The organism is Flavobacterium sp. MMLR14_040, assembly GCF_033657265.1.
In the GTDB taxonomy this organism is placed as follows: domain Bacteria; phylum Bacteroidota; class Bacteroidia; order Flavobacteriales; family Flavobacteriaceae; genus Flavobacterium.
Genome location: NZ_JAWVWO010000012.1, coordinates 57,672 through 115,342, shown reverse-complemented (window position 1 = coordinate 115,342; position 57,671 = coordinate 57,672). Strand labels below are relative to the sequence as shown.

At 34.2% G+C, this 57,671-nt stretch carries 57 protein-coding genes (2 of these 57 cut by a window edge); 32 read left to right on the top strand and 25 right to left on the bottom strand.

Annotated elements, in window-relative coordinates; all coding sequences use genetic code 11:
• From SD960_RS16250 to SD960_RS16235, 4 genes are all read left to right on the top strand, one after another.
• Positions 1 to 218: the final stretch of a protease complex subunit PrcB family protein gene (locus SD960_RS16250; RefSeq protein WP_318804762.1), read on the top strand. Its footprint begins 229 nt before the window's first position; 218 of the gene's 447 nt are visible here — the last part of the coding sequence; its start codon lies off the left edge, out of view; the stop codon is at positions 216 to 218.
• Between the two features lie 12 nt (positions 219 to 230).
• Positions 231 to 512, top strand: a complete 282-nt coding sequence (locus tag SD960_RS16245) for a hypothetical protein (RefSeq protein ID WP_318804760.1) — start codon at positions 231 to 233, stop codon at positions 510 to 512.
• A 128-nt stretch (positions 513 to 640) separates the two neighbouring features.
• Positions 641 to 1,543 (top strand): PhzF family phenazine biosynthesis protein, encoded by a 903-nt coding sequence (locus SD960_RS16240; protein WP_318804759.1) that lies wholly within the window; start codon positions 641 to 643, stop codon positions 1,541 to 1,543.
• Between the two features lie 87 nt (positions 1,544 to 1,630).
• Positions 1,631 to 2,188, top strand: a complete 558-nt coding sequence (locus SD960_RS16235; protein WP_318804757.1) for a hypothetical protein — start codon at positions 1,631 to 1,633, stop codon at positions 2,186 to 2,188.
• 61 nt (positions 2,189 to 2,249) lie between these two features.
• Here SD960_RS16235 and SD960_RS16230 read toward each other — a convergent pair whose 3' ends face one another.
• Both SD960_RS16230 and SD960_RS16225 read right to left on the bottom strand, forming a co-directional pair.
• A complete protein-coding gene (locus tag SD960_RS16230; RefSeq protein ID WP_318804756.1) occupies positions 2,250 to 3,389 on the bottom strand; it encodes a DinB family protein in 1,140 nt (379 codons plus the stop codon).
• A 150-nt stretch (positions 3,390 to 3,539) separates the two neighbouring features.
• Positions 3,540 to 3,767, bottom strand: coding sequence for a CDGSH iron-sulfur domain-containing protein (locus SD960_RS16225; protein ID WP_115844953.1), 228 nt, complete (start codon positions 3,765 to 3,767; stop codon positions 3,540 to 3,542).
• 343 nt (positions 3,768 to 4,110) lie between these two features.
• On the opposite strand from SD960_RS16225, the gene metG reads away from it, so the two are divergent.
• The 9 genes from metG (at position 4,111) to SD960_RS16180 (ending at position 13,204) form a co-directional block, all read left to right on the top strand.
• Positions 4,111 to 6,168, top strand: coding sequence for a methionine--tRNA ligase (gene metG, locus SD960_RS16220; protein ID WP_318804753.1), 2,058 nt, complete (start codon positions 4,111 to 4,113; stop codon positions 6,166 to 6,168).
• A gap of 84 nt (positions 6,169 to 6,252) precedes the next feature.
• Complete coding sequence (locus tag SD960_RS16215; protein ID WP_318804751.1) at positions 6,253 to 7,140, top strand: DMT family transporter; 888 nt, start codon at positions 6,253 to 6,255, stop codon at positions 7,138 to 7,140.
• Between the two features lie 224 nt (positions 7,141 to 7,364).
• Complete coding sequence (locus SD960_RS16210; RefSeq protein WP_318804749.1) at positions 7,365 to 8,072, top strand: HAD family hydrolase; 708 nt, start codon at positions 7,365 to 7,367, stop codon at positions 8,070 to 8,072.
• Positions 8,072 to 8,701 carry a chloramphenicol acetyltransferase gene (locus SD960_RS16205; RefSeq protein ID WP_318804747.1) on the top strand — a complete coding sequence of 210 codons (630 nt, stop codon included), beginning with the start codon at positions 8,072 to 8,074 and terminating at the stop codon, positions 8,699 to 8,701. Before SD960_RS16210 ends, SD960_RS16205 begins: the two co-directional genes overlap by 1 nt.
• 106 nt (positions 8,702 to 8,807) lie before the next feature.
• Entirely contained in the window at positions 8,808 to 9,953 is a 1,146-nt protein-coding gene (locus SD960_RS16200; protein ID WP_318804746.1) for an OmpA family protein, read from the top strand.
• A 170-nt stretch (positions 9,954 to 10,123) separates the two neighbouring features.
• On the top strand, positions 10,124 to 11,551 hold the full coding sequence (locus SD960_RS16195) for a hypothetical protein (protein WP_318804744.1): 1,428 nt from the start codon (positions 10,124 to 10,126) through the stop codon (positions 11,549 to 11,551).
• Positions 11,552 to 11,647: 96 nt separating this feature from the next.
• Complete coding sequence (locus SD960_RS16190; protein WP_318804742.1) at positions 11,648 to 12,166, top strand: ferritin; 519 nt, start codon at positions 11,648 to 11,650, stop codon at positions 12,164 to 12,166.
• A gap of 81 nt (positions 12,167 to 12,247) precedes the next feature.
• On the top strand, positions 12,248 to 12,433 hold the full coding sequence (locus SD960_RS16185) for a hypothetical protein (RefSeq protein ID WP_042563551.1): 186 nt from the start codon (positions 12,248 to 12,250) through the stop codon (positions 12,431 to 12,433).
• A gap of 78 nt (positions 12,434 to 12,511) precedes the next feature.
• The gene (locus tag SD960_RS16180) at positions 12,512 to 13,204 is read left to right on the top strand and encodes a DUF2461 domain-containing protein (RefSeq protein WP_318804741.1); all 693 of its coding nucleotides are present in this window, start codon (positions 12,512 to 12,514) and stop codon (positions 13,202 to 13,204) included.
• Between the two features lie 74 nt (positions 13,205 to 13,278).
• On the opposite strand, the gene SD960_RS16175 is transcribed toward SD960_RS16180, so the two are convergent.
• Positions 13,279 to 13,608 carry a single-stranded DNA-binding protein gene (locus SD960_RS16175; protein WP_318804739.1) on the bottom strand — a complete coding sequence of 110 codons (330 nt, stop codon included), beginning with the start codon at positions 13,606 to 13,608 and terminating at the stop codon, positions 13,279 to 13,281.
• 175 nt (positions 13,609 to 13,783) lie between these two features.
• Here SD960_RS16175 and SD960_RS16170 point away from each other — a divergent pair, with 175 nt between their 5' ends.
• From SD960_RS16170 to SD960_RS16160, 3 genes are read left to right on the top strand one after another with little or no spacing between them, the layout of a single operon-like run.
• On the top strand, positions 13,784 to 15,313 hold the full coding sequence (locus SD960_RS16170; RefSeq protein WP_318804737.1) for a bifunctional GNAT family N-acetyltransferase/carbon-nitrogen hydrolase family protein: 1,530 nt from the start codon (positions 13,784 to 13,786) through the stop codon (positions 15,311 to 15,313).
• Positions 15,310 to 15,657 carry a hypothetical protein gene (locus tag SD960_RS16165; RefSeq protein WP_318804735.1) on the top strand — a complete coding sequence of 116 codons (348 nt, stop codon included), beginning with the start codon at positions 15,310 to 15,312 and terminating at the stop codon, positions 15,655 to 15,657. The genes SD960_RS16170 and SD960_RS16165 overlap by 4 nt, the downstream gene beginning before the upstream one ends.
• A 12-nt stretch (positions 15,658 to 15,669) precedes the next feature.
• A complete protein-coding gene (locus tag SD960_RS16160; RefSeq protein WP_318804733.1) occupies positions 15,670 to 18,063 on the top strand; it encodes a M28 family peptidase in 2,394 nt (797 codons plus the stop codon).
• Positions 18,064 to 18,118: 55 nt separating this feature from the next.
• Here SD960_RS16160 and SD960_RS16155 read toward each other — a convergent pair whose 3' ends face one another.
• A complete protein-coding gene (locus SD960_RS16155) occupies positions 18,119 to 18,514 on the bottom strand; it encodes a rhodanese-like domain-containing protein (protein ID WP_318804731.1) in 396 nt (131 codons plus the stop codon).
• 146 nt (positions 18,515 to 18,660) lie between these two features.
• Here SD960_RS16155 and SD960_RS16150 point away from each other — a divergent pair, with 146 nt between their 5' ends.
• The 10 genes from SD960_RS16150 to SD960_RS16105 all read left to right on the top strand — a co-directional run bounded on the left by SD960_RS16150 (position 18,661) and on the right by SD960_RS16105 (position 28,663).
• Complete coding sequence (locus tag SD960_RS16150; RefSeq protein WP_318804730.1) at positions 18,661 to 19,551, top strand: LysR family transcriptional regulator; 891 nt, start codon at positions 18,661 to 18,663, stop codon at positions 19,549 to 19,551.
• Positions 19,548 to 19,997, top strand: a complete 450-nt coding sequence (locus tag SD960_RS16145) for a GNAT family N-acetyltransferase (RefSeq protein WP_318804729.1) — start codon at positions 19,548 to 19,550, stop codon at positions 19,995 to 19,997. Before SD960_RS16150 ends, SD960_RS16145 begins: the two co-directional genes overlap by 4 nt.
• 221 nt (positions 19,998 to 20,218) lie before the next feature.
• Positions 20,219 to 21,043 (top strand): NAD-dependent epimerase/dehydratase family protein, encoded by an 825-nt coding sequence (locus SD960_RS16140; protein WP_318804728.1) that lies wholly within the window; start codon positions 20,219 to 20,221, stop codon positions 21,041 to 21,043.
• Between the two features lie 220 nt (positions 21,044 to 21,263).
• Positions 21,264 to 21,740 (top strand): methylated-DNA--[protein]-cysteine S-methyltransferase, encoded by a 477-nt coding sequence (locus tag SD960_RS16135; protein WP_318804727.1) that lies wholly within the window; start codon positions 21,264 to 21,266, stop codon positions 21,738 to 21,740.
• 186 nt (positions 21,741 to 21,926) lie between these two features.
• Entirely contained in the window at positions 21,927 to 22,640 is a 714-nt protein-coding gene (locus SD960_RS16130) for a 3'-5' exonuclease (RefSeq protein WP_318804725.1), read from the top strand.
• A 161-nt stretch (positions 22,641 to 22,801) separates the two neighbouring features.
• A complete protein-coding gene (locus SD960_RS16125) occupies positions 22,802 to 23,875 on the top strand; it encodes a winged helix DNA-binding domain-containing protein (protein ID WP_318804724.1) in 1,074 nt (357 codons plus the stop codon).
• Between the two features lie 250 nt (positions 23,876 to 24,125).
• On the top strand, positions 24,126 to 24,425 hold the full coding sequence (locus SD960_RS16120; protein ID WP_318804835.1) for a DNA glycosylase AlkZ-like family protein: 300 nt from the start codon (positions 24,126 to 24,128) through the stop codon (positions 24,423 to 24,425).
• 324 nt (positions 24,426 to 24,749) lie between these two features.
• Positions 24,750 to 26,189: a nucleoside recognition domain-containing protein gene (locus SD960_RS16115; RefSeq protein WP_318804723.1), complete on the top strand. Its 1,440-nt coding sequence runs from the start codon at positions 24,750 to 24,752 to the stop codon at positions 26,187 to 26,189.
• Between the two features lie 64 nt (positions 26,190 to 26,253).
• Entirely contained in the window at positions 26,254 to 26,988 is a 735-nt protein-coding gene (locus SD960_RS16110) for a hypothetical protein (RefSeq protein ID WP_318804722.1), read from the top strand.
• Between the two features lie 70 nt (positions 26,989 to 27,058).
• Entirely contained in the window at positions 27,059 to 28,663 is a 1,605-nt protein-coding gene (locus SD960_RS16105) for a fumarate hydratase (protein WP_042563567.1), read from the top strand.
• Between the two features lie 92 nt (positions 28,664 to 28,755).
• On the opposite strand, the gene SD960_RS16100 is transcribed toward SD960_RS16105, so the two are convergent.
• The 4 genes from SD960_RS16100 to dinB all read right to left on the bottom strand — a co-directional run bounded on the left by SD960_RS16100 (position 28,756) and on the right by dinB (position 31,929).
• Positions 28,756 to 29,592 (bottom strand): IS3 family transposase, encoded by an 837-nt coding sequence (locus SD960_RS16100; RefSeq protein ID WP_318804833.1) that lies wholly within the window; start codon positions 29,590 to 29,592, stop codon positions 28,756 to 28,758.
• Positions 29,589 to 30,119 carry a transposase gene (locus tag SD960_RS16095; protein ID WP_318804720.1) on the bottom strand — a complete coding sequence of 177 codons (531 nt, stop codon included), beginning with the start codon at positions 30,117 to 30,119 and terminating at the stop codon, positions 29,589 to 29,591. The genes SD960_RS16100 and SD960_RS16095 overlap by 4 nt, the downstream gene beginning before the upstream one ends.
• A gap of 129 nt (positions 30,120 to 30,248) precedes the next feature.
• Positions 30,249 to 30,749: a PAS domain-containing protein gene (locus SD960_RS16090; RefSeq protein ID WP_318804717.1), complete on the bottom strand. Its 501-nt coding sequence runs from the start codon at positions 30,747 to 30,749 to the stop codon at positions 30,249 to 30,251.
• A gap of 97 nt (positions 30,750 to 30,846) precedes the next feature.
• Positions 30,847 to 31,929 (bottom strand): DNA polymerase IV, encoded by a 1,083-nt coding sequence (dinB, locus tag SD960_RS16085; protein ID WP_318804716.1) that lies wholly within the window; start codon positions 31,927 to 31,929, stop codon positions 30,847 to 30,849.
• A gap of 140 nt (positions 31,930 to 32,069) precedes the next feature.
• Here dinB and SD960_RS16080 point away from each other — a divergent pair, with 140 nt between their 5' ends.
• Positions 32,070 to 32,804 (top strand): metallophosphoesterase family protein, encoded by a 735-nt coding sequence (locus tag SD960_RS16080; protein ID WP_318804714.1) that lies wholly within the window; start codon positions 32,070 to 32,072, stop codon positions 32,802 to 32,804.
• A 47-nt stretch (positions 32,805 to 32,851) separates the two neighbouring features.
• On the top strand, positions 32,852 to 33,379 hold the full coding sequence (locus SD960_RS16075; protein ID WP_042563571.1) for a DUF6646 family protein: 528 nt from the start codon (positions 32,852 to 32,854) through the stop codon (positions 33,377 to 33,379).
• Positions 33,380 to 33,541: 162 nt separating this feature from the next.
• Here the strand turns inward: SD960_RS16075 and SD960_RS16070 are convergent, their stop codons facing one another.
• From SD960_RS16070 to SD960_RS16045, 6 genes are all read right to left on the bottom strand, one after another.
• Positions 33,542 to 36,313 (bottom strand): M4 family metallopeptidase, encoded by a 2,772-nt coding sequence (locus SD960_RS16070; protein WP_318804711.1) that lies wholly within the window; start codon positions 36,311 to 36,313, stop codon positions 33,542 to 33,544.
• Between the two features lie 364 nt (positions 36,314 to 36,677).
• Positions 36,678 to 37,331 (bottom strand): 3-oxoacid CoA-transferase subunit B, encoded by a 654-nt coding sequence (locus SD960_RS16065; RefSeq protein ID WP_318804710.1) that lies wholly within the window; start codon positions 37,329 to 37,331, stop codon positions 36,678 to 36,680.
• 222 nt (positions 37,332 to 37,553) lie between these two features.
• Positions 37,554 to 38,255, bottom strand: coding sequence for a CoA transferase subunit A (locus SD960_RS16060; RefSeq protein WP_318804708.1), 702 nt, complete (start codon positions 38,253 to 38,255; stop codon positions 37,554 to 37,556).
• A gap of 218 nt (positions 38,256 to 38,473) precedes the next feature.
• A complete protein-coding gene (locus tag SD960_RS16055; RefSeq protein ID WP_318804707.1) occupies positions 38,474 to 40,777 on the bottom strand; it encodes a penicillin-binding protein 1A in 2,304 nt (767 codons plus the stop codon).
• Between the two features lie 10 nt (positions 40,778 to 40,787).
• A complete protein-coding gene (locus SD960_RS16050; RefSeq protein ID WP_042563576.1) occupies positions 40,788 to 41,267 on the bottom strand; it encodes a gliding motility lipoprotein GldH in 480 nt (159 codons plus the stop codon).
• Complete coding sequence (locus SD960_RS16045; RefSeq protein ID WP_318804706.1) at positions 41,251 to 42,591, bottom strand: regulatory iron-sulfur-containing complex subunit RicT; 1,341 nt, start codon at positions 42,589 to 42,591, stop codon at positions 41,251 to 41,253. Before SD960_RS16045 ends, SD960_RS16050 begins: the two co-directional genes overlap by 17 nt.
• Before the next feature lie 361 nt (positions 42,592 to 42,952).
• On the opposite strand from SD960_RS16045, the gene SD960_RS16040 reads away from it, so the two are divergent.
• Complete coding sequence (locus SD960_RS16040) at positions 42,953 to 44,128, top strand: ankyrin repeat domain-containing protein (protein ID WP_318804704.1); 1,176 nt, start codon at positions 42,953 to 42,955, stop codon at positions 44,126 to 44,128.
• Between the two features lie 28 nt (positions 44,129 to 44,156).
• The gene (locus tag SD960_RS16035) at positions 44,157 to 45,500 is read left to right on the top strand and encodes an ankyrin repeat domain-containing protein (protein WP_318804702.1); all 1,344 of its coding nucleotides are present in this window, start codon (positions 44,157 to 44,159) and stop codon (positions 45,498 to 45,500) included.
• A gap of 77 nt (positions 45,501 to 45,577) precedes the next feature.
• Here SD960_RS16035 and SD960_RS16030 read toward each other — a convergent pair whose 3' ends face one another.
• The 11 genes from SD960_RS16030 to SD960_RS15980 form a co-directional block, all read right to left on the bottom strand.
• Complete coding sequence (locus tag SD960_RS16030; protein WP_318804700.1) at positions 45,578 to 45,808, bottom strand: ferredoxin; 231 nt, start codon at positions 45,806 to 45,808, stop codon at positions 45,578 to 45,580.
• Positions 45,808 to 47,049, bottom strand: a complete 1,242-nt coding sequence (locus tag SD960_RS16025; protein ID WP_318804699.1) for a peptidase U32 family protein — start codon at positions 47,047 to 47,049, stop codon at positions 45,808 to 45,810. The genes SD960_RS16030 and SD960_RS16025 overlap by 1 nt, the downstream gene beginning before the upstream one ends.
• A gap of 1,108 nt (positions 47,050 to 48,157) precedes the next feature.
• Complete coding sequence (gene tnpA, locus SD960_RS16020) at positions 48,158 to 48,592, bottom strand: IS200/IS605 family transposase (protein WP_318804697.1); 435 nt, start codon at positions 48,590 to 48,592, stop codon at positions 48,158 to 48,160.
• A 24-nt stretch (positions 48,593 to 48,616) separates the two neighbouring features.
• Positions 48,617 to 49,975 (bottom strand): rhodanese-related sulfurtransferase, encoded by a 1,359-nt coding sequence (locus tag SD960_RS16015; RefSeq protein ID WP_318804696.1) that lies wholly within the window; start codon positions 49,973 to 49,975, stop codon positions 48,617 to 48,619.
• Positions 49,976 to 50,189: 214 nt separating this feature from the next.
• Complete coding sequence (locus tag SD960_RS16010; protein WP_026982321.1) at positions 50,190 to 50,600, bottom strand: BrxA/BrxB family bacilliredoxin; 411 nt, start codon at positions 50,598 to 50,600, stop codon at positions 50,190 to 50,192.
• 169 nt (positions 50,601 to 50,769) lie between these two features.
• Entirely contained in the window at positions 50,770 to 51,195 is a 426-nt protein-coding gene (locus SD960_RS16005; protein WP_318804692.1) for a metalloregulator ArsR/SmtB family transcription factor, read from the bottom strand.
• A gap of 233 nt (positions 51,196 to 51,428) precedes the next feature.
• Positions 51,429 to 52,598 (bottom strand): lycopene cyclase family protein, encoded by a 1,170-nt coding sequence (locus tag SD960_RS16000; RefSeq protein WP_318804691.1) that lies wholly within the window; start codon positions 52,596 to 52,598, stop codon positions 51,429 to 51,431.
• An 18-nt stretch (positions 52,599 to 52,616) separates the two neighbouring features.
• Positions 52,617 to 53,081, bottom strand: coding sequence for a thioredoxin family protein (locus tag SD960_RS15995; RefSeq protein ID WP_318804690.1), 465 nt, complete (start codon positions 53,079 to 53,081; stop codon positions 52,617 to 52,619).
• Between the two features lie 166 nt (positions 53,082 to 53,247).
• Positions 53,248 to 55,509 carry a TonB-dependent receptor gene (locus tag SD960_RS15990; RefSeq protein ID WP_318804688.1) on the bottom strand — a complete coding sequence of 754 codons (2,262 nt, stop codon included), beginning with the start codon at positions 55,507 to 55,509 and terminating at the stop codon, positions 53,248 to 53,250.
• 176 nt (positions 55,510 to 55,685) lie between these two features.
• Positions 55,686 to 56,597 (bottom strand): NAD(P)/FAD-dependent oxidoreductase, encoded by a 912-nt coding sequence (locus SD960_RS15985; RefSeq protein WP_318804687.1) that lies wholly within the window; start codon positions 56,595 to 56,597, stop codon positions 55,686 to 55,688.
• Positions 56,598 to 56,609: 12 nt separating this feature from the next.
• Complete coding sequence (locus tag SD960_RS15980) at positions 56,610 to 56,963, bottom strand: MerC family mercury resistance protein (protein WP_318804685.1); 354 nt, start codon at positions 56,961 to 56,963, stop codon at positions 56,610 to 56,612.
• 95 nt (positions 56,964 to 57,058) lie between these two features.
• On the opposite strand from SD960_RS15980, the gene SD960_RS15975 reads away from it, so the two are divergent.
• Positions 57,059 to 57,451, top strand: coding sequence for a Fur family transcriptional regulator (locus SD960_RS15975; RefSeq protein ID WP_318804684.1), 393 nt, complete (start codon positions 57,059 to 57,061; stop codon positions 57,449 to 57,451).
• A 75-nt stretch (positions 57,452 to 57,526) separates the two neighbouring features.
• A protein-coding gene (locus SD960_RS15970) for an Nramp family divalent metal transporter (RefSeq protein WP_318804683.1) crosses the window boundary here: on the top strand, positions 57,527 to 57,671 show its start. It continues 1,724 nt past the right edge of the window; the window shows 145 of its 1,869 coding nt (coding positions 1-145); it begins with the start codon at positions 57,527 to 57,529; its stop codon lies off the right edge, out of view.

Below are 57,671 nucleotides of genomic sequence, written 5' to 3'. Positions count from 1 at the left end.
CGACTATTGATTTTACAAAATATCAGGTAATAGTTGTTATTGATGAAGTTCGTAATTATGGCGGCTATTCTATAGACATTACCAAAATTACACAAAACAATAATAGTATATTTATTACCGTTGAACAATTAAAACCAGGAGGTATTAACGCCGTCATAACGCAACCTTTTCACATTGTTAAAATACCAAAAACAGGAAAAAAAGTCGTTTTTAAATAAATAACCAACCAAATGAATCTTCTAAAAAATCTAACGCCATTTTTTATAATAGGAATCATCTCTATTATTGTGGGGTTAATTTATGCTATCATTCTCATAACGGGAAATTCCGCACAAGACGGATTAATGGGGATTTATATTTTGTTAGGTTTAATTCCGCTTTTTCTATTTATGGTGCTTGATCGCTTTGTCGTTAAGAAGTTTGGAAACCAAAAAGTAAATAAAGTTCAGTTTTCCATTTTGTTATTTATGATGTTTTTATGGATTTTAAGACTGATACTAAACATGTTATAATCTTTTTAAAATTTAAAATATTACTAATCAAGACGTAGCAAATATTTAACAGTATTAGTTGTAACTTTGATTGGCAAAAAAATACTAACTTTCAGAGTAAAGGATCCAATCAAAAAAAAAGATAAATAATGGAAAACAGAACCACCTTACAATACTACGTTTTAGATGTATTCTCTAATAAAAGTTACAAGGGAAATCCGTTGTCGGTTGTTTTTACAAATGGAGATTTAGACTTAGAAGTGTATCAAAATATCTCCAAAGAATTTGGTTATTCTGAAACTTCGTTTGTTTATTATTCTACAAAGAAAAAAGCATTAAAAGTTCGCTCCTTTACACCTACAGGAATCGAAATTGATGGTGCCGGACATAATTTATTGGGTGCCGTTTGTGGTGCTTTGCTAAAAAAAATGCCCATTTTTGAAGAGCAGAATGAAAGTGATCCGTTTGTGATTATGAAAAATTCACCAATACCGTTAACGGTGAGCTTTGATCCGGTTACACAATATCCGGTAGTGCAAATGCATCAAAAATCGGCAGTAATCAAAGACGAAATCCCAACATACAGAATTGCGGTAGCATTGGGTCTAAAAATTGAAGATTTAGATGTGAATGCTTTTGTGCCAACAATTGTAAAAACAGAAGTAGCACACACAATGGTTCCTATAAAAAACAGTGAAATACTCAATAGCTGCATTCCTGACAATCAGCTTTTAATGGAGATTTCAAGAGAATACAAATTTGAAGGCTTTTATTGTTTTACGATTGCCGATGAAAAGCAGGAACATATAGTTGAAACGAGGTTTTTTAACCCTATAATCGGAATATATGAAGATCCTGCAACAGGAACGGCTGCCGGGCCTTTAATTGGATTTTTAACACAAAAGAAATTCACCAAATCAGAGAAAGAATATAAAATTCTGCAAGGTGTAAAATTAAAACAGGCCTCAATGATTGAAGTTATGAATCGTGAAGAAGATATTCTCGTTGGCGGTTCTTCGATTATTACGATGAAAGGAGAACTTTATATATAACAAGAACAACTTTACAATTATTATGTGTTAATTTATAAAATCAAAAACAAATTTTAAACTAACACTAAAAAGCCACTCCACTAAAAAATGACCAAAAGCAATGCCCATAACAAAATAGATTTAAAATACATTTTACTTATTCTTATTGCTGTTTTTCTAAGCACACTATTTCATGAACTAGCACATTGGTGTACGGGAGAAATTCTTGGAAACAAAATGACAATGAACCTAAACTCTGCAAATGTAATTTCCGGAGAATACAAACATGAATGGAATAGAAATGTTATAACAATGGCCGGACCTCTGTTTACCATTTTTCAAGCAATTGTAATTTACTTTCTGCTAAACAAATATCCTAAAAAAGAATTATATCCTTTTTTACTTTTTCCGTTTACAATGCGATTTTGGGCTGGTTTGGCAAATTTATTGGGTCCAAATGATGAAGGAAGATTTGGACTTTCACTTGGCATTGGTCTTCTTACCGTATCGATTATTGTTTGTTGCTTTCTTTTCTTTTTAGTCTGCAAAAGTTCGAAAAAACATCATTTCAGTCTAAAATTTAATCTGATAAGCTTTTTATTATGTTCCATCTTCTTAATTATATTATCATTTGTAAATGAATATTTTAAGCTTAGAATTATTTGATAAACTAACAATTGAATATAAAAAAGGAGGCATTAACACCTCCTTTTTTTAATCCCAAATTCTATTTCTTAATCTCTTGTTCCAATACTTTTTGCATTGGTTCCTGCTGAGGCGGAATTCTTTTCTTCAGGAACAAAATTTGCCCTAAATGACTTGACTGATGTTCCATAACGTGAAACCAGCAATACTGATTGCTTACGTCGTATTTCATTTGAACTTCTGCAAACCAGGCATCATCTCTTTTCTTTAATTCCGAAATGGTTTTGGCTCTTACTTCATTATAAATATCCAGATAATATTGAATATCATGCCCTTTAAATTCATCGCGCGCGCCCTGATCGAGGTTTAAAGCCTTCTCCCATTTCTTCTTTTCTTCTTCGTTAAATTCTCTGTTTTCAAAAGTAAAAACCTGATAGTATTTTTCGGCTGCAGCCAAATGCATTACAAGTGCGCCAATTCGGTTTGCTTTTTCGTCATGCAAATAATCAATTTCGTATTGATCCATATTTTTAACCGTTTCCTCAACACGATCTTTAAGGTCTTCCAGCATCGAAATCATGTCGGCAATTTTTGGTGAAGCTCCCGGAACGTTTCCTATTTTTCCACTTTCTTTAACGACTATGCCACTTCCTTCAATCAATAGTGCATATTTTCCATCAACGCTTGATTTATCAGAGGAAATTTTAAATTCTTTAACTTTTACATTTTTTTGTTTAGAATTACCCAAATTCCATTTTGGGATATCTGTATTGGTTGCAAGTGTTTCAAAACTTGAATTTAAAATGGTTACCGGTTCAAAAACACCCTTTTCATTTTCAATAAATAATTGAAACTTATCAAAATAAAACTTTCCGTTTAATTCACAAACCCCACCAAAATTCAATATTTTACTGTTTTCATCAATCGTTCCTTCCACAGTATAAGTTTGCCATTCTTTTGATTTTATTGGCCTGTCGTACATATTGTCAGAAAAACCATCTTCATCATTTTTATTAAAAACTCTTGCAAAAATACCTGCCCAGGCTTTTGGATCGTTAGAATCTACCTTTGCCGAAGCAATTACTTTAAACTTTTTCTTTACAGTAGTTTGAATATCTATGGTTTGGCGAAAAACCATCCATTGGCTGGAAATAACTCTTTGTGTTTGACCCTTTGCCGATATTAAACCTAAAAACAGGAATAGTATTATGATTTTTTTCATTTTTATATTTTAACAATTTTTTGTAAATATATACTGTTTTTTATGAGTTTTAAAAATTATTATATTGAAAATTCTTTCAAAATGAATTTACTAAATAAAAAAAGCTGCATTACTGCAGCTTTCTATTTTCAACCGGGAAAAATAATTTTTCTAGTTTGTTTTCATTGGTGGTAAATCGAATGCAATTGAATCGTGTTCGAAATTATTACGGTGCCCGCCATCACAAAATGGTTTATTTGCAGATAATCCGCAACGGCAAAGTCCCAATGCTGATCTTCCCTGAAGTCCGTAAACAGTTCCTTCAGCATCCATAATTTCGAAGTCACCTTCGATTTTTATAGATCCGTTTTTGTTAATGATTAATTTTGTCTTGCTCATAAAATTGTCTTTGTTTTTTCAGGGCAAAGGTTGCAAAATAATTTTTTAAGATTTTTATTGTGACGCTAGTTTAAACTGGTTCTATTTTATGGGGTTGTTTCACAGAGTAGCACAAAGGTTTTCGCAGAGATTCGCTAAGCTTTTTGTTTGATTTCATTAAAAAATCGCGCAAAGACGCAAAGGCGGAAAGAAAAATAAAACTTTGCGCCTTTGCGTCTTTGCGCCATTAATTAGCTTTTTCTTAAAACTCTCTGAAAATCTCGGCGCTTTTTCTTTGTGAATCTCCGTGAAATAACAAATTCTCAATTCTATTGCTTATTTTTGCACTCAATAAAATTGAGTTATGATACAGAATCCAAAGAGATATACCATTACGGCAGCTTTGCCTTACACCAACGGACCTATACATATTGGGCATTTGGCGGGGGTTTACGTGCCTGCAGATATATATTCGAGATACTTGCGTTTGCAGGGAAAAGATGTTGCATTTATTTGCGGAAGCGATGAACATGGGGTTGCCATTTCGATGAAAGCCAAAAAAGAAGGAGTTACGCCACAAGAAGTTATTGATAAATATGACGGAATTATCAGAAAATCATTTGCTGATTTCGGAATTTCGTTTGATAATTATTCCCGAACTTCGGCTAAAATTCATCATGATACGGCTCAGGAATTCTTTAAAAAACTATATGATAACGGTGATTTTATTGAAGAAGTAACCGAGCAATTGTACGATGCAAAAGCAAATCAGTTTTTGGCAGATCGTTTTGTGGTAGGAACTTGCCCAAGATGCGGTAACGACGGAGCTTACGGAGACCAGTGCGAAAATTGCGGATCGACTTTGAATGCGACGGATTTGATTAACCCAAAATCGACCATTACCGGGGAAACTCCGATTTTAAAAGCTACAAAACACTGGTTTTTACCTTTGGACAGATATACTGAATTCTTAACAGAATGGATTTTAGTTGGACATAAAAGCGACTGGAAACCTAATGTGTACGGACAAGTTAAATCGTGGGTTGATGGCGGATTGGAACCTCGTGCGGTAACGCGTGACCTTGATTGGGGAATTGATGTTCCGGTTGAAGGTGCCGAAGGGAAAAAACTATATGTTTGGTTTGATGCGCCTATCGGATATATTTCGTCTACGAAAGAATGGGCTTTGCGCGAAGGAAAAGACTGGGAACCATATTGGAAAGACGAAGACACGAAACTGGTTCACTTTATTGGGAAAGACAACATTGTTTTTCATTGTATAATTTTCCCGGCAATGTTGAAAGCCGAAGGAAGCTACATTTTGCCGGACAATGTTCCTGCAAATGAGTTTTTGAATTTGGAAGGAAATAAACTTTCGACTTCTAAAAACTGGGCAGTTTGGTTACACGAATATTTAGAAGACTTTCCAGAGAAACAAGATGTTTTGCGTTATGCCTTAACTTCAAATGCACCGGAAACTAAAGATAATGATTTTACTTGGAAAGATTTCCAGGCGAGAAATAACAATGAATTGGTTGCCATTTTTGGAAACTTCATTAACCGTGTGGTTGTTTTAACCAACAAATATTACGACGGATTTATTCCAACTCCAAATGAATTATCTGAAGTTGACGAAAATACTTTGGCTGAATTAAAAGCGTATCCGGCTGTGATTTCAAGTTCGGTGGAGCGTTACAGATTCCGTGAAGCTTTGGGCGAATTGATGAATGTTGCCCGTTTGGGAAATAAATATTTGGCTGATGAAGAGCCTTGGAAGGTGATGAAAGACAATCCGGAGCGTGTAAAAACTCAAATGTATGTGGCGTTGCAAATTGCTGCGGCTTTGAGCGTTTTGGCTGAACCTTTTTTACCTTTTACTGCTGCTAAATTATCAGGAATATTGAAAAATGAAGGCAAATTGAAATGGAACGATGTTGCGGAGAATTCAGAATTGATTCCGGAAGGTCACCAAATTGGAGAAGCTGAATTATTATTTGCTAAAATAGAAGACGAAGAAATACAAAAACAAATAGATAAATTGGAAGCTACAAAAAATGCAAATCTTGCCGAAAACAAACAAGTGGAACCTCAAAAAGAATTGATTCAATATGAGGATTTTGCCAAAATGGATTTGCGCGTAGGAACCATCATTGAAGCCGAAAAAATGCCAAAAGCCAACAAACTTTTGGTCCTTAAAATTGATACCGGAATTGACGTTCGTACGATAGTTTCTGGAATTGCCGAAAGCTTTTCACCAGAAGAAATCATTGGTAAACGTGTTACGGTTTTAGCCAACTTAGCGCCAAGAGCTTTACGCGGTGTTGAAAGTCAGGGAATGATCTTAATGACAACAAACGCCGAAGGAAAATTAGTATTTGTCAATCCTGATACTGATGCACCAAATGGTGAAACGATAAACTAAGTTTTTATAGTTATTATAAAATTGCGTGAATCGATTAATATTTAATTGATTCACGCTTTTTGTTTTTAGAAAACATCTTAAATAATGAAACTCACAAAACCAAGACTAGCCTTAATATGCGGAATACTTTGTATTTCAATCTTTCCGATATTAGTAAAACTAAAATTAGCACCAGGATTAATATCGGCTTTTTATAGAATGTTGTTCGCGGTGACTTTGCTTTTGCCTTATGTAATTTTGACGAAGAACTTTAAAATTCCGAATACAAAATTTCTGCTTTTGGCAGCACTTTGTGGTATTTTATTTGCTTCGGATGTTGCAGTTTGGAATATCGCCATTCAGGATTCAAGCGCGACTCAGGCTTCGTTGCTCACGAATTTATCTCCACTTTGGGTTGGAATTGGTTCTTTCTTCTTTTTGAAAGTAAGGCCGGCAACTAATTTCTGGATTGGAACCGTAGTTTCATTATTTGGAATGATCACTTTGGTAGGTTTTAGCTTTTTTATGGAATTGAATTTTAATCAGGCATTTTTGTTTGCTGTTTTATCCGGAATTTTATATTCGATTTATCTTTTGGTCAGCAAAAATGTGCTTTCACAAGTAGATGTTTTGTCGTTTATGACGATTAGTTTAGTGGCATCAAGCCTATATTTGGGAATATTATGTCTTGTTTTGAACGAACCTTTTACAGGATTTTCAAATACCGGTTGGTTTGTGCTGCTTCTACAGGCTGTAATTTGTCAATTGTGCGCCTGGCTTTCTATAAGTTATGCCACACAACACATGCGCGCAACGAGAGTTTCATTGAGCTTATTGAGTCAAGCCGTAATTACTTCAATATTAGCTTGGTTGTTTTTGGAAGAACAAATAACTTTACAAATGGTTTTTGGCGGAATCATTTTGCTTTTCGGAATTAGAATTACTTTTTACGATAAGACTATTTCATTTAAGAACTTATTTTCGAAGAATTAGAATTGAGAAATGGCACGCGGATGACACGGGTTTAAACGGATTTACGCAGATTGATTTTAAAATAATTCATGAATTTGAAGTAAAAATAGTTTCACGCAGATTTTGCAGATCAAGCAGATTATTTTTTAATCTTTAAAATCATTTAATCTGTGGCTAAAAATTCGAGAAAATTAGTGTAATTCGTGGCAAAAACCTGAAACCTGAAACTTGAAAAAAAAAAACTTATGTTACATAAAAACAAAATACCAAACTTAAAAGTAATTGCATTTGATGCAGATGATACTTTGTTTGTAAACGAACCTTATTTTCAGGAAACGGAACACAAATTTTGCGCTTTGATGGAAGATTATCTTTCACATCAGGGCATTTCGCAGGAATTATTTAAAATTGAAATCGCCAATTTACCTTTATACGGTTACGGAATCAAAGGTTATATTTTGTCGATGATTGAAGCGGCGATGAATATCTCGAACAATACAATTCCGGTCGAAGTCATTGCGAAAATCATCCAATACGGAAAAGAATTACTGGAAAAACCTATTGAACTTTTAGACGGAATTGAAGAAACGTTGCAAGCTTTGCACGGAAAATATAAATTGGTTGTCGCCACAAAAGGCGACTTAAAAGACCAACATAGTAAATTACACCGTTCTGGTTTGGGACATTATTTTCACCATATTGAAGTAATGTCAGATAAGCAAACTGTAGATTATGACAAATTAATTGGTCGTTTGGATATCCACCCGAATGAATTTTTAATGATTGGAAATTCACTGAAATCAGATGTATTGCCCGTTTTAGAAATTGGCGGTTATGCCGTACACATTCCGTTTCATACGACTTGGGAACATGAAAAAATCAATCACAAAGTAGAGCACGAACATTTTAGTTCATTCGAGAAAATTTCTCAAGTGCTCCATAATTTATTATAATGAAAACAGTTTTAGATTTAGAAAATTGGAATAGAAAAGAGCATTTTGCCCATTTTAGTAAAATGGAAGAACCCTTTTTTGGCGCCACTGTGGAAATTGATTGTACAAAAGCCTATCAAATGGCAAAAAGTCTAAACAGTTCTTTTTTTATTTATTATTTGCATAAAACATTAGTCGCTGCAAATACAATCGAAAATTTTAAATACCGAATTTCCGATGATAAAATTTACATTAATGATCGTATTGATGCATCAGCAACTATTGGTCGTGAAGATGGAACTTTTGGATTTTCATTGATCGAATATAATTCGGATTTTGAAGTTTTCAAACAAAATGCTTTGGCAGAAGTTAAACGAATCCAGAGCACAAAAGGTCTTTTTACAAGATCATTTGATGACGATAATGTCATACATTTCTCGGCAATCCCGTGGTTGAATTTTACTTCTCTTTCTCATGCAAGAAGTTATACTTATCCGGATAGCTGTCCAAAAATTTCTTTTGGAAAAATGATTACCTCAGAAAACGGAAAAAGAACAATTGCAATGTCTGTTCATGTACATCACGGTTTAATGGATGGTTTACACGTTGGACAGTTTGTGGATTTATTTCAGGATTTGATGAATAAATAGCAGAAAATGCTTCTATACCCTATTGTATTGTAAAAATAACCTCTTAAGGACAATTTTTCCTACAAATAATTGTTGGTTTGCGAAAATTTTTAAAACACAAACAACAATGAAAAAGATTGTAACTATTGTTGCATTTACAATAGGTTTAGTAAACCTACATGCACAAACAGAAACAAAAAAAACTGACACTAACTATAACAAATGGTCTATCGAAGTAGCTGGTGGTGTTAACAAACCACAGCGTCCGTTTTCAGCCAAAGAGTATTATACTAATATTCCGAGCCCTTTTGTAGTTGATTTAGGAGCCAGATATATGTTTAACAACAAATTTGGTTTAAAGGCAGATATCGGATATGATAATTTTACGGATGGTAAAAATTCAGCAAACTTCGAGTCAAAATATTACAGAGCTGATTTACAAGCTGTAGCCAATTTAGGCCGAATCATGAATTTTGAAACCTGGACTAAAACAATTGGTCTTTTAGGACATACTGGTTTTGGTATGGGGGTAATAGAAAGCAAAAACATGCCTTTTAATGATAAAATGGTCAACTTCATTGCAGGTGTTACCGCACAAGTTAGATTAACTGACAGATTAGCGTTAACAGGTGATTTTTCTACAATTTTGAATGCTAGCCAGGATGCAACATTTGATGGCGTTTATCGCCACAATGAAGAAAGAGGGTTTTCTGGAATTATTTTTAATGGAACTGTAGGTTTAAATGTTTATTTAGGCAAAAACCAAAAACATGCTGACTGGATTGTACTTTCAGAAAACGCTGATGTTTCTGCATTAGAAAACAAAATAGCTAATCTTGAAGCGTTAGTAAATAAAATTCCGGAGCAAAAACCACAAGTTATTGTAGAAAAACCAACAACTACCACCATTGTAAGCGACAAAGATCCTATTAAAGAAATGATCAATGACAAATATTACAGCGTTTACTTTGACTTTAATAAAGCCACTCCAATAGAAAATTCAACTGCAGCAATTGATGTTGTTTTAACTTATTTAAGAAAAAATCCTTCAGCTTCTCTTGATATTTTAGGTTATGCTGATCAGGTTGGCACCTCAGAATACAACGAAAAACTTGCAAGTTTAAGAGCTAATAACGTCAAAACTATCTTAGAAAAAGCAGGTATTGCATCTTCAAGACTAAATGTAGTTGGCCAGGGAGCAGATACTTCAATTCAAAAAGATTCTGAAGAAGCACGAAGATTGGCAAGAAGAGTTACTTTCAAAGTGAAATAATTCTTTCATAAAAAAATATTTAAGCCCTAAAGAAATTTTCTTTAGGGCTTTTTTTATGTTTAAAATTACCCCAATTGATCTATCTTTATATATCGTTTTAAAACTTTATAGAGAGAAAATACCGAAACAAGCCAAGTAAAATTGGAATGATTTTTGTCTCACAAAAATTTATGAAAAAACTTTTACTTCTATCACTACTAATCTCACAATCAGTTCTGTTTGGCCAAACAGTATTGGCTTCTTTTCCTTTGGATTTAAAAAAAACATTTGAAGAAGGTCAGGTTCTCAATGTAGAAAACACACAAACTCATGATGTTTTTGTTTTTGCAGCAACAACAGAAAATGTTACCATTTTAAAATACAATAGTGCCTTATTTTTAAATGAACAATTTACTTTTCCGAAAACAAATCTGGATAACAGATCGTTAGTTGGCTATAGTTTTGGAGAAGATAGAAATCCAAATTTATATTGGGCGTTAGAAGATTTTAAAAATATAATCATCGTAAAGTATTATTTAGAAACTAAAACGCAGAAAATGCTTCAGTTTAGTTTTCCGTTTTCAACACATGATATTTTAAACTTTTTTCAGGAAAACAATGCCTTTTATGTTCTTTCAAAAGAAAGAAATGTGCAGGCTTTAACTCTTTACACTTTTAAAAACGGAACAGCAGAAGAAAAAGTATTTGATTTTTCTACTTATAAGTTTCAGAATAAAAACACTCAGTTTGTCACTTTTAATCGTATTGTTGATGAAGATCCTATCGAAAAAATTGACGTAAAAGAATTTGTGCCTTTGGATAAAAGTTCAAAAAAGAGCAAAGCTTATTTATTTGGAGATCATCTGATTTTAACTTTCGATTATAATCCAAAAAAAACGCAGGTTTTTGATTTGGATATTGAAAAACATACAATCAGCGAAAAAACATTTATACAACCAGGTATTGACAATACAAACAAAAGCAATTCATTTCTTAACGATAATAAACTATACCAAATAAGTCTAAACAAGTATGGATTTGCAATTAATGTAAAAGATTTTAACTCTGGCAACACATTAAAGGAATTTAAAGTATTGAAGAATGACACGATTAAATTTAAAAATTCCCCCTTATTTGTACAAACCGATGGACGAAAACCTTCAGAATTAAGGAAAACAAGTCAGTTTTTAAACCAATTGTTCTTCTTAGATGTGGGTTTATCAGCTTTTAAAAACAAAAGAAACACATTGCTTACAATAGGCGGATCTCCAAAAGAAGAAGATTATTCCAGTTTTTATTATAATGGCGATTTCCCACAAATCGATCATGCCAGAACGGTTTATTTTGAAAGCATACTGAATAATAATCTTGAATTTATACAAGAACCTCAACAGCCTTTGGCACTAGATAACATTTATTACTTTTTGAGTACTCAGAAAAGAATCGCTTTTCAAAATATCTTTAAATTTAAAGATTATTCTATTTTAGGATATTACGACAATGCAACAAAACAGTATGTGATGCGCAAGTTTACCGATGGATTTATGGAGCCGGAAATAACAAATCCGATCATCAATAAGGCTATTTTTTCCAGAGACTTTCCTTTAGAAGAACCTTAAATTTATTGAGAATTAATCCTAATGTCTTTGCTTTGGATGCTTTCAAAAAACCGTTTTGGATTATTTTTTTTTAACTTTACCAAAAAGACACATATTATGCTATCAAAAAATATTGAAACGGCTTTAAACAAGCAAATTCGCATAGAGGCAGAATCTTCGCAAACTTACCTTTCTATGGCTTGCTGGGCTGAAGTACACGGATTAGAGGGAATTGCTCAATTTATGTACACACAGTCAGACGAAGAGCGCGCGCACATGTTAAAACTCGTGAAGTATGTTAACGAACGCGGTGGACATGCACAGATTACAGACCTAAAAGCACCTAAAACTTCTTATTCTACTTTTAAAGAAATGTTTGAGACGCTTTATAACCATGAAATTTTTGTTTCAGAATCTATCAACGAATTGGTACACATCACTTTTGAAGAAAAAGATTATGCGACTCACAATTTCTTACAATGGTACGTGGCAGAACAAATTGAGGAAGAAGCCACAGCTAAATCTATTTTAGATAAAATCAACTTAATTGGTGATGATAAAGGCGGACTTTACTTATTTGACCGTGATATTCAGCAATTAACGGTTACAAGCTCAATCGCTATTAACCCAAAATAAAAAAGTTAAAGTTTATTTAGAATACTTAAAAATAACTTTTATTCTTTTATATTTGTCACTGTTTAATAACACAAAGACAAATTGAGCAAGAAAGAAAAAGATAAGGACAAGAAAAAGGATAAAAAGAAAAAGAAGAAAAAAGATATCCTTGAGAAGCTTAAAAAGTTGGAAAACTGCAAATCTTCTTGTTGTGAAAAATACAAAAAGAGCGAAAACAAACGCTGCTCACGCTGTCCTATGTTTGATTTATTAAAAAAGACTGCTTAAAACTATATCATAAAAAACCCACCAATTGGTGGGTTTTTAGTTTTAAATTGCAGTCATCTTAAAGTCTCAAATTTAATTATGGAAAACCAGATTACTATACCAAAATCCAGTCTTGATTTTTTATCTCAACTTAAAGAAAATAATAACAAGCCCTGGTTTGAAGCAAATAAACCCAATTACTTAAACGAATTAAACCATATTGAGAATTTTGCCGGAGCTTTGCTCAAGGAACTTTCTAAAACTGATGTATTAGAAAATGCTTCGGGCAAAAAAAGTGTATATCGAATTTATCGTGATATTCGATTTGCCAAAGACAAAACTCCTTTTAAAACATATTGGGGAGGGAGTTTTACCCGTGCAACAAATGCCAGACGTGGCGGCTATTATTTTCATCTGGAAAAAGGAAACAGTTTTTTTGCCGGTGGATTCTGGGGGCCAAATGCCACAGATTTAAAACGTATAAGAAGCGAATTTGCACACGATCCCGAAACATTTCGAAAAATATTAAAATCAAAAACCTTTGTCAGCACTTTTGGGACTTTACAAGGAGAACAGCTTAAAACTTCTCCAAAAGGTTTTGATGCTGATCATGAAGCAATCGATTTACTACGTTACAAGCAGTTTCTAATCATAAAACGCTTTACGGATGATGAAGTTTTGGGTCCAAAATTTTTAGAGCAAGCTTTAGAAACATGTCAAAACATGAGACCTTTTTTCAATTATATGAGTGAAGTACTTACTACGGATATAAACGGTGCTTCAATTTTATAATCTCATTTTAAGCACAAAGTTAAACCCGACACGTTTTTAAAACCTGTCGGGTTTGAATTGAATTTTTCTAAACATTATTTACTAAGCAACAAAATCTCACTGACAACAACTTCGGTAACATAGCGCTTTTCTCCGTTTTTGTCATAACTTCTGTGGGTAAGTTTCCCTTCAATCGCAACTTCTTTGCCTTTCACAACGTACTTTTCTATAATCTCGGCCGTCTTTCCCCAAGCCGTTACACGATGCCATTCGGTTTGTTCTACTTTTTCGCCCTTATCATTTGTGTATCTGTCGTTTGTAGCAATAGTTACATGAGCTAATTTTCTACCGTTTTCTAATGTTTTAATTTCCGGATCGTTTCCTACGTTACCAATTAATTGTACTCTGTTTTTCATTGCATTCATGGCGTATAATTTTTAAATGTTCATATAAGGAATTCGTTTATCAAATTCAACAGTGCAAAGATGTCGAGGCATGCAAAATTTATTCGGTTACAAACTATTTACTTTCGGTTGTAACTATTTGTAAGCGTTTGTAAGTGGAAATATTTTTTTGTATATTTCACAGAAATCTTACTATATGCAGGCGCAAATCAATAAAGTTGAGTTAAGAAATTTAGAATTAGACGATTATAAACAATTGAAAAATTCAATGGTAGAATCGTATCCGGAAATGGCCAATTCATACTGGCGATCTAATGATATAAAAAAATTACTTTCAATATTCCCTGAAGGTCAATTAGTTATTTTAGTCGACGGCATAGTTGTAGGTTCTGCACTATCTTTAATCGTAGACGAGAAACTAGTTGACAAAAGACACAATTACAAACAAATCATTGGCGATTATACTTTTTCGACCCATAATCCTGATGGGGAAATTTTGTACGGTATAGACGTTTTTATCCACCCACATTATCGCGGTTTGCGTTTGGGACGTCGTTTATACGACGCAAGAAAGGAACTTTGCGAACAATTAAACTTAAAAGCGATTGTTTTTGCAGGAAGAATTCCTAACTACAGTCAACACGCTAAAAAATTTACTCCAAAAGTTTATATAGATAAAGTAAAACACAAAGAATTACATGATCCTGTACTTTCCTTTCAGCTGAGTAATGATTTTCACGTTTTGCGAATCATCAAAAATTACTTAGAAGGTGATGAAGAATCAAAGGAATTTGCGGTTCTTTTAGAATGGAATAATGTTTATTACGACGAAAGTCCAAAATTGATTAATCTTGAAAAAAGTGTTATTCGTTTGGGATTAATCCAATGGCAAATGCGTCAGCTTAATAATGTTGAAGAATTTTTTGAGCAATCAGAATTTTTCATTGATGTTGTTTCCGGCTATGGCGCCGATTTTGCTTTATTTCCGGAGCTTTTCATTGCGCCTTTAATGGCCGATTACAATCATTTATCCGAAGCGGAAGCCATTCGGGAACTTGCCCGTTATTCTGATCCAATAAGAAAGCGTTTTCAGGAATTTGCCATTTCATACAACATCAACATCATCACAGGAAGTATGCCTTATCTGGATGGCGGTAATTTGTATAATGTTGGATTTTTATGCAAAAGAGACGGAACTTCAGAAATGTATACCAAAATTCACGTTACGCCAAACGAAGTTCAGCATTGGGGAATGAAGGGCGGATCGCACTTTCAGACCTTTGATACTGATTGTGGCAAAATTGGAATTTTAATTTGTTATGATGTTGAGTTTCCGGAGCTTTCAAGAATTATGGCCAATGAAGGAATGAATATTTTGTTTGTTCCATTTTTAACAGATACTCAAAACGCTTACACGCGAGTAAAACATTGTTCACAAGCGCGAGCCATAGAAAATGAATGTTATGTTGCCATTGCCGGCTGTGTTGGTAATTTGCCAAAAGTAAATAATATGGATATTCAATATGCTCAGGCGTCTGTTTTTACGCCTTCTGATTTTGCTTTTCCAAGTAACGGAATTAAAGCCGAGGCAACTCCAAATACCGAAATGACTCTAATTGTTGACGTTGATTTAAATTTATTAAAACAGCTTCACGAACATGGCAGCGTTCGAATTTTGAAAGACAGAAGGCATGATTTATATGAAATTAAAAAGATTAATCAATGAAAACCTGTCTTGAATGTGCAGAAAAAATTGTAGGTCGCGAAGACAAGAAATTTTGTTCAGACAATTGCCGAAATGCCTACAATAATAAAATAAATAAGGATACTAATAATTTCATGCGTAATGTAAACAATAAATTACGCAAAAATTATCGTATTTTGTCCGAGCTAAACACAGAAGGGAAATCAAAAGCAACAAGAGATAAAATGATTAATAAGGGTTTTGATTTTGATTTCTTTACCAATATTTTGCAGACTAAAACCGGAAATACGTATTATTTCCTGTACGACCAGGGATATCGCTCTCTGGAAAATGATTATTTTATGCTCGTTAAAAAAGAAATTTAGTATATATTCAATATGAGAAAAAACCCAACTTCAATACTTGCTTTTGTATGCGTTTTAGCAATTTTAGGTATTATATACGCCACAATGATGCCTCAATGGGTTTCTAAAAATGAAGAAGCGCTGGCTGAATTTTCTACAGACAGAGCTTTCAATCAGGTTAAAATTATTGCTCAAAAGCCACATTATGTTGGTTCAACAAATCATGAACTTGTTGCTAATTATCTTAAATTAGAATTGAACCGAATTGGATTAGAAACTTCGATTCAGGAAGGATTTACACTAAATGATAAAGGGCTTTTGGTGAAATCCAAAAATATTCTGGCCCGTATCAAGGGTACAAATAATTCAAAAGCACTTTTATTGCTTTCTCATTATGATAGCGCTCCACATTCTTTTTCAAAAGGAGCAAGTGATGACGCATCCGGAGTCGCGACAATTTTGGAAGGGATTCGTGCTTTTTTATATTCTAAAAATCCACAGAAAAACGACATCATTATTCTTTTTTCAGATGCCGAAGAATTGGGTTTAAACGGTGCGGCGCTTTTTGTAAATCAGCATCCGTGGGCAAAAGATGTTGGTCTGGTTTTAAATTTTGAAGCCCGAGGTTCTTCAGGACCAAGTTATATGCTGATGGAAACCAACAAAGGAAATCAGGCTCTTGTAAAAGAATTTGCGAATGCAAAAGCAAAATACCCCGTTTCAAATTCGCTGATGTACAGCATTTATAAAATGCTGCCAAATGATACTGATCTAACTGTTTTTAGAGAACAAGGAAACATTCAGGGCTTTAATTTTGCTTTTATCGACGGTCATTATAATTATCATACGCAACAAGATGATATTCAACATTTAAACAAAACAACTTTATCTCATCAGGGGACTTACTTAATGCCCTTATTAAAATACTTCTCCAATATTGATTTAAACTCTACTCAAACTACAGAAGACAACGTATATTTTAGTGTTCCTTTCGGATTTATAAATTATCCATTTGCATGGGTATTTCCAATGTCCCTAATTGCTTTAGGCTTACTAATTCTTTTTATTTTTATAGGAAAAGCAAAACGTGTTATTACTTTCAGAGAAATTTTTATAGGCTTTGTTCCTTTAATTGGTTCTATTCTCATCGCCGGTTTGGTAACTTTTCTGGGCTGGAAAATAATTCTGGAAGCGTATCCGCAATATTCAGATTTACTAAACGGTTTTACTTATAACGGACACGCCTACATTGGAGCTTTTGTAACACTTACTATTGCGATTTGTTTTGCTTTCTATAATCGTTTTTCGGAAGCAAAAATTACAATGAACCATTTTGTAGCGCCTTTATTGCTTTGGATAATTATCAATCTTTTCTTAGCCAATAGCTTAACTGGAGCAGGTTTCCTTATTATTCCGGTTTATTTTGGAATTCTTTTATTCGGAATATTTGTAATCACGCAACATTATAGCCTAGGTTTAAACTTATTATTTAGTTTTCCGGCATTGGCAATTGTTGCGCCTTTTATCATCATGTTCCCAATTGGCTTAGGTCTGAAAATACTTTTTGGAAGTGCTATACTAACCGTTTTACTTTTCGGATTATTACTTCCCATATTTGGTTCCTTTTTTAGAAAAGGTGTCTGGGCGATATTATTTTTTATTACCTCGATCGTTTTCTTCGTTTACGCCGGTTATAACTCAGGCTATGAGTACGGAAAAGCAAAATCTAACAGTTTATTGTATGTTTACAACGCCAATACAAATTCGGCAGTCTGGACAACTTATGATGTAAATCTTGATGAATGGACTAAAACTTATTTAGGAGAAAAAAATCAAAAAGCCGTAGGTTTAAACAGTTTGCCATTAGCCAGCAAATACAATTCAACCTTTACCTATAGCGCGATTGCACCCAATATTGACATTCCAAAACCAACCATTGAGTTCTTAAAAGACAGCACTATAGGCAACAACAGGTATTTAAAAATAAAAATAACGCCAAACAGAAAAGTCAATCGTTACGATATATACGCCAATCCAAAAATGACTTTTTATAATTTTAAGGCAAATGGAGTTTCAACTTCCGGTCAAAAAACAAATCGTTTAGAACGAGATGACATAAAAATTCTATGCTACTATGTTGTTGGCAACGAACCTTTGGTTATGGATTTCTACATCAATAAATCATCTGTCTTTGATATGGATTTAATTGAAAGTTCTTTTGATTTAATGACAAATCCGCTGTTGAATGTAAAACCAAGAAGTGACTGGATGATGCCAACGCCTTTTGTATTGAATGATGCTATTTTAATTCAGCAAAAAATTAAAAGATATACAGCGCCCCTAAACGTTCCTATTGAAACCGCACCGGTAAAAGACAGCACTATAATTGCAATAGATACGCTAAAACAAGTTGTTAAACCTCAATAAAGCAGATACAAATAATAATAAAAAGGCAAACTTAAATTTAAGTTTGCCTTTTTATTTAACAAGCACATTCAATTTTCAAACCTGCTTTTTTAGCATTAGTGCCTTCTGTTGCATAGCCGTCAACCTTCCACCACTCTATTCCGCCAATTAATTCTTTTACTTTAAAACCAAGTTTAGCCATATTCAATGCACCTTTGGTCGATGCGTTACAACCGATACCATCACAATAAGTTACATACAAAACTTCCTTATCGAGATGTTGTGTACTTTCGATTGCCATTTCTCGATGCGGAATATTAATTGCTGTTGGAATATGTTCTGCTTCATATCCAAAAGACTTTCTGGCATCAATAACAATTACCTTCTCTCCATTATTTAAAGCATCGAACAAATCAGAAGGGTCCATTTCAAAGGCCAGTTTATTTTCATAATGTTTAATTTGTGCTTCCATTTTCTTTAGTTTTAATGATTAGTTTTTTTCAAAAGTAGTCTAACATCATATTGCATAAAAACGAAAAGAATTCATCCATTTCATTACTTTTTTTCATGCAAAAGCCAGATTAAAATTTTGTTACTTTGTATACTAATTCTCTAAAAATGGAAATAAGGCATTTACGATTGATAAAAGCGATTGTTGAAGAAGGAAGTATCACCAAAGCAATTGACAAACTTCATTTAACCCAATCGGCTTTAAGCCACCAACTTAAAGAAGCTGAATACCAATTGGGTACGCCTATTTTTTTTAGAATGAATAAAAAACTGGTTTTAACCAAAGCCGGTGAAAAAATGTACGGAATTGCCAATGAGATTCTCGACAAACTTTTGCAAACCGAATCTCAAATCAAACAAATGGTTTTTGGAGAACACGGAGAAATCAGGATTAGTACCGAATGTTTTTCAAGTTATCACTGGCTGCCTTCGGTTCTAAAGCAATTTCATTTACTGTATCCAAATGTTGAATTGAAGATTGTTACCGAGGCCACCCATATTCCGCTGCAAAAATTACTGGATAACACAATTGATATCGCCATTATCAGCGACCAGATCAATGATAACAACATCAAATATCTGGAACTTTTTCAGGATGAAGTTGTAATGGCAGTTTCTGAAAGCCATGCGTGGGCAAATAAAAAATACGTGGTTGCCGAAGATTTTATAGACGAACATTTACTGATTCATTCCCTTCCGATGGAAACAGTTACGATTCATCAGTTTGTTTTGGCTCCAGCCAAAGTAATTCCACGAAAAATTACAGCCATACCCTTAACCGAAGCTTCTCTGGAAATGGTAAAAGCCGATATGGGCGTTATGTCAATGGCAAAATGGGCATTGCTTCCACATTTGAAAAACAATCCCATAAAAGCCATTAAAATTGGTAAAAACGGCCTAAAAAGAAAACACTTTATAGCAATCAGGCAAAATGAGATTTATCCTGACTATTTTCATCATTTTATTACCTTTTTACAAACCGAAATTAATATTCAATGAAATATTCTATAAGAAATTGCGAGGTTTCAGATTTACCAAAACTTGTTATTTTATGCCAAAAACATGCTGAATACGAAAAAGCGGATTATTCTCCGGAAGGAAAAGAAGAAGGTTTAAAAAAGATTTTATTTGCTTCAGAACCAAATCACTTTTGTTTAGTAGTTGCTACAGAAAATGACATTGTAGGTTATGCAACTTATAATTTTATGCATTCAACTTGGGATGCTGCAGATATTATACACATGGATTGTTTGTTTTTAGAAGAAGAAGCCAGAAACTATGGAATTGGCGAAGTGCTAATCAACAAAATAAAAGAAATTGGGAAAGCAAAAAACTGCGTCAACATGCAATGGCGAACACCTCAATTTAACGAAAGAGCTATAAAATTCTATAACCGAATTGGCGCAAGAGGAAAAGAAAAAATCTGTTTCTTTTTAGATTTATAACACACAACACGCAAAATTTAAACTTGCAAAAAATAACGAGGTCGCAAAGATTGCTTTACAAGTTTTTAAACTTAGCGTCTTTGCGACTTGCGTGCAAATTCTCTTCGCTAAGACAAAAAAGTTTAAAAATAATCTCGCAAAAATAAAAACTAATCAATTTTAATTTTAAGTTTTTCAACTTTGAACCTTTGTTACCTTTGCAACTCTGAACCTTCAAAAAAATGACTCAAATAAGTATTTTAGGCTGTGGCTGGCTGGGATTGCCTTTGGCGAAAAGCTTGATCGCAAAAAGGCGTTCTGTAAACGGATCAACAACATCTGAAAATAAACTGCAGATTTTGAAGGATGCGAGTATAAATCCTTATTTAGTTACGCTTGAAAGCGAAAGTATTTCAGATAGTATAATTCTGTTTTTAGCCAACAGTGAAATTTTAATTATTGATATTCCGCCAAAGTTACGAGGAACAAATTCTGACCCTTCAGATTCTCAGCGAAAGATTTTTGTTGAAAAAATCAAAACTTTGATTCCGTTTATAGAGCGATCAACTGTAAAAAAAGTGCTTTTTGTAAGTTCAACTTCGGTTTATGGGGATGAAAATGCTTTAATTACAGAAGAAACAACTCCAAATCCGGAAACAGAAAGTGGCAAACAATTGCTTTTAGCAGAAGCACTTTTACAAAAAAATAAAAACTTCGAAACAACGATTTTGCGTTTCGGCGGATTAATTGGCGAAGATCGTCATCCGGTAAAATTTTTGGCAGGAAAGGAAAATCTCGAAAGCCCTGATGCTCCGGTAAATTTAATTCACCAAAACGACTGCATTAACATTATTGAAGAAATCATTTATCAGTCAAAATGGAATGAAGTTTTCAATGCCGTCGCTCCTTTTCATCCTACAAGAGAAGAATATTACACTCAAAAAGCCAAAGAGCAGGGTTTGGTTTTACCGAAGTTTAGCAATCAAAAATCAAATATTAAAAAGATCATTTCAAGTGAAAAGATTGAAAATAGTTTAAACTATCACTTTAAACTTGACGTTTATTAAACCATATAAGTGATATAAGTTCATGGTAAATAAACCGCAAAGCTTTGGAACCTCCTAAGTAAAACGCAACAAAATCCATTTATCCACACATAACAAACTTTGCGCCCTTTGCAAAAAAACTTTGTGTTATCTGCGGTAAAACAAAACTTAAATTACTTATCTGGTTTAAATAAAATTGCGAACTTTGCGTAAACCTTAGCACCTTTGCGCTTAAAAAACCATGGAAACAGTTTACATCAATTCACCTTTAGGAATCACCAAAATAATTGGAGATGAAGATGGTATTGCTGAAATTTCCGTTTCGGATGTGGGCACAAATGAGGTTTCTGAAGAAATTCCGGAAGTTTTAAAAGAAGCTGTTTCTCAATTACAGGAATACTTTGATAAAAAAAGAACTGATTTCGATTTCAAACTAAATCCAAAAGGGACAGAATTTCAGCAAAAAGTATGGAAAGCTTTATTAGACATTCCATACGGAAAAACCATAAGTTATATGGATCAAACCAAAAAACTGGGTGATGTAAAAGCAATTCGCGCGGTTGCATCGGCAAATGGTAAAAATCCGCTTTGGATTGTTGTGCCTTGTCATCGCGTTATTGGCACAAATGGATCTTTAACGGGTTACGCCGGAGGTTTGTCTCGCAAAAAATGGCTTTTGGAACACGAAAACCCAACTACGCAACAAAGTTTGTTTTAAGTTTTGCCACGAATTTGATTAATTTTCACTAATTCTCTGCGTGTTTAAAATATAAATATTTAATTTGTTTATTGGAATTTAAATATCTCGCTTTAAACATAGGTTTTTTCTTATTTTAAAAGCAGTTTTGTATATATTTATCTCCATAAAGAATTAAAGAAAATTCGTGAAATTCGTGGCAAACACATGATTGAAAAAATCAACCTCAACAACATATTATTTCTTGACATAGAAACCGTTCCTGAAGAAGAAAATTTTAATTCTCTCGACGCGGAAATGCAATCGCTTTGGGATTTAAAAACTCAATATCAAAGAAAAGATGATTTTACTCCGGAAGAATTTTACGACCGTGCTGGAATTTGGGCAGAATTCGGAAAGATCATTTGCATTTCTGTCGGTTATTTTACTATTAAAGGTGATATTCGAAATTTTCGCGTAACATCGTTTTTTGGCGATGAAAAGAAGATTCTCCGTGATTTTAATAATCTCTTGAATAATCATTTTAATCAACCTCAACATCTTTTATGCGGACATAATGCGAAAGAATTCGATATTCCATTTTTGGCACGCAGAATGATTATCAACCAAATTGCAATTCCGGATAAACTGAATTTGTTCGGTAAAAAGCCTTGGGAAATTCCGCACTTAGATACTTTAGAATTATGGAAGTTTGGCGATTATAAACACTTTACTTCTTTAAAACTATTGACCAAGATTCTCGGGGTACCATCGCCAAAAGGAGATATTGACGGAAGTCAGGTAGCACATGTTTTTTATGTAGAGAAAGATATTGACAGAATTGTAACCTATTGCGAAAAGGATACAATTGCCGTAGCACAGATTTTCCTTCGTTTACGTCGAGAAGATTTATTGATTGACGAGGAAATTATTCATGTATGATTTTTTTTAAGGTGCAAAGGTTCAGAGCGACAGAGGAACAAAGTTTAAGTGCGCTTATATAGCTTTGATATGAATATTAAAGTATTCGTATTTGGTTTTTAAGTCAGAAGTGCAAAATTTAAATGCACTTATATAACTTATATGGTTTAAATATTTACAAAATGACACATCAGGAAATATCGCATCACAGACTTGTATCTCAAAAGCTTTCAGAACCAAATTTAAGTTCTCCGCAGGAAATTGTACATCACTTGGGTGCTATTCAGGCTCAGGATTATGGAATGGCAAAATGGGCAATTGGTTCGCGTTGTAATGCTACTGAAAAAGAGATTGGAGAAGCTATTAACTCTGCAAAAATCATTCGTACTCATATTTTACGGCCAACCTGGCATTTTGTTGCCGCCGAAGATATTCATTGGATGCTGGATGCTTCCGGACCACAAGTGAAAAAGATTGTACTTTCATCGGCCAAGAAATACGATTATGATATTCAAAAGCTGAATAAGATTAATTCATCAATCGAAAAAATATTATCGGGAAACAATCATTTAACCCGGGAAGAAATTATGCAGGAACTCAACATTAAAAAAAGTTCCTCACAAGATTTTTTATATGCAGCCATTATGATGAATGCAGAATTGGATGGTTTGGTTTGTAACGGAAAAATGAAAGGTAAACAAATCACTTATGCTTTACTCGAGGAGCGTGTTGCAAAACCCAAAACCAAATTAACCCAGGAAGAAGGTTTGGCGAAATTAGCCATGCGATATTTTGAAAGTCACGGTCCGGCAACACTGCTTGATTTCTCCTGGTGGTCTGGTTTTCCGCCCACTGTTTGCAAGAATATAATTAATGCAATAGAGTTGCAATTGGATTCCGCTATTATTGACAACCAAACTTATTGGTTTGTAAATCAAAACAATGCAGTATTAAACTTGAAGAAAAGCATACATTTTCTTCCTGCTTTTGATGAGATTTTGATTTCATATAAAACCAGAGAAGCTTCTATTTTATTAGATCATCAATCAAAAGTTTTTACGAATAATGGTATCTTCAAACCTATAATTTTGGAAAACAGCAAAGTCATTGGAACCTGGAAAAGAACCATTAAAAAAGATCACGCCAAAATAGAAACAGAATTTTTTAATGAAACCGAAAAACATAAAAAAGCAATTCTGTTTGAGGGGATTAAAACGTTTGAAAATTACCTGGAAACCAAAATTGTAATTCAATAATTTTATTAGAATGTTTTATGTCGCTCCGAAGGAGCTATTAGGATCAGAGAAATGTCTATTTCTATAAATATAGCACTTCTAACGAAGTTGATAAGCACCAACGGGGCAAAACGAAGTTGATAAGCCCCGGCGGGGCAAAATATTTATAGCTAAAATTATTTTGAACGTTAAAAAGCCCCTTCGGGGCGATATATTATTAATTACAAATAACGATTATTAAAACCAGCAATTTAAAAATACAACATTAAACATTACCGAAAACGTACACTTTCTACCTGCCTTTGATGAGATTCTGATTTCATATAAAATCAGAGAAGCTTCTATTTTATTAGGTCATCAATCAAAAGTTTTTACTAATAATGGTATCTTCAAACCTATAATTTTGGAAAATAGCAAGGTGATCGGAACCTGGAAAAGAACCATTAAAAAAGATCACGCCAAAATAGAGACAGATTTTTTTAATGAAACCGAAAAACATAAAAAAGCAATTCTGTTTGAGGGGATTAAAACGTTTGAAAATTACCTGGAAACCAAAATTGTAATTCAATAATTTTATTAGAATGTTTTATGCCACTCCGAAGGAGCTATTAGGATCTGAGAAATGTCTATTTCTATAAATATAGCACTTCTAACGAAGTTGAAAGCTCCAACGAAAACGAAGTTGATAAGCCCCGGCGGGGCAAAATATTTATAGCTAAAATTATTTTGAACGTTAAAAAGCCTCTTCGGGGCGATATATTATTAATTAGAAACAACGATTAATTAAAACCGGCAATTTAAAAAATCTCATTTCTAATAATTTCTTCTCGTTTACTAATTAAAATCTTTGTGCATATTATCTCGAAATAATTACATTTACAAAAAAAACAGCGTTATGGTATTAAGTAGATTTTGGTTAACCATTTTTATTTCGTCGATTATCTTCATTATAATAAGTTTGTTTACAGCCAACACTTATACTATTGATTCTGTTTTGAATGGAAAAAAAGACGACCCGATTCTTGTTTCAGAAAAATATGCTGAAGAGCTTCCTGCCTTCATCAAAGACAGCATTAAAAAAGCACCAGATCAAACGATGATTATCAATCGTGATACGATTAATGCCGATACAACGTATGTTTATAAAAACAAAACAGTAAAAATTTACAGCGGAATTCAAAAATCCGATGGTTTATTGCCAACCTGTAAAAGTACTTTGCTTGATTTGATTTTACCGCTTATTGCCTATTTGGCCTTTTTCTGCGGATTAATGGAACTTCTAATTATTTCGGGAGCTTCTGGAAAATTAGCCAAAGGACTAAGTCCGGTTTTTGTAAAAGTGTTTCCAAGTATCCCAAAAAATCATCCTTCTATCTCCTACATGACTTTAAACTTTGCTGCTAATTTCTTAGGATTGGATTCGGCTGCAACCCCGTTTGGTCTAAAAGCGATGGAGAGTTTACAAGAAATAAATCCCGATAAAGACAAAGCGAGTGATGCACAAATTATGTTTATGTGTCTGCATGCTTCTGGTTTAACGTTAATTGCGACTTCAATTATTGGTTATCGTGCGGCGGCGGGTGCAAGTAATCCGGCAGATGTTATGCTTCCGTGTATTATTACTTCTTTTATTGGCTCAATTGCGGCTTTTTTAATTGTTGGAATCAAACAAAAAATTAATTTCAAAAGCGCTTCTCTTGTAATTAGTTTAATGGTGTTAATTGCTGCCATTATTGGATTATTGATGTACGTAAACCATTTAGATTTGATAGGAAAAAACTTTTTCACAACAAATCTCTCGGCATTAATTTTACTTGTTATTATTGGTTTCACGTTGATTTTTTCTTTCATTCATGAAAAGAAATTTAAAGAAGCAGAAACAACCGTTTTTGATGCATTCGTAGTTGGCGCAAATAATGGTGTTAAAACCGGAGTTACTATTTTTCCATATGTTTTGGGAATGTTGGTTGCCATTTCGTTATTCAGAAATAGCGGTTTATTTGAAATTATCAGTGATTGGATTGCCTTCATTTTTTCGAATATGGGTGTAAACAAACAAATCACCGATGCTTTGCCGGTTGCTATGCTTAGACCTTTTAGCTCTGCAGGATCAAGAGGATTTTTAATCGATTCAATGAACACTTTTGGAGCAGATTCTTTAACCGGAAGATTGAGTAGTATTTTTCAATGCAGCGCAGAAAGCACTTTTTATGTAATTGCGGTTTATTTTGGTTCTGTTAACATAAAAAATACGCGTTATGCTTTGGGCACGATGCTTTTGGTCGATGTGATTTGTGTAATTACGGCTATTTTTGTGGCTAGCTGGTTTTTTTAATGCTTAAAAACAACGGGTAAATCGTTTAAAATAATCATCCAAACAAATATCAATCAAAAATACCATGAAACCCCAATACCTTTTTCTTTTATCACTAATAATAAGCTGCCAGAAACCAAAACCAGTTTCGCAAATCCAAACAAAAAACAGCATTTCAGAAAATAAAACAGAAGTTGCAATTGCTTCTGCAGAAAAATTCATAAAAACGGATACAATCCAGATTTCTAACGGAGAAGAAAATGCCTCAGGAAATTATATTCTCACTAATCTTTTAGATCAAAAAGCGGATAAAGACAGTATTGTTACCGTAAAATACCGATTGGATTTTTATGAAAACAAAGAGAAAAAAGCATCTTCAAAAGTAACCATCGAAGGTTGGCAAAAAGGATCCGAATGGGGAGCTTCTTATGGTTTAGCTACTGCTACAAACAAAGGCACTTCATTTATTCAAATTTCTTTTGGATATCCTGCCTGCGGATACAATCAAAATAATTATCTGTATCATTTAAAAAACAAAGATTTACAATTGGTTTATCAATGGGATTCTATGACCGACAGCGGTTGGGGAAGCTGGGTGGAATTTGCAACTCCAAACGAAAAAGATTCAGAAACATTTTACTGCAAAAGAGTTGCCTTTGAACCGGAAGATGGTGATGACGATATGGGAAAAGTTTCTTATTCTGACTCGATTGTTTTTCGCTTAAGCGGAAATAAATGGAAAAGCCAATTACTTTCGGCAAAAGACAAATCCTATTTTGAGAAAAAAATGCCTTTTAATGAATTTCACAACATCAAATAAACTCACAAAACGGGTCTTATTCAAATTCTTTCTTAGGTAAATAATTTTTAACTTTGTCAAAAACAAAGAAATGATTGATTTTATATACCAAGACCCTTATCCTATTTTAAAGGATGATACGCAATACCGCAAAATCACTTCAGATTTTGTGAAAGTTGAAAAATTTGGAGAACGTGAAGTTCTTACTGTTGATCCGAAAGGATTAGAGTTATTGGCTGAAGAAGCCTTAACTGATGTTTCGTTTATGTTGAGAACGACACATTTACAAAAATTAAGAAACATTCTTGACGATCCTGAAGCAACAGATAACGATCGTTTTGTGGCTTACAATTTACTTCAAAATGCTTCTGTAGCTGCCGAAGGACAATTGCCAAGCTGCCAGGATACGGGAACTGCAATTGTAATGGCCAAAAAAGGCGAAAGCATTTTTACAGGCGTTGATGATGCAGAATGGTTGAGTCGAGGAATTTTCAATACATACCAAAAACGTAATCTAAGATATTCTCAAATTGTTCCGATTTCGATGTTTGAAGAAAAAAATTCAGGATCGAATCTTCCGGCGCAAATTGATATTTATGCTAAAAAAGGAAATTCATACGAGTTCTTATTTATGGCAAAAGGCGGTGGATCTGCCAATAAAACATACTTATATCAGCAAACAAAATCTTTATTGAATGATAAATCAATGGATGCTTTCATTCGAACAAAGATTAAAGATTTAGGAACTTCTGCTTGTCCGCCTTATCATTTGGCTTTAGTAATTGGCGGAACTTCTGCGGAAGCAAATCTAAGTGCTGTTAAAAAAGCATCTGCTGGATATTACGATCACTTGCCAACGACAGGAAACATGGCCGGTCAGGCTTTCCGCGATTTAGAATGGGAAAACCGCGTACAGCAAATTTGCCAGGAGAGTGCTATTGGCGCTCAGTTTGGAGGAAAGTATTTTACGCATGATGTTCGCGTCATTCGTTTGCCGCGTCACGCAGCTTCTTGCCCGGTTGGATTGGGCGTTTCTTGTTCGGCAGATAGAAATATCAAAGGTAAAATCACGAAAGACGGAATTTATGTGGAGCAGTTAGAAGTAAATCCAAAACAATTTTTGCCGGAAACAGCTCCGCATTTAGAAGCTCCCGTAGAAATTGACCTGGATATGCCAATGGCTGATATTTTGGCTAAATTGAGCCAATATCCTATCAAAACACGTTTAAAACTAAACGGAACCGTAATTGTTGCCCGTGATATTGCGCATGCAAAAATTATGGAACTTTTAGAAGCCGGAAAACCAATGCCGGAATATTTTAAAAATCATCCTGTTTATTACGCCGGACCCGCAAAAACACCGGAAGGAATGGCTTCTGGAAGTTTCGGGCCAACAACTGCCGGCCGTATGGATGTTTATGTAGATGAGTTTCAAAAACATGGCGGAAGTATGATTATGCTCGCAAAAGGAAACCGTACCAAACAAGTTACAGATGCCTGCAATAAATATGGCGGATTCTATTTAGGTTCTATCGGAGGTCCTGCAGCAATTTTAGCACAAGATAATATCCTGAAAGTTGAAGTGGTTGATTTTGAAGAATTAGGAATGGAAGCGGTTCGTAAAATTACCGTTAAAGATTTCCCTGCTTTTATCATTACAGATGATAAAGGAAATGACTTTTTTGAAAACCTTTAGACGTTTGCCACAAAGTCACTAAGACACAAAGTTTTATATATGCAAAAACCGCCTATTTTGGACTGCACCCAAAAGTTTGGACGAATTTATAATTAAATTTGATAATAATGAGCTCGATATTGTATCGGGCTCATTCCTTTTAGATTAAGTTTTATTCGATCATTATTGTAATAGTCTATATATTCGATAATTTCCTGTTTTAATTGATTTGTCGAACTATATTTTTTAAGGTAAAATAATTCAGTTTTTAATATTCCGAAAAAGTTTTCAATAATTGCATTGTCTAGGCAATTTCCTTTTCTTGACATACTTTGTTTGACTCCTTTTTGCTTTAGTAAATTTTGATATTGTTTCATCTGATACTGCCATCCCTGATCTGAATGCAAGATTAAATCAACCTGGCCTGGGATTTTCTCAAAAGATTTATTAAGCATTGATATGATTTGATTAAAATTAGGCCTTTCAGATAAATCATAGCTTATAATTTCGCCATTAAACAAATCAATTATTGGAGAGAGATACAGCTTGTTTCCTGATACATTAAATTCTGTAACATCTGTAGCCCATTTTTGATTAGGCATTGCTGCTTTAAAATTACGCTTTAATATATTTGGAGCTATTTTTCCATGTTCTCCTTTGTATGACTTGTATTTTTTTACTCTAATTAAACTTTTTAAGCCTAAAAGTTTCATTAGCCTCAGGACAGTTTTGTGATTAATTAAAACTCCTTTATTTTTCATTTCCAAAGTAATTCGTCTGTAACCAAATCTGCCTTTATGGTGATGATAAATTTGCCCAATCAGCTCTTTAATGTCTCTATATTTATCTTCTTTTTGATTTTTTTTCTCGTAGTAATAAAAACTACTTCTTGCCATTTTCATATGATCTAACATAATACCAAGATCATAATTATGCCTTAATTCCATTATGGCTTGTGCTTTTTGTTTTGTCTGGCTTCTTCGGCTTGAACTAAGGCATTGAACTTTTTTAAAAGAGCATTTTCACATCGCAATGATTCTATCTCTAGTAAAAGTTCTTCTTCTCTGGTAAGAGGTTTGTTGGATTTCTTTTTGGCTCTTTTAAAGTTCATAGATAAAAGTCTGCCTTTTAGTTTATCTTCTAAGCCTAAGATGCCTCGGGCTTTATATTTCTTTTGCCATTGAAAGATAACAGATTCACTAGGAACATTAAATTCAATACAGGCTTCTCTCAAAGATAAAGACTTCTTTTCAATTGACTCTAATACATTTTGCTTAAAGTCAATAGCATAAATTTGATTACTTTTTGGCAAAAGACCTTCGCTACCATATTTTTGGTAAAAAACAATCCATTTTCTAAGATTTGACTCATCGAAATTATTCTCTTTGGCAACTGAATAAACTGAACGATTATTGTCTAATACTTCATATACACAACGAAGTTTAAATTCAGCATTGTACTTTACTTTTCTTTCCATAAAAATGCCCCCAAATTGTGTCTAACATTTTGGGGGCAGTTCAATTTGGGCGGTTTTTTTGTATCTTTCAAATCTATAATTTTCTTTCTGTCTTAGTGCTTTTGTGGCAAAACTTTACGCAACGAAATATTAAGCACTTTTATCTTCACTTTCAAAAGCAATGAAATGCGATAGTTCTCCTTTTAGGTTAAAAACAGGAACACCGTTGATTTTGCATTTGTAAATATGACCATTTTTTCTATAATTTTCAATTGTTTTTTCAAATGGCAACTGAAGTTTTATAGCTTCTCTAATTTCTTTTAAAACAACATTACACGTTTTCGGGCCCTGAAACATTTTTGGTGTTTTGCCCAAAATCTCTTCTTCTGTATAACCGGTCATTCTTTTAATTCCGGTTGAGGCAAAAACAATCTTCAGATTTTTATCTGTAACTACAATTATTTCCTCTTTAATTCTCTCCTTAATTTTCAGGTTCTTTTCATTCCAATGAAATTCACTTGCAATCTTACCGACTTTCTTTAAATCAGTAAAAATAGCTTTCAGTTCATTTATATATTCATAATGAAAATCCCACGCTAAGATAGGAACTGAATGACGGCTTGAAATTTCATCAGAATTATCTCTTTTCATCTCAAATGATTTATTCGTAAAGCAACTTTTCTATAAAGGTAAAATGAAAATCTTGATTCTAGTTATGGAAAACCTCATTTCCTTCAATTTATAATTATTAAAAAGAAAATTTAAGCTGAACAACAACTGCCTTTTTCTCCTCAGTATTCAAATTACTTAATGAAATTCCGAGTAATCGAACGGAATCTTTCATTCGTTCCTGATACAATAATTCTTCTACCGTTTCGAGAATCAAACTTTTATCTGAAATAAAATAAGGCAAAGTTTTGCTTCGGGTTTGCTGGGTAAAATCGCTGTATTTTATTTTAAGTGTTACCGTTTTACCGGAAATATTATACCTTTTCAATCTTTTTTCTAATGATGTGGCGATTCTTTCGAGTTGTTCCAACATAAAAATCTCCGAAGATAAATTGACATCAAAAGTATGTTCTGCTGCGACAGATTTGGTAATTCGTGAAGGTTTGACTTCACTATTATGAATTCCGCGCACCACATTATAATAAAAGCCACCAGATTTGCCAAAGTGTTTCTCCAGAAATTCTACCGATTTTGTTTTTAGATCAGCTCCGGTAAAAATTCCCAGCTGATACATTTTTTCGGTGGTTACTTTTCCAACACCGTAAAACTTACGGATTGGCAAATCTTCCAAAAAAGGGATAATCTCATCGGGATTTACTGTTTTTTGCCCGTTTGGTTTATTAATATCGCTGGCAATTTTAGCCACAAATTTATTCACCGAAATTCCCGCCGAAGCCGTAAGTCCAACTTCGCTGAGGATTCTTGACCTGATTTCCTGTGCCAACAAACTCGCGCTTGGATTTCCCTTTTTATTTTGGGTTACATCAAGATAAGCTTCGTCGAGCGAAAGTGGCTCAACCAAATCTGTATATTCATGAAAAATTTTATGAATTTTACCCGATATTTCTTTGTATCTATCAAAACGCGGACGCACAAAAATGATTTCGGGACAATATTTTTTGGCCAGAACTCCACTAATAGCACTTCTAACTCCAAATTTTCTGGCTTCGTAACTTGCCGCTGCCACTACTCCTCTATTTTCTGAACCTCCAACAGCAATGGCTTTTCCACGTAAAGCAGGATTGTCCATCTGCTCCACCGAAGCATAAAAAGCATCCATATCAATATGGATAATTTTTCGATATGTAGGCATCTCAGACATGCTACAAATTTAAAAAGGAAAAGCAATAAAAAAGTGCTCAAAACAGTTATAAATAATATCAATTTTTAAAGAATATAAATTCGATGAGTTCAAACCAATTATTCTTTATATTTTTGTTGTTCCAGATGAAAAATTAAACAATGCGAACATTTGTTATAGGCGACATACACGGCGGATTACTCGCTCTTGAACAAGTGCTGATAAAAGCTCAGGTTACCACACAAGATACTCTTATATTTTTAGGTGATTATGTAGATGGCTGGAGTCAGTCTGCAGAAGTAATCGAATATTTGATTGAATTGAAAAGCAAGCAAAACTGCATTTGCATTAGAGGAAATCATGATCAATTGGCCTTAGACTGGCTGGAAAATCGAAATGAAGAATTTGATGAAGAAATGTGGTACAAACATGGCGGAAAAGCTACTGTTGAAGGATATTCTAAACTTTCTGAAGAAAAAAAGAAAACACATATTGCTTTTTTTGAAGCATTGCAGGATTATTATCTTGATGATCAAAACCGATTGTTTGTTCATGCGGGCTTTACCAACTTAAATGGTGTAGTATGGGAATACTTTCCTAAATTATTTTATTGGGACAGAACACTTTGGGAATCAGCCCTTTCATTAGACCCCAATTTAAAACCCGACGATTTATTTTATCCAAAACGTTTTACGATATACAAAGAGATTTATATTGGTCATACACCTGTAACCAGAATTGGTCAAACGGTTCCAATAAACAAAGCCTGTGTTTGGAATGTTGATACCGGTGCCGCTTTTAAAGGCCCTTTGACCATTATGAACGTGGATACCAAGGAGTTCTGGCAAAGTGACCCATTAAATGAATTGTATTTTAATGAAAAAGGTAGGAATTGAAGTGTAAAAAACTAAATTTGCAATCCAAATAATTAATATTTAAGTTTATGAAAAAATTTATTACACTTTTGTTTTTAGCGTCATTCGGATTCACTAATGCCCAACAGGCTTTCTCTGGAAAAGGTGACATGAAAGTTAACGTTGGTGCTAATTTACAAGATGGTGGATCAGGAATTCAGGGATCTATTGATTTCGGTTTAGGAGAAAATTTCTCTTTCGGATTTGTTACAACTTATTTACTAGGAGTTGATAATTTCTCAGGAGTTTATCACAATAACCCAACTCCATATTATGACTACAAACCAGAATTTCAAGATCGTTTTGATGCAAAAGCAAGAATTAATGCAAATTTAAGCAGCGTAATTGGTGTTGAACAACTTGACGTTTACCCAGGTTTAAGTTTAGGATTACACAATTTTGGCGGACACGTTGGTGGTCGTTACTTTTTTACTGACGGATTTGGTGTTTTCACAGAAATCGGATTCCCAATTGCAAAATACGGTAATGATAATGACGTTTTCGATCATTTAAACAATCAGGCAACTTTTAGTTTAGGAGCTTCTTTTAATTTGTAAGATTTTCCAAAGCAATTATATTAGAAAGCGTTCGTTATGAACGCTTTTTTATTTTTCAACGTTTTTGTTTCACGACATTTATAGATTAGTTTAATTTCTCAGGAATCTGCATAAAAAAAGCCCCGCAATAGCGAGGCTTCCTTTTTTATAATTACAATTTTTTTATTTTTTGGCAAATTTCTTCACGATTTTTTTACTGCCGTTATTTAACTCAATTAAGTAAATTCCGGTAGCCAATTTGCTTACATCAATTGGATTTCCATAAAGTTCTCCTGAACTTAGCTGTTGTCCCAAGGTGTTTGTAATTTTATAAGTGTATCCATTACTTTCTGAAATTGAAATATTTAATTCACTTTCAACAGGATTTGGATATAAAGCAAAACGTGCAGTTTCCACAGTTTCTGCTATTCCGGCAATACTTTCTTCAACAACTGCTCCAGAAGCTGTAATGTTTATAGAGTAGTCTTCAACTTGTCCGTAAGAGAAAGCTTCACAAGATGTTGGAATTGCATTGTATTTCATAGAAACTCTCAATCTTGTTGTTCCAAGGGTTGCTGTTGCAGGAATTGTAATTGATCCTGTAACCGGAGTTGTTTTTGAAGCTGCTTTTGTCCAAACCGTTTCACCAGAATCTGAGAAATCCCCATCCTGATTGTAATCTATAAATACTGCATACCCTTCATTGTAAGTCGTAGACGTCCAAACTGGTGTAATTGTAATCGTATACGCTGTTCCTCTTGCTGTATTTGTAGAAATTGCAGTATAGTTTTCGTAGCCTGTTGTTCCTGTTGAGGTATTATTGATTGTACCAAAAACAACTTTACTAATTCTTTCATCTGCAGTACTATTTCCCTGAGATGCGCAATATGTTATACCAGCAGCGGTAGTAGTAACATTTACTGTACTACTTGAAGCTGAAACATTTCCGGCAGCATCTTTCGCTTTTACACTAAAAGTATAAGCCGTTGAAGCTGTTAATCCTGTTACTGTGTACGATGTTGTTGCAGATGATCCTTTAAGAGTTGTTCCCTGATAAATATCGTAGCCTGTTACTGCAACATTGTCTGTAGAAGCTGTCCAGGTTAAATTGGTTGTTGTGCCTGTTGTTCCTGAAGCTGCCAAAGAAGTTGGAGCCGAAGGAGCTACAGTATCTGTTGAGCCAGAATATGCCGCACCAACACCTACAGCATAAAATGCGTTTGTTGTTGCAATAACTTCCGCAGAACCTGCACCATATAATTCAATAGCAGATTGTATTCCAAAAGTTCTTGCATTAGCATAAGTTGAATTGGCTCCTAAATATTCGCTCTCTAAACGAAAAGCAATTTTCTCCGCTTTATCCAGCGTAATTCCTGTTACGTTATAAGCGTTTCCAAGATCATTAGTTCCTGTTTTACCAACAGATAAAATATAAAACCAGTGATTTAGAACACCCGAATTTGTATGCACCCCACATTGGTCATTATTGTTTGTTGGAGTACAATTTACGTTTATCCAATACGTTCCACCGTAAGTATCCGGTTGTCCCTCAGCATTTGGATCGCTCATAGAACGCAAAGCAACGTGCCCGCTTCTTCTTTCGATATCTTCACCAACCAACCAGATTGATTTTGTAGGTGCTGAATGGTATTCAATACAAGCTGCCCAAATATCAGAGAACGCTTCATTCATTGCTCCGGATTCTTTTTGGTAGGCTAGGTTTGCTGTGTAAGTACATACCGCGTGACCAATTTCGTGTCCGGCAACATCCAGAGAAGTTAAAATATCAAATCCTCCAGTTCCTGTTCCGTCACCGTAAGTCATTACGCTTCCATTCCAAAAGGCATTATTGTTGCTTGAATATCCTGCAGCAACTAAATTGTAGTGTACATAACTTTTGATTTTTGCACCAGCATCATCAAAACTATTTCTACTGTGTACTGTAGACCAGTAATCGTATGTTTTTTCTGCACCCCAATGCGCATCGAGTGCACCATTGTCTTTATTGGTGTTATTATATTCTGCTGCTGTCCAGTTATTATCGGCATCAGAAAAGTTTGTTGTTGGATACGTAGCTGTTCTTGCAGAATTATAAGTTTGAACACCTAAGCCACGAGATGTATCTGATAAAATATAAGATGATCCGCTTAAAGTAGTTTGAATTGTTTGCGTTCCGCTATAACGAGTCGCGGCATTGGCAGCAACAATTGCCATTTTTGAAGCCGATAGATTTTTATCTGCACTTGCTGAAGAAGATTTCTTTGCATGTACATTATCGTTTAAATGTTTTATAGTTGCATTATAAAACAATGCTTTTCCTGTTTCAGCATCAATATAAAGATCTCCACGGCTTAAAGGTTTTGTAGCATAAATGTCAAACTTGTAAGCTAAACGAACTTTATCAGTTGTACGTTTTTCACCTTGTTCTTCCATTGCAGGTAACAAAACAAGCTCGCCTTTAGGTTTTTCATAATCCATTGCTATAGCATCTTGTGGTTTTTCCCAAAGATATTCTGTTGCATGTGTGTAGCTAAGCGCTCTGTTGAAAGCTTCCTGAGAAGAAAGTTTTGGTGTAGTTTTAACATTTTCGATATCGTAGAATTCACCATTCATCGATACTAATTTTCCATCTTTTGAATGCAGGGTATAGTTAGCAAATTCAACTTTGATTCCCTGTTCATACAATTGAAATTTTTCATGAATGTAACCTTGTTTGTCGGATTGGGTTTTGATTTTTGCAAAAGATTGAGAGTCTTTTAAACCAAGTTGCTCCTTAAAGACTTTTTGAGCATCTGATCCTTTGTAAGTTGATTTGTCACTAAAGGTAATTAAACTTGGTTGTCCGTTTTCAGAAACATTTTTCTGACTTATTTGCTTATCTGTCTGAGCAAATGAAGAGATTGTAAAAGTAAAAACAACGGCGGTCGCCATGATTCCTGGTAATTTTTTTCTCATAATTTAAGGGGTTTTTAAAGTTTGGTTAAATGATTACAAATAAAACATTTATCGTAAGTAAATACTTTAATTTACGATAAAAGTATTTTAATTTTGTTAGATAGTCGATGAAATTTGCCGTTAATCGATAAAATGCAACACTTTTTACTTTAAATTCACTTTTATTTAACAAACTGTAAGAATTTCTCAAATAGAAAGCCTTAAAATCGATAATTCGTTGATGTTTACAATTTTATATAAAAAAAGTAGTACAGAAACATCATTATACAAGAAATAAAACCTGACATAGTTTTGATTTTATTCAACAAAAAAGGGCTGGCACAAACGCCAGCCCTTAAAAGGGATATATTTTTAAAGGGAAAAGTTAAATGTTCATTTCCGGAATTTCTCCTTCTATAATTAATTCTGCTTCGGTTGAAGCAATGATATGCTCAACAGAAACACCTGGCGCTCGTTCTAAGAGCTTAAAACCATTTTTAGTTACTTCGAGAACTGCAAGCTCTGTTACAACCTTTTTAACGCAGCTTACGCCTGTTAATGGCAAAGTGCATTTTTTTAGGATTTTAGACTCTCCTGCTTTATTAACGTGCATCATGGCAACAATGATATTTTCAGCAGAAGCAACCAAATCCATTGCACCTCCCATTCCTTTCACCATTTTTCCCGGAATTTTCCAGTTGGCAATATCTCCGTTTTCAGAAACTTCCATTGCGCCAAGAATAGTTAAATCAACTTTTTGGCTTCGAATCATTCCAAAACTAAAGGCCGAATCAAAGAAACTCGCTCCCGGAAGTGTGGTAATTGTTTGCTTTCCAGCGTTGATAATATCAGCATCTTCTTCTCCTGCAAAAGGAAAAGGTCCCATACCCAAAACACCGTTTTCGCTCTGAAACTCAACTGCAATATCTTCTCTAACATAATTTGCAACCAAAGTGGGAATCCCAATACCCAGATTAACAAAATATCTGTCTTTTACTTCTTTAGCAATTCGTTTTGCTATATCTTCTTTTGTTAACATATTTATAATGTGTCAATTTGGAAATTAGATAATTAGATAATGCCTAAACATTGAACAATCTAATTAATTCTAATTATCACATTTTCTAATTATCTAATATTTTACTTTATATAATTTAAAGTAATTTCATAAAAATCAATAACATATCAATTATAAAATTTATTTAACGCAACAATTTTGCGTTATCTAATTCATTATCTAATTGATAATTTATCTCATTATCTAATTCCTCTGTCTTACAGTACGTTGCTCGATTCTTTTTTCAAATTTTTCTCCCTGAAAGATGCGCTGTACCATAATTCCCGGAATATGAATCTGATTTGGGTCTAATGTTCCAACAGGAACCAATTCTTCAACCTCAGCAATTGTAATTTTGCCTGCGCCCGCCATACAGGCGTTAAAGTTTCTGGCCGTTCCTTTAAAAATCAGATTTCCTGCTTCGTCGCCTTTCCAAGCTTTTACAATGGCAAAATCAGCTTTGAAAGCTTCTTCCATAATATGCATTTTACCGTTGAATTCACGAACTTCTTTACCTTCTGCCACTTCAGTTCCGTAACCCGCTGGTGTAAAGAAAGCTGGAATTCCTGCTTGGGCCGCGCGACAGCGTTCTGCAAGAGTTCCTTGTGGTGTTAACTCCACTTCTAACTCGCCAGAAAGCATCTGACGCTCGAATTCTGCATTTTCGCCTACATATGAGGAAATCATTTTTTTGATTTGTTTCTTCTGCAAAAGTAATCCTAAACCAAAATCATCAACACCTGCATTATTCGAAATACAAGTTAAATCCGAAATTGAGGTATTTACTAAAGCCGCAATAGTATTTTCAGGAATTCCGCATAAACCAAAACCACCAAACATAATGGTCATCCCGCTTTCAATTCCTTTTATAGCATCCTGCACGCTATCCACTTTTTTCGTTATCATAACAAACTGACTTTATTACTGTATAATTTTGATAAAAATACCATTTTTAGATTAAATTATAACGATTTCGTAAAAATAAATATATAGCGTAGATTATTAACCGCAAAGCTCAACAAACACAAAACGCAAAGTTCGCAAAGCTTAATATTTAGCTTTGCGAACTTTGCGTGAATCTTAGCGCACTTTGCGGTAAAATAATTCTTAAAAACGAACTTAAATTATAATTCGAATTCGTCTGTATTTTGTTCTGTTGTAGTAGTGTCTTTTACTTTTGGAGCACTATAACAATCTACTTTTATAGAAAGATTTGCCGGACGCTCAAATTCTGATTTAGAGACTTGTAAATTCTTATCGGCATAACACAATTTCATGAAGTAAGCCCAAACTGGTAAAGCTGCAGTTGCACCTTGTCCATAAGTCAAACTTTTGAAACGTGCCGAACGATCTTCGCATCCAACCCAAACACCTGTTACTAAGTTCGGAACCATTCCCATAAACCAACCGTCTGATTGATTTTGTGTTGTTCCCGTTTTACCCGCAATCGGGTTTTTAAACATGTATGGATATCCTGTCCAACGATTATCTCCACTTCCACCGCCTTGCGTACGTAAACGTGCCCCAGAACCGGTTTCTGTAACTCCCTGCAATAATTTGATTACTGCAAAAGCGATATCTTTATTTAAAACGTCGTGTGATTCCGGAATTGGTTCGTAAATAACCTCTCCGCTTTTGTTTTCGATACGGCTTAAAAATTGTGGTTTTACATATACTCCCTGATTTGCAAATGTACTGTAAGCTGCAACCATGTCTTCAACTGTAATATCTACAGCTCCTAACGCGATTGAAGGCTGTACAGGAATTTCTGTTTTAACACCCAGTTTGTGAGTCAATTCAACAACGGCCTCAGGTCCTGTTCTGTCAATTAATTTAGCTGAAACTGTATTGATAGAATTGGCTAAACCTTGCTTTAAAGTTACCATTCCGCGGTATCTGTTGTCAGAGTTTCTTGGTTCCCAGTCTTCCGTTACGTGGTGACGTCCTTTGTGAATCATGAAAGGTCCATCTAAAATTGAATCGCAAGGAGACATATTTAATTCCTCAATAGCAGTTGCATAAACAAAAGGCTTGAATGTAGAACCTACTTGTCTTGCTCCCTGTCCAACGTGATCGTACTGAAAATATTTGTAGTTGATTCCACCAACCCAAGCTTTAATATTTCCGGTTTGAGGCTCCATAGCCATTAAACCAGATTGTAAAAAGTGTTTGTAATAACGAATAGAATCCATCGGCGTCATAATCGTATCGCGCTCTCCTTTCCAGGTAAAGATTCTCATTTGTGTTTTTACTTTGAATGAAGCAATGATATCGTCTTCACTTTTGTCAAGATCTTTCATGATTGCCCAACGAGTTGAGTTTTTCATGGCCTGCATCATCAATTTCTCTGTTTCTGCCTGGGTGATATTTACGAAAGGTGCATTTTTATTGTTTTTTTGCTCGATGAAAAATTGCTGTTGCAAATTTTTCATGTGTGCCGAAACCGCTTCTTCAGCATATTGCTGCATTCTTGAATCGATAGTAGTGTAGATTTTCAATCCATCTTTGTAGATATCATAATCAGAACCGTCTGGTTTTTTGTTCTCCGCCATCCATTTCTTCATATAATCACGAAGATATTCTCTGAAATAGGTTGCTGTACCTTCACGGTGACTTTCTAATTTGAATTTTAATGCGATTGGTAATTCCTGTAATCTTTCTTTTTCTGCTGTAGAAATCATTTTAGCTTTCTCCATCTGTGCAAGAACTACATTACGACGATTCTTTACACCCTGCGGGTTACGAACTGGATTGTACAACCCTGAGTTTTTGAACATTCCGACTAAAATAGCCGACTCGTCCATTGTTAAGTCTTTTGGATCTTTCGAAAAATAGGTCTGTGCTGCAGAACTCACTCCAACAGAATAATTTCCGAAGTCGTAAACATTACAATACATGGCCAGAATTTCATTTTTCGTATATTGTCTTTCGAGACGAATGGCTATAATCCATTCTTTTATTTTTTGTACAATTCTAAATGGCAAGAACTTAGAACCTTCACCATGAAATAATTGCTTTGCTAATTGCTGTGTTAGAGTACTCGCTCCACCATTTGTTCCTAAAGTAAAAACGGCTCTTAAAGTTCCGCGTCCGTCAATTCCGGAATGTTCGTAAAAACGAGCGTCTTCGGTAGCAACTAAAGCTTCAACTAAGCTTTTTGGCAAATCCGAATATTTAAGCTGTGATCTGTTTGTTTTAAAATACTTTCCAATTACAACTCCATCAGAAGAAATAATTTCGGTTGCTAAATTAGAATCCGGGTTTTCTAAATCTTCAAAAGAAGGCATCGATCCGAAAAGCCCCCACGAAGCGAATAAAAAGAAAGCCAGAATGCCTAATAAAAAGTAGACAAAAAATCTCCAGAATTTCTTTTTATAGTAGTTAATATCTTTAGTACTATTAGGTTGATTGTTTTTTTTGGTGGCCATAACTATTTATCTAATCTTTTTGTTCAATTCTAAAACCTACATCTGTAATACCTTCTAAAGCTTCAACACCAGGAATTTTTCCCGATTCACGAACAGCTTGTTTGATGTGTACTTTGTATTTTCCTCTAAACTTAACATCTTCTTTGTAATACAGTTTACTTTCTTTTATATCAGTAAAACCATTTCCTAACAAGGTTCCATCCGGTTTAGCCATTTCGTATTCTAAAGTATCCACTTTGGTAAAACCGTTTGGTGTTTCAATAGCAACAATTAAAAACAAATTTTTGAAAGGATAATTGTTGTTATCTCTCAAATTTACAAATAAATTGTATTTTTTGGTTGAATCTAAAACAGGCAGATCAAAGGTTACAATACTGTCTTTGTGCCATGCACTTCCAACAGATTTGTACTCATCGAATACTCTTTTTTTATCGCAGGAAAAAAGAAGTATTGCTGCCAAAAGAAGAATTCCGCTATTTTTTATTCTCATTTTTAGTAATAATTATAGGTTTTCTCGGTTCAGCCGGTTTATTGTTATCGTTCGATTTTGGCTTATTCGAATGATTCGGCTTATTGTTATTATTCTGTTTGTTTTTGTTTGGATTTCCTCCTGCCGCTGGCTTATTGCCATTATTGTTACTTTGTTGCGGTTTAGCAGGAGCAGCCACTACAGCACCTTCAGCGTTAGGTTTACGCTTGCGATTTGGCTTTTTCTTTCTTTTTGGCTGATCAAAACGAGTTAAACTTTCCTGACCCATTGCATTATTAAAATCTTTTTCAGGCTCTGAAGTTACTTCAATAGCAAAATCTTCAAGGGAAGAAACTTTGTTCTTTTGTTTATTTTCAGCAATGATTTCTTTTACCTGATCGATTTTCAAAACATGCCAGTTTGCAAAATTATTTGTGTAAGCAAACCACATCAAGCCTTTAAAAATATCTTGTTTTTGGCAAATTGCATCTCCTTTTTCGGTTACTAACTTCGTATCGTAATCCGGAAAATCCTTCAACGCATCCATGTACGTATCAAGTTCGTAGTTTAAACAACACTTTAATTTTCCGCATTGTCCGGCTAATTTTTGGGGATTTAGCGAAAGCTGCTGATAACGTGCAGCCGAAGTATTGACACTTCTAAAATCTGTTAACCAGGTTGAACAGCAAAGTTCACGTCCGCAAGAACCAATTCCTCCCAAACGAGCCGCTTCCTGACGGAAACCAACTTGTTTCATTTCGACTCTTGTGCTAAATTCTTTAGCAAAATCTTTAATCAAAAGTCTAAAATCGACTCTGTCATTTGCTGTATAGTAAAAAGTAGCTTTTGACCCGTCGCCCTGAAATTCAATATCAGAAATCTTCATTTCCAATTTATGCTGAATTGCCAGTTCACGTGCGCGAACTTTCATCGGTTCTTCACGATCACGAGCTACAGACCAAATATCGATGTCTTTTTGAGATGCTTTTCGGTAAATTTTAGGCACTTCGTTACTTTCGTGATTAACACCTTTTTTCTTCATTTGAATTTTTACCAATTCTCCTGTCAAAGTAACAATTCCAATATCATGTCCTGGTGATGCAACAGTTGCTACAATATCACCAATACTTAAAGTTAATTTCTCTGAATTTCTAAAAAATTCCTTGCGTCCGTTTTTAAAACGAACCTCAACACAATCAAAAATTGCCTCTCCATTAGACGGACTCATGTTTGCAAGCCAGTCAAAAACAGTCAATTTATTGCAGCTATCGGTGCCGCAAGTCCCATTATTTTTACAACCTTTTGGTGCGCCACCATCTGAGGTTGAACAACTTGTACATGCCATAATTATATATGTAGTGCTGCAAAAACACAGCTTAAGTTCATAAACGTTTGATCGGTAAAGATAGTATTTTTTTTAGTTTGCTTTTTATGGATTACTTCTAAAGGGTTGTTAAATAAAAAAGCTGCCCTTTTTTGGTATCAAAATCATTTTAATTTTCTTCTCTGTCTCTCAATTTTAGAAAATATTCTTTAAATAAAAGCTTACCCCGTCAATTTTCTTATATAAAAAATCCTTTTTAATTTTTATCCTGAAATATATTTCTCAATTTTATGTTTTTATCTTACAACATAATTCGAAAGCACCTAAATTATCAATTTTGATTTAAATCAAACTTAATCCTTCATTTTAAATACCACTAAAAATGCAAAACCAAATTGAAAGTTTCCTTTTTCAGGGAAAATTTGACGAGGCCAGAGAATGCCTAAATAACGGAGAAAAATTTAATGAACAATATCTTAAAAACAATTTTTCTCAAATCGCAGCCAAAATCATTGAAGCCAAAGAGATTGATTTCATCGAAAAATTAATAAATGCCGGATTTATTGAAACCGATATTTACGAACTGGACAGTTTTGATAAATCAATTTTTGCTCCTTTGACCAGATATTTAAAAGATGATGACGAATCGCTTTCTTTTTTCGAAACATTGATGTCCAAAATGGACAATCTTAATGACGAGATCAGCGATCAGACTTTACTAAGATATTTTCTGGAAAAAGGCGCACCTCCAAAAATAATAAAAACCCTGATAGATAATTTTGGAGCTGATGCTCAGTATAAAAACAATGCCGAAGAAAACCTTATCTATTCTGTTATAAATACTTATGGTTTGGAAACAGAAAAAACAAAAGAGTACATCTTTATACTTACAGATAACGGTGTTGACATTAACGAAAAAAATATTGTTGGGACAACACCGCTAATGTGCGCTGTTAAAAGAGCTCGAAAAGATATTTTACCATTTTTGCTTGAAAACGGCGCAGATCCCAACGAAACCGACAACCTCAATAATACTGCTTTTTATTATGCTGTGGCAGAACAGTTTTCGTATGATATTTACAATGCTTTAGCTGCTGTTTCTTCACCTGATTTTAATATTGTAAACAAAGACGGACGAACTTTATTGACTAATTTTATAAGTTCTGTTTCTGGTTCGCCAACAGATATCGCATTTCTTGAAAGATTATTATCTGATGGTGCCGATGTCAGTTTCTGCGCTCAATATTACGGACAGCCAAAATCCGGAATTGATTTTGTTGTTGAAAAGAAGTCGGATATTCTGAAATCAGTTTTAGATACTGTTTCTCTGGATATCAACGAGCAAGACAATCAAGGAAACACAATTTTGCATAAAGTTTGTGCCTATAATGTTAATTATGATGCCGAAATGGCAAAGGAAACCTATCGAAAAGTAAAGTTGTTATTAGATCAGGGCGCTGATATTACGATCACAAATGATAAAGATGAAACAGCATTAATGCTGGCTTCCGGCGATAATTTAAAAATTAAGACGGTTGAACTTTTAATGAAACAATAAATAATCATTTATTTAAAAACGAATATACATGTCAATGTCATTTATAATTGCCTGTGAAAATGGCAACAGAAAAATAGCCGAGTTACTTCTTCAAAATAAAGAAGTCGATGTAAAATATACAGACGAAAGAGGGAGAACTGCCTTGCATTATGCCGCACACAGAGGATATTTGGATATTGTAAAAATATTAACCGAAGATGGCGCCGATATTAATTATGAAGATCATCAGGGAGAAACACCGTTATATTTTGCCTGTTTGCAAAAACAGAAACAAACCGCTTTGTATCTTTTAGAAAATGGTGCGGAAATTACTAAAAACGATAAATACGGAAATAGCCTTTTACATTTAGTGGCTCAGACCGCTCAAATTGAAATTGCAACAAAGTTGCTTGAAGCAGGAATTGATGTTAATTTACTGAATAACAATGGAGAAACTCCACTTTTATTAGCCTCAGCAAAATTAAACAGAGAAATTATTCAATTGCTTTTAGACAACGGCGCTGACATTAATGTAACCGACAAACAAGGAAATACACCTTTACTTTATGGTTGTTATACCAAATCGATCCCGATGGTGACATTGCTTCTTGATAACGGTGCAGCTATTAATCATGCGAATCATTCTGGAGAAAATGCGCTCTTAATTGCCTGTTACGAAACCAACAGAATGCTTGCTAAACTTTTAGTAGAAAAAGGGGCCGATGTTTTTGTATCCAATAATAATGGATATTCGCCTATTTGGTACGCTTGCGCGAATAATCAAAAGGAAATTGTCTCTTTGTTTTTAGAAAATGGAGTTGATGTAAACTACAGTAAACCTTTGGCCAGCGATACATCATCTATGAATGATTATCTGGATTGGATTGTTAGTGCTACCAATATTTCTAACGAATCCAGCTTTACACTAAACACAAGTTACAATTATGGCGGAGAAAGTCTTTTGCATGTAGCGACCAAAAAAGGCAATTTGAGTATGGTAAAATTATTAATCGAAGCAGGAGCAAATATCAACATTCAGGACGAATCCGGGAACACGCCTTTACACTACAGTGCCGCAAACGGAAAGAAGGATGTTGTAAAATATTTACTTGACAACAAAGCGGATGCCTCAATTGTAAACGTAAAAGAACAAAAAGCAATTGACTACTCGAATGTGAAAGGTTTTAATGAAATTACCGAAATGATTCTGAAATATGCTCCATCAGGAACGGTTGTTACACCAATTCACCAACAAGAACCGCAAAAAGCTGATATTTCCAATTCTATGGAAGGAAAGAAAAAAGCATTATTGGATTTGAAAGAACTTTTGGATGCCGGTATTTTAACTTCGGAAGAGTTTGATGTTGAGAAAAGTAAGATTTTAAAAAGTTAAATCTTAATTATATTCATAAAAGAGAAACCCTATTTTGTATTATACAAATAGGGTTTCTCTTTTTAAAATATCATTTTCTAAGTTTCCTTAACCGTAATAATCTTCACCGGACAAGCTTTTGCTGCCAATTCACAGCTTTCTACAATAGCATGATTAGCAGATTTTAAAGTAAAAAATCCTTTTGAATTCTGCGAATGAATCAATACTGATTTCCCATCTTTTTTGGACATCTGAAAATGAATCGGATCCATTTCAACACAGTAATTACAGCCAATGCATTTATCTCTTTGTAAAGTTACGATAACCATTATGCTTCAACAATTTTATATAATTTATCAGACATTCTGATTCTGAACGGAAGTTTAAAAGTACAATCGTCTCCTTTTGTTGCTTTTTCAGCAGAAGCATCTCCAACAAACATTTCGTCAATTATCATTTCCTGCGCCCCTGTACTTGGACCTGTTACCAGAATTTTATCTCCGATTTTAATATCGTAAGCTTCAATCCTGAATTGACCAACTTCTGCTTTTGGGAAATAATGTGTTCCTTTTCCAACATACACTTTCTTTTGCGTTGCCGCAGATCCCGGAATATCACTCCATTCACCTAACTCTTGACCTAAATAATAACCTGACCAAAAACCACGATTATAAACCGTATTCAAAGCTTCCATCCAAACTTCGATTTTTTCTTTAGAGAATGATTTGTCATAATAAGAATCAATCGCTTCACGATAGGTTTTTATTACGGTTGCCACATATTCCGGCGCACGGCCACGACCTTCAATTTTAAGAACCTGAATCCCTGAATCTATAACCTGACCTAAGAAATCAATTGTACATAAATCTTTTGGCGACATCATGTATTCGTTATCCAATTCGATTTCAAAACCGGTTTCCTGATCGATAACGGTATATTTTTTACGGCAATTTTGCTTACAAGCTCCTCGATTTGCCGATGAATTATGCGAATGTAAACTCAAATAACATTTTCCTGAAACTGCCATACATAAAGCACCATGTCCGAAAATTTCAATTTCTACTAAATTTCCGTTCGGTCCTTTTATCTGTTCTTTTTCAATTTGGTCGGTAATCTTCTTTACCTGACGCAAACTCAATTCGCGACTTAAAACCATTGTATCTGCAAATAAACTGTAGAATTTTATTGTTTCGATATTAGTTACATTCAGTTGTGTAGAAATATGAACTTCCATTGAAATACTTCTCGCCATGGCAATAACCGCTTGATCCGATGCAATAACCGCTGTAATATTCGCTTCTTTGGCTTTGTTCAAAAGTGTTTTTACCATAGATAAATCGTGATCGTAAATTATGGTGTTTAAAGTCAGATAACTTCGAACATTTTTAGCCTCACAACGATTAGCAATTTCCTGCAAATCATCCATAGTGAAATTCACTGTCGAACGTGCACGCATGTTGAGTTGTTCTACACCAAAATAGATAGAATCTGCACCATTATCAAGCGCAGCCTGAAGTGACTCAAAACTCCCGGCGGGAGCCATAAGTTCGATTTTGTTGTTTATTGTCATTTTTATTGTATTGTTTTCCAATGATTAAACCACTGATATGTTATTTTGTTATGGATATACATTGTCCCTGCGGTTGAAACCGTAGGCTATGTTTTGCTTTGTGTGTGGTATTTAATATTGCCCGTGGTTTTAACCACGGGAGACGTATTTTAATAAATGTCAATTCTGCAAAACGTATAATCGTAATGGATATCGATTTTCCCTGCGGTTGAAACCGCAGGCTATGTTTTGATTTGCGTGTGGTATTTAATATTGCCCGTGGTTTTAACCACGGGTGACGTATTTTAATAAATGTCAATTCTGCAAAACGTATAATCGTAATGGATATCCATTTTCCCTACGGTTGAAACCGCAGGCTATATTTTGCTTTGCGTGTGGTATTTTCAATATAGCCCGTGGTTTCAACCACGGGAAACGTATCGATGTCGATCAACCTTTCGGGAAAATAATATCGTTGTAGATATACATTACGCCCTGCGGTTAAAACCGCAGGCTATATTTTGCTTTTGTGTGGTATTTCAATATAGCCCGTGGTTTCAACCACGGGTGACGTATTATTATAAATGTCAATTTCTGCAAAACGTATAATCGTAATGGATATCCATTTTCCCTGCGGTTGAAACCGTAGGCTATGTTTTTGATTTGCGTGTGGTATTTAATATAGCCCGTGGTTTTAACCACGGGAGACGTATTTTAATAAATGTCAATTCTGCAAAACGTATAATCGTAATGGATATCCATTTTCCCTGCGGTTGAAACCGCAGGCTATGTTTTGATTTGCGTGTGGCATTTAATGCCCGTGGTTTTAACCACGGGTGACGTATTTTAATAAATGTCAATTCTGCAAAACGTATAATCGTAATGGATATCCATTTTCCCTGCGGTTGAAACCGCAGGCTATATTTGCTTTGCGTGTGGTATTTTCAATATAGCCCGTGGTTTCAACCACGGGGGCGTATTTTAATAATCAAAAATCAATTCTACAAAGTATAATCGTAATGGATATCCGTTGCGTCCTGCGGTTAAAACCGCAGGCTATGTTTTGCTTTGTGTGTGGTATTTCAATATAGCCCGTGGTTTCAACCACGGGAGAAGTTTTGATACGAATTCATTTATTTCCCAATCCATGCAATTTTACAAACTCATCAAATTCATCCTGACCGTTTTTCTTTAGATGATGTTTCTTTTGATTTTTTATGTAATGGTAAACGATATCTAACTGAGATTCACTGACTGAAAAAGCCGCATACCCTGTTTGCCAGGCAAATTTTTCAAGGATAAGCTCTTCTCTATTTATAAAATGAGAAGAGCTTCCTTTTATTTGCTTTACAATGTCTGAGATTGTTTTTTGTGGATTTTGTAAAAATAAAACATGTACATGGTCCGGCATACCATTTATGATTCTAACGGGACATCCGAGTTCAGTTAGCTCTTGCCAGATGAAATCGTAAAATTTTTTCTCAATGGAAAAATCAATTAATTCCTGACGATATTTCGTTGCCCAAATTGCATGAATCCATAATTTGGTAAAGGATTGTGACATAAATAAGTTAGCATAAATTTTTTGCTAATTTACAATTTTATACAATTTATCTGACAAACGAATACGAAAAGGAACTTCAAAAGTAACTTTATCTCCAATTTTGGCAGTTGTAGTTTCTGCGCTATCGACAACCATTTTTTCTAAAATCATTTCCTGATTTCCTGTAGTGGGTCCGGAAATTAAGATTTTATCGCCAATGTTTAGCTGTTGGTTTTCGATAGTAAATTGTGCTACTTGGGCTTTTACATAGTAATGTTCAGCTTTCCCAAGAAGTACTTTTTTGATTTTTATCTTCTGACGAATATCTGCTGGTTTTTCATTTGTACCTAATGCCGCATTTGGTAACTCGCCTGAATGTTTGAATTTTAGGTTTTCAGATTTTCCTTTTCTAAACACTTTATTTCCAACCTGTTTTCCAGTTCTCAAACGAACCTGGTCAACCAAAGGCATATGAATAATATCCAGACATTCTGTAGAGCAGCAGTTTTCCATTGCCTTTTTACATTCATCACATTGAATAAACAACAAATGGCATCCGTCATTTTCACAATTAGTGTGATTATCACAAGGTTTTCCGCATTGATGACATTGTGAGATAATATCATCTGTGATTCTTTCGCCAAGACGATTATCGAATACAAAGTTTTTTCCGATGAATTTGCTTTCTAAACCTTCGGCCTCAATTTGCTTGGCGTAATTGATAATTCCACCTTCTAATTGATATACATTTTTAAAACCCTGATGTTTAAAATAAGCACTCGCTTTTTCGCAGCGAATTCCACCTGTACAATACATCACAAGGTTTTTATCTTCTTTATGATTTTGAAGCTGTTCGTTGATTATCGGCAAGCTCTCTCTAAAAGTTTCAACATCTGGAGTAATTGCGCCTTTAAAATGACCAACTTCACTTTCGTAATGATTTCTAAAATCTACTACAATAGTGTTGGGATCATCCAAAATAGCATTGAATTCTTTGGCTTTCAGGTGAACGCCAATATCTGTAACATCAAAGGTTTCGTCATTTAAACCATCAGCAACGATTTTATCACGAACTTTAATCGTTAGTTTTAAAAAGGAATGATCATCATGTTCTACAGCTTCATTCAATCGTATACCTTTCATGAAATCATAAACTTCAAGAGTTGCTCTAAAAGCTTCTAAATTTTCTTCAGGAATACTCATCTGAGCATTTATTCCTTCATTGGCAACATAAATTCGGCCTAAAGCATCGAGCTTATTCCAGGCTAAAAATAAATCGTCGCGAAATTTTTTGGGATCTTGAATTTTGGCATACGCATAGAAAGACAACGTTAGTCGTTGTTTACCGGCATCATCGATCATGATGGCTCTTTCTTCTGCGCTCAAAGTGTTGTACAGTTGCATGCTATAAACAGTTTTAAGTTTAGAAATTATTTTTGAGGTGCAAAAATACAAAAAAGGTTCTAAGATGCAAAGGTTCAAAGCGACAAAGGTTCTGAGTTGCTACGGTTTTTAATGCTTAACAATGACAATGTATTTGTTAAAAACAAAAAAAGCACTAAATTAATAGTGCTTTTAAAATCTTTGTACCTCTGTACCTTTGCTTCTTTGAACCTAATTAACAGAATTCATTAAACGCATCTTGCAAGTTCTCAGCGATTAATTCAGCTGGGCGACCTTCGATGTGGTGACGCTCTAACATGTGAACCAATTCTCCGTTTTTGAACAAAGCCATAGATGGCGAAGATGGAGGAAATGGAAACATATGTTGTCTTGCAGCATCTACAGCTTCCTTGTCAACACCTGCGAAAACAGTAATTAAGTGATCTGGTTTTTTAGCGCCTTCTAAACTCATTTTTGCTCCCGGACGTGCATTTCTAGCAGCACAACCACAAACAGAGTTTACAACAACTAAAGTGGTACCTTCAGCTTTGATAGCATTATCTACAGCATCAGCACTATGTAAATCTTGAAAACCTGCAGCAGTAAGTTCAGCTTGCATTGGTTTTACCATTTCTTCTGGATACATATTTTTATCTTTTAAAATTTTACTTTTGATCTTGCAAAGTTACAAAGTTTACTCGCAACTAGTAAATTTGAAGTATAAAGTTTTGTTATAGTTCGATATAAGATTTAAATCAAACAAAATGATATAAAAACATGTAAAGCTTTTTCGATAATTCTGCTATTTAAAAAATCTAAATTGCTTGTTTTATCTTTTTATGAGTAAATTGATAATTGTGTTCTTTCAAATGGCTGTTTCTGCTTATTCTGTGTCGTGTAGTTAAAACGGTTGCCTTATTTTGTTCTGCAATTTCAATAGTCGAAAGGTAACTGGTCAAATATTTTTTAAGCTTTTCTATATTCTCAACGTCAATAGAATAGATTATTTTTTTTCCTTCGTTCTTTATATGTACCAGATTTGCTTTTTTTAATTCCAGTAAATGTTTTGAAATTGTTGATTGCGCTAATGGAATCAGTTCAACAATTTCACCACAAGTTCTGTTGTTTCGTTTCCATAAAAGGGTCATAATTTGAATTCGCGTTGGATGCCCAAGTGCTTTGCAAATTTTTCCTATTCCCTTTGTTTCTATGTCAAAATTTAAGTGTTTAGTAACTCCCATAATTTGTCAATTAAATTCATTATCGTAAATAAGCGATTACGTCATATCTACTTTGTTTTCATCGGCAAAATTAGATGTTGAATAACTTTTAAATCACCTTTAGAGGTTCTTAAAACAAAAAAATAGGGCATTTTTACAGATAAAGTAATTGCACGCACATGGAGCAGATTATTTGAAAGCCTATTAAATCAAAATAAAATCTGTTCAATGTGCCAAATCTGCGTGAAAAAATCCTATTTGAATATTACCCGAAACAAAGCCTTAATAAATGGCATTTTGGGACATTTTAAAATCACTTTAAAGTCTTCAATCAAAGTAGTTTCTTCATCCAGAAACTTGAAAATCAAAGCTGGATTTCCTTTTCTGAATAAAGAAGAAAAAATAGCACTTCCCAATTCATTATGACGATGCAGAATATCCAAAAGCAATAAATCATAGAACCAGAAACGGTTTTTTTTATGAAATTTTGTCATTCTGAGCGGAGTCGAAGAATCACTTTGAAGAAACGTGATTAATTGAGATGATTTTTTATCTGTGTTTTTAAACGTGTAACCTGTACTTGCTTTTGTCCAGCCACCGGCGGTTCCAATATTCAGAACGCGTTTGGTGTTTTTTTTCCAAAAAGGATAACATGTCATTGGAATACTTCCCTGCTCCCTTTCTATAATTTCATATTGCTGAGTACCAAGATTTTGTATATAAAGCTGAATTTCTTTTTCATATTCTTCTTTTGAAAGCAGATTTTCTGAAAACAAAGTATATTCGACCAAAGCTTCGGTTTCAGAAGTTGGCAAAACATACATAAAACGGGTATTGCCTTTTTGCTCTACCGAAAAATCCATGAAAGTGGCTTTCTGCAGATTGAAGATTTCGGCTTCGGTTTTCACAAACCAACCCACAAAATGCTGTTGTAAAACCGAATATTTATTCTGGCTTAAAGCAAAAGCTTTGGTGTAAATGCTATTGAAAAGATAATTACAAGTATATCGGTTTTCTTCTGTTCCGATAAAAACGTGCGTTTCAAGTTCGTTGATGTCGGTTACTTTCTCTTTTAGAAAAGTAATATTGGATTCTTTTGAAATTTCATCAAAAACAAAATTATAAAAATCTAATCCCCGAATTTGATTGTATTGATAAGGCTTCAACGCCAAATCGCGTTTAAAATTTTCATTGGCAAATAAAGCCGAATCCCATTTTTTTGAAATGACAGAATTCCAGATCGTTTCTTCTTTTGCCCAAAAACACCAGGTTCTGTCATTGGTTTTCTTTTGATTTTCGTCTAAAAGTAAAACCGATTTATCTTTAAAATTTCCAGACAAAACCATTTTATATACGGTCATCAAAGCTGCTAAACCCGTTCCGGTAAAAATGTAATCGAAGTGTTTGATTTGAGAAGAATCCATTTTCAAAAATAAGTATTTTTATTCTTTCAATTTTTCTAAAAGCATTTTAAAATCCTTTGGACTTAGATAACTGTTGTACTGCAGAATGATTTCGTTTTTTTCATTCAAAACACACAAAACCGGATATACAATTTGATTGTTCATTGTTCCGAGTTGCAAAGCGAGTTCATGAACACCAACATTATTTCCCGAAGGAGCGTATTTAAAAGTCTTGTTATTAAACTTGATATCTCGTTTTTCCTCAGCATTAAAATCAATAAAATAGAAATCTGAATTCAGTTTATCAATAATTTCCTGATTTTTAAAAGTCGTATTTTTCATTCTTTGGCAAAACTGACACCAATCGGTATGGATAAAAACAACAATTTTTCTTTTTTGAATTTGCTGCAAACTATCAATTGCCTCAAAAGACCTGCTTTGCAATTGGCAAAATCCTGTTGAGGTAATTCCAAAAAAGAAGATAATTAATGCTAGCTTTTTCATTTCTTTTTATTTTTTAACCACTCCCGATAGCTTATCGGGATTCACAGATTAAAAAGATTATTTTAAAGATGGTTTGCCACGAATTTCACTAATTTACACAAATTAAATTCGAGATAATTCGTGCAATTCGTGGCGAAAAAATCTTTTTAATCTGCAGCATACAATTTTACCTCAAAGTATATCGCAATCCAAAAAAACCGCGAATAGTCTGGTTTTGTCCGTAAACATAAGTCGTGTCAAAAGTTAAACCGTACGGATTATCGGGTGTAACCAATACTTTTCCTGCCAAATCATATTGTACGTTTTTATCAAAAGGATCATTTGTTCTTGAAATCAAAAACGGATTGTTTTGTTTTGGAGTAAAATTCAACAGATTCTTGATTCCGCCATAAATCTCAAAATTCTTCCAGCCGGAATACGTAAACTGAATATTCTGAATACTATACCACGGAGATTCCGGACTTCTCGGATCGTATTCGCTCAGTAAAGGCAATTTCATCGGGCTGTAAACATTTCCGGTATAATCCAACAATAAATTTAAGGATTCTATTTTATATGAAATGCTCCAGGTTCCGGTAAAATTTTCTGTTAAAAAAGGTCTTTCAGAAATTCCGTTTTCGACATTTTTATTATCTAGAACTGTTGCTCCTAAAATTAATTTTAATCCCGTTGGGAAATTAACGTCAACATTCGTGCTGATTCCCTGGCTTATTGCATATCCGTTGATATTGTCATAAATAATTTTGTTAGGGTCCGTTTCATAATCTGATATGATTTTATTACTGAATCTGGTATAAAAAGCCGTTGTTTCAATTCCGATAAAAGTTCCGTTGGTAAAGTTTATCTTTTGAATATAATTCAGATTTGCATTGATGGATTGTTCGGGCTTCAAATCATTCTGAATCACCACATCTCTTGAACCCGTAAGTGCTGCGTGATCTTCTGTAAATAAATTCACAACCCTAAATCCCGTTCCGGCGTTGAATCTAAAAATCGTATTGTCGCTTTTCTTCCATCTGTAAGCAAATCTTGGCGTGTAAATAGAACCATGAATTGAGTTGTAATCGTAACGCATTCCCAGCAAAACCTGACTTTTTGGTGAAAGGGTAATTTCATCCTGAACAAAAATTCCGGGCAGCCATGTACTTTCTGCTTCCTTTGTTGCCGTGGTATTATCGTCATAATACGAATATCGGTTGGCGATTCCGGCAAGGAAATCATTTCGACCTATTTTTTTATCCCACGTTAATTGCAAAAAACCAATCTTCTGATTCGCGATATACGATGTTGTTCCGTAACGACTGTCCTGATAATGGACATTTCCGGAGAACGAAAGCATCAGTTTTTCTTCAAAAGGCAATTGATAGCTTCCTATTAATTCTCCTCTTTTGGTATAAATGCTTTCACCGTAAATTTCATCCCCGCCTCGGTATTTTTTTTCCCAACGAACATCTCCACCCCAGCGATCTTCATACATTCCGCGAGCTGCGATCGTAAAAAGGCGATTATTGTTACGTAGAAAATTCCATTTATTAAAAATCGAAATTCGCTCAGACAAAGTCACATCTGTAAAGTTGTCTTTGTCTTTGTCTATTACCTGATCGTAGTTGAAATAGTTAAGTCCTAAAAGTGAAATTGCTTTTTTTCCGGCATTAAACTTCATTCCTAAATCAAGATTACTTTCAAAATAAGAAGTTGTAAAATAATCCGCAGAAAACATCGGCGCAGTTGTTGGGTTTTTAGTAATAATGTTAATCAAACCGCCAACGGCTTCACTTCCGTACAATGACGAAGCGGGACCTTTTACAATCTCGATTCGTTCCACAAGAGAATTCGGAATTCCGGATAAACCATAAACCGTCGAAAGACTGCTTACAATTGGCATTCCATCAATCAAAACCAAAGTATACGGACCTTCCAATCCGTTTATATGAATATCGCCTGTATTACAAACACCACAATTAAGCTGTGGCCGAACACCATTAATGTTTTGAAGCGCTTCATAAATACTAGCTGTTGGATTTTTCTTGAAGAAAACCGGGGAATAAACCTCAACAGGAACGGCACTTTCTAATCGTTTCACTGCTTTTAAAGTTCCTGAAACAACAACTTCGTTTAGTTGATTTTGATTATCGGTTAATTCAAAATTGAATGTGTTGATAGCATCTTTTGTGACTTCTATTTTCTTTTTTAAAGTTTGAAAACCTGAATAAGAAATCTGAATGGTATGATTTCCAACGGCAACATTATCTAAAGAATAATATCCCAAACTATCTGTAACTGTTTTTTGGTTCGTACCCAATAAATGCACGCTTGCGGCTTGTATCTTTCTTCCTTCGTCGGATACAAAACCAGAAACAGAAGTGGTTTCCTGAGCAAAGGAGAGTTGTAAAGTAAACAAAATCAATACTAATATTGAATTTTCCATCGTTGCAAAATTAAATTTAGACAAATCTAAAAATTAAATTTGACAAATAACAATTCTCAACCTAAAAACTTTTAAAAGTGTTTTGATTCGGTTAATTGGAAATATTTTTTTGCCACGGATTGCACGAATTAACACAAATTAAATTCGAGAAAATTAGTGCAACTCGTGGCAAAAAATCAAATAAATGATTCTTCGATAAGTTCTTTGTTGATGGAAGCACCAGCAAAAGATCCCGAAGAAACTGCCATTGCCACAGATCGCGCCTGAATCACAGAATCTCCACTTGCATAAATACCCGGAATATTTGTTTTCTGCATCATATCAACCTTTATTAAACCTTGTTCTGTTAATTCGCAGCCTAAAGTTTCAGGTAAAGAACAATGCTGCTCAAAAGGTGGTCTGTGATAAATGGCCTTTATCTCAATTTTTGTTTGATTTTTGAAGACAACATTTTGAATATTCCCATTTTCATGTTCCAATGAATCAATCTCGTCTTCAATAATTTCTATTTGATGTTTCTTAAGAACCTTAGTTTGCTTGGAGGTTAAAGTTGATTTTCCGTTGGTTAATAATCTTAATTCTTTTGTCCAGTTTGAAATTAACTTTGCATACTCAAATCCCATTTCGCCATTGGCAATAATTGCGGTTTTCTCTTTTTTTACTTCGTAACCGTGGCAATACGGGCAATGTAAAACCGAAATTCCCCAGCAATCTGCAAAACCGTTTATTTCCGGAAGCAAATCTTTAACTCCGGTTGCAAATAGTATTTTTTTTGAAGTGAATGTTTTTCCGTCTTCTGTTTTAATTTCAAAACCCTTCTCGGTTTTAATTGCATCTACAGCAACTCCGTTATAAAACTGAACGGTGTCATAAAAGTCAACTTGTATTTTGGCTTTCGCCGAAATAACAGCAGGCTTTTCACCATCGTGTGTAATAAAATTATGAGAATGTGGCGTTTGTCTGTTGCAAGGCAAACCACTGTCAATTACTAAAACTTGTCGTAACGAACGACCCAAACTCATCGCTGCCGAAAGTCCACTATAACTTCCACCAACAATAATCACTTCAAAGTCTTTTTGCTGTATCATAATATTGTAATTTTAATGATTTCTGTTTCTATGGAATTTATAATTTAAAAGATGTCCGATGATCATTCCGATTCCGCCAATAAAAATCAAATCAAGATGAAGGTCCAGAATTATTTCGCTTAAAACACTAATCCAGATTAATGCCATTGAAATAATAAGAATAGTTGCCACCAACAGATTAGATTTTTTGATAATTTTGAAAACTGCAATCAAACCAATTACAGCAAAAAATAAATCAATAAAAGAATTGTGACTAACCCCCAAAGGAAGAATTGTAAGGAGTGGAAAAACCAGACAGTGAACCAAACAAACAGTCGCGCTGGAAATTCCTAAAATATCGTAAAAGGATGTTGCTATTTTCTTCATTTCTTGTACATTTGCTTAATGCAATTTTGTTGCAAATATACACATTAAAATTAATTGCAACAATGTTGCGTTAAATATTTATTAATTCATATTATATGAAAACAACACGTAACACCGCAGCAAAGACAGCCGTTTTAGAGGTTTTTGACAAATCTAAAACTGCACTGTCTCATACAGAAATTCAAAAACAACTAAACGATATTTGTGATCGGGTTACAACTTACAGGATCTTGGATCGTTTAATGAGTGATGATATTATTCATAAAATTTCTAATCTTGACGGTACGGTTAAATACGCAAAATGCAACCATTCTCATCAGCGAGTACACATACATAATCACGCACATTTTAGCTGCGAAAACTGCCATGAGATTACTTGCCTCGAAAATGTTAAGCCGAGTTATATTATGCCGAATAATTATAAAGTAAAGGAGATAAATTTCACCTTATCAGGATTATGTCCAAATTGTTTAAATTCTAACATTTAAGATTTAGACTTGCCTAAAAATATTGTTGCACGAATATAATTTATCCCTATATTTGTTTAAACAACATTTTTTACAATGACCAAATCGTTAGAAGAAGTTCACCAATCGGTTGCTACAGAACATAAAAAAACAGGATTCAGAAAAATATTAGCCTTTTTAGGCCCCGCTTATTTAGTAAGTGTGGGTTATATGGATCCCGGAAACTGGGCAACAGATATCG

Bases quoted from the DNA above. Each gene is read 5' to 3' on its own strand.
- SD960_RS16245 (WP_318804760.1), top strand. From the start codon at position 231: ATGAATCTTCTAAAAAATCTAACGCCATTTTTTATAATAGGAATCATC.
- SD960_RS16240 (WP_318804759.1), top strand. From the start codon at position 641: ATGGAAAACAGAACCACCTTACAATACTACGTTTTAGATGTATTCTCT.
- SD960_RS16235 (WP_318804757.1), top strand. From the start codon at position 1,631: ATGACCAAAAGCAATGCCCATAACAAAATAGATTTAAAATACATTTTA.
- SD960_RS16230 (WP_318804756.1), bottom strand. From the start codon at position 3,389: ATGAAAAAAATCATAATACTATTCCTGTTTTTAGGTTTAATATCGGCA.
- SD960_RS16225 (WP_115844953.1), bottom strand. From the start codon at position 3,767: ATGAGCAAGACAAAATTAATCATTAACAAAAACGGATCTATAAAAATC.
- metG (WP_318804753.1), top strand. From the start codon at position 4,111: ATGATACAGAATCCAAAGAGATATACCATTACGGCAGCTTTGCCTTAC.
- SD960_RS16215 (WP_318804751.1), top strand. From the start codon at position 6,253: ATGAAACTCACAAAACCAAGACTAGCCTTAATATGCGGAATACTTTGT.
- SD960_RS16210 (WP_318804749.1), top strand. From the start codon at position 7,365: ATGTTACATAAAAACAAAATACCAAACTTAAAAGTAATTGCATTTGAT.
- SD960_RS16205 (WP_318804747.1), top strand. From the start codon at position 8,072: ATGAAAACAGTTTTAGATTTAGAAAATTGGAATAGAAAAGAGCATTTT.
- SD960_RS16200 (WP_318804746.1), top strand. From the start codon at position 8,808: ATGAAAAAGATTGTAACTATTGTTGCATTTACAATAGGTTTAGTAAAC.
- SD960_RS16195 (WP_318804744.1), top strand. From the start codon at position 10,124: ATGAAAAAACTTTTACTTCTATCACTACTAATCTCACAATCAGTTCTG.
- SD960_RS16190 (WP_318804742.1), top strand. From the start codon at position 11,648: ATGCTATCAAAAAATATTGAAACGGCTTTAAACAAGCAAATTCGCATA.
- SD960_RS16180 (WP_318804741.1), top strand. From the start codon at position 12,512: ATGGAAAACCAGATTACTATACCAAAATCCAGTCTTGATTTTTTATCT.
- SD960_RS16175 (WP_318804739.1), bottom strand. From the start codon at position 13,608: ATGAATGCAATGAAAAACAGAGTACAATTAATTGGTAACGTAGGAAAC.
- SD960_RS16170 (WP_318804737.1), top strand. From the start codon at position 13,784: ATGCAGGCGCAAATCAATAAAGTTGAGTTAAGAAATTTAGAATTAGAC.
- SD960_RS16165 (WP_318804735.1), top strand. From the start codon at position 15,310: ATGAAAACCTGTCTTGAATGTGCAGAAAAAATTGTAGGTCGCGAAGAC.
- SD960_RS16160 (WP_318804733.1), top strand. From the start codon at position 15,670: ATGAGAAAAAACCCAACTTCAATACTTGCTTTTGTATGCGTTTTAGCA.
- SD960_RS16155 (WP_318804731.1), bottom strand. From the start codon at position 18,514: ATGGAAGCACAAATTAAACATTATGAAAATAAACTGGCCTTTGAAATG.
- SD960_RS16150 (WP_318804730.1), top strand. From the start codon at position 18,661: ATGGAAATAAGGCATTTACGATTGATAAAAGCGATTGTTGAAGAAGGA.
- SD960_RS16145 (WP_318804729.1), top strand. From the start codon at position 19,548: ATGAAATATTCTATAAGAAATTGCGAGGTTTCAGATTTACCAAAACTT.
- SD960_RS16140 (WP_318804728.1), top strand. From the start codon at position 20,219: ATGACTCAAATAAGTATTTTAGGCTGTGGCTGGCTGGGATTGCCTTTG.
- SD960_RS16135 (WP_318804727.1), top strand. From the start codon at position 21,264: ATGGAAACAGTTTACATCAATTCACCTTTAGGAATCACCAAAATAATT.
- SD960_RS16130 (WP_318804725.1), top strand. From the start codon at position 21,927: ATGATTGAAAAAATCAACCTCAACAACATATTATTTCTTGACATAGAA.
- SD960_RS16125 (WP_318804724.1), top strand. From the start codon at position 22,802: ATGACACATCAGGAAATATCGCATCACAGACTTGTATCTCAAAAGCTT.
- SD960_RS16115 (WP_318804723.1), top strand. From the start codon at position 24,750: ATGGTATTAAGTAGATTTTGGTTAACCATTTTTATTTCGTCGATTATC.
- SD960_RS16110 (WP_318804722.1), top strand. From the start codon at position 26,254: ATGAAACCCCAATACCTTTTTCTTTTATCACTAATAATAAGCTGCCAG.
- SD960_RS16105 (WP_042563567.1), top strand. From the start codon at position 27,059: ATGATTGATTTTATATACCAAGACCCTTATCCTATTTTAAAGGATGAT.
- SD960_RS16095 (WP_318804720.1), bottom strand. From the start codon at position 30,119: ATGGAAAGAAAAGTAAAGTACAATGCTGAATTTAAACTTCGTTGTGTA.
- SD960_RS16090 (WP_318804717.1), bottom strand. From the start codon at position 30,749: ATGAAAAGAGATAATTCTGATGAAATTTCAAGCCGTCATTCAGTTCCT.
- dinB (WP_318804716.1), bottom strand. From the start codon at position 31,929: ATGTCTGAGATGCCTACATATCGAAAAATTATCCATATTGATATGGAT.
- SD960_RS16080 (WP_318804714.1), top strand. From the start codon at position 32,070: ATGCGAACATTTGTTATAGGCGACATACACGGCGGATTACTCGCTCTT.
- SD960_RS16075 (WP_042563571.1), top strand. From the start codon at position 32,852: ATGAAAAAATTTATTACACTTTTGTTTTTAGCGTCATTCGGATTCACT.
- SD960_RS16070 (WP_318804711.1), bottom strand. From the start codon at position 36,313: ATGAGAAAAAAATTACCAGGAATCATGGCGACCGCCGTTGTTTTTACT.
- SD960_RS16065 (WP_318804710.1), bottom strand. From the start codon at position 37,331: ATGTTAACAAAAGAAGATATAGCAAAACGAATTGCTAAAGAAGTAAAA.
- SD960_RS16060 (WP_318804708.1), bottom strand. From the start codon at position 38,255: ATGATAACGAAAAAAGTGGATAGCGTGCAGGATGCTATAAAAGGAATT.
- SD960_RS16055 (WP_318804707.1), bottom strand. From the start codon at position 40,777: ATGGCCACCAAAAAAAACAATCAACCTAATAGTACTAAAGATATTAAC.
- SD960_RS16050 (WP_042563576.1), bottom strand. From the start codon at position 41,267: ATGAGAATAAAAAATAGCGGAATTCTTCTTTTGGCAGCAATACTTCTT.
- SD960_RS16045 (WP_318804706.1), bottom strand. From the start codon at position 42,591: ATGGCATGTACAAGTTGTTCAACCTCAGATGGTGGCGCACCAAAAGGT.
- SD960_RS16040 (WP_318804704.1), top strand. From the start codon at position 42,953: ATGCAAAACCAAATTGAAAGTTTCCTTTTTCAGGGAAAATTTGACGAG.
- SD960_RS16035 (WP_318804702.1), top strand. From the start codon at position 44,157: ATGTCAATGTCATTTATAATTGCCTGTGAAAATGGCAACAGAAAAATA.
- SD960_RS16030 (WP_318804700.1), bottom strand. From the start codon at position 45,808: ATGGTTATCGTAACTTTACAAAGAGATAAATGCATTGGCTGTAATTAC.
- SD960_RS16025 (WP_318804699.1), bottom strand. From the start codon at position 47,049: ATGACAATAAACAACAAAATCGAACTTATGGCTCCCGCCGGGAGTTTT.
- tnpA (WP_318804697.1), bottom strand. From the start codon at position 48,592: ATGTCACAATCCTTTACCAAATTATGGATTCATGCAATTTGGGCAACG.
- SD960_RS16015 (WP_318804696.1), bottom strand. From the start codon at position 49,975: ATGCAACTGTACAACACTTTGAGCGCAGAAGAAAGAGCCATCATGATC.
- SD960_RS16010 (WP_026982321.1), bottom strand. From the start codon at position 50,600: ATGTATCCAGAAGAAATGGTAAAACCAATGCAAGCTGAACTTACTGCT.
- SD960_RS16005 (WP_318804692.1), bottom strand. From the start codon at position 51,195: ATGGGAGTTACTAAACACTTAAATTTTGACATAGAAACAAAGGGAATA.
- SD960_RS16000 (WP_318804691.1), bottom strand. From the start codon at position 52,598: ATGGATTCTTCTCAAATCAAACACTTCGATTACATTTTTACCGGAACG.
- SD960_RS15995 (WP_318804690.1), bottom strand. From the start codon at position 53,081: ATGAAAAAGCTAGCATTAATTATCTTCTTTTTTGGAATTACCTCAACA.
- SD960_RS15990 (WP_318804688.1), bottom strand. From the start codon at position 55,509: ATGGAAAATTCAATATTAGTATTGATTTTGTTTACTTTACAACTCTCC.
- SD960_RS15985 (WP_318804687.1), bottom strand. From the start codon at position 56,597: ATGATACAGCAAAAAGACTTTGAAGTGATTATTGTTGGTGGAAGTTAT.
- SD960_RS15980 (WP_318804685.1), bottom strand. From the start codon at position 56,963: ATGAAGAAAATAGCAACATCCTTTTACGATATTTTAGGAATTTCCAGC.
- SD960_RS15975 (WP_318804684.1), top strand. From the start codon at position 57,059: ATGAAAACAACACGTAACACCGCAGCAAAGACAGCCGTTTTAGAGGTT.